This is a genomic window from Streptomyces sp. (genome assembly GCF_035644915.1).
GTDB lineage: Bacteria > Actinomycetota > Actinomycetes > Streptomycetales > Streptomycetaceae > Streptomyces.
Window position 1 is genome coordinate 1 of record NZ_DASQNP010000266.1, and the last position, 40766, is coordinate 40766.

A 40766-nucleotide genomic window follows, 5' to 3' on the forward strand; every position below is an offset into this window, starting at 1 on the left:
GACGTGCCGCTCCTCGACGAGTTCCTCGCAGACCTCCCGGCGGATCTTCGGGGCGGCCAGTGTCGGGTAGTCCTGGGCCAGGCGGTGGGCCACCCAGTCGTTCAGCCGCTTGAACCTCGTGGTGTCCCAGCCCGCCGCGGACGGAGGTCCTGGCTGGTGAAGGCCAGGCGCAGCGACGACGCCGTCAGGTTCTGCGCCGAGTCCATCAGCCGACGGTCGTGGACGGGGTGCCAGCGCACGGGGATCGCGTCGGGGTTGTCGAGTTGCAGGTGGTCGACCGCTTCCTTCTCCCACTGCCGGGCCACCAGGCCCGCCAGTTTCCGCCGGGCCTCGTCCCCGGTCGGCACCGCGTTCACATGCAGGCCGCCCAGGACCACCCCGCTGATGGCAATTGAATGGTCGTAGGCGACGGCTGGGCCGCTCCGCCGTACCTCGGCCCTCTGTTCACGGCGCCCCATGGCGGCTTCCTCCCATCAGTCCAGCCGGATTCCGGTGTCGGCGTCCCCGCCCTCCGAGGCGTCCGCGTCTCCGGTCCGCTCGACGCCGAACTCTCCCCTGATCCGGTCGGCCGGTCCGGAGAAGCCGGAGGAAGCCCTGCCACCCCGTCCCGCGATCGCGCTCCCCGTGTCGGCCACCCGGATCACCGTCCCGTGGGCCGGACCCGCGGGCGCGGCGGGACCCCGATCCCCTCCGGATTCCGGTTCGGGCTCCGTCCGCGAGGCCGGGAAGGCCGCCCAGACCCCCACCCCGACCGAGGCCACGGCAGCCAGACAGGACACCACCGCCGCGACCCGGTCGGCCTGGCTCCAGCGCAGCACCGCGAGCAGGGCACCGACCCCGGCCACGACTGCACAGCTCGTGATGAGCACTGGCCGTCGTGCGTTCATGCCCCCATCATCGGCATCACCACCGATCAGGTGCGGCCTTGCCAACAAGTGGCCATTTCTGGCCTGTGTTGTGGCTGTTCGAGCACGAGACCGCGTCAAACCAGCGGGTGAAAGGGAGGGTTATCACCCTTCCGGTGAGGCCGTCGTCTGCCGCGGCAGGCTCCACGCCCGGTTCCGGCAGGACGGCCTTGCCCGCACCCGGGCCGGGGGTGCGAGCGGAACCGTCCGGTCGGGAGGCGGACCGCATGGTGATCACCGGCCCCCGGAAATCCTGTATGATCATCAGCAGTTCCGGTGCACGGCACCGGGCGATGCGTCCGTGGTCCAAGGAAAGACGTCCGCCAACCGGCGGGAAATGCAGGTGCAAGGCCTGCCGGGCGCTCCACGAAGGGTTCCCCGCCTCCAGCGAGACGGGGAACCCTTCCTCGTTTCCGCCTGGCCCGCGGCCCTCGTCACCGGCACGCGGTCGCGGACCGCGGCGGGCGCGGGGTCCCGGCTTCCGGTGCGGATCCGGCGGTCGTGCGGTGGACGGGCGTGGCCGTGGCCGAGGCGGTCCGGGGCACGGCGCGTCCTGCCGGACACCTTTCGCCGCGCACCGCGCGGCCTGTGGGAACGATGCCGAGGCCGAGCCGGCCGGGTCCGGCCTGTGCGGATCCGCGGATCCCGACGGCCGCCCCCACCGGGCTCCGAACGACCGCCGCACCCCGGGGACCTGCCTCTGCCTCCACCGCGGCTCCGCCGGCCCGGTCCGGCTCGACGCCGAGGCTCTGGGGGAGGCGCTTTGCGAAGCGGTCCGTCCGGTGTCCGTGGTGGTGCGGACATGCCCAGGGCGCGGATGCGTCCGGGGGCTGCTGCTCCGGAACCCGTCGCGTCACCTGAGGCCGGGTGCCGGGCGATGGCCGGTGGTGCGTCGTCATGGACCAACCGACACCGAACGGGAGTTCACCCGGTTCCAGGCGCCACCGGCCGCGGGACGAGGGCGACATGCACACCGCCCCCGCCCGGACCGATCGGGCCCGCAACCGGCACAGGTGCGGCCGGGCGCCGCCTCAGGCACCGGAGCGGAGCACGGCGTGCTCAGGCGGCGACGTCCAGGGCGAAGAAGTCGACCATGCCGAGGTAGTCCGCGTGAGGGGCGTCGGCGTCGGAGAACCAGTCACCGGGGCCCCGGCTCTCCTCCCACGCGAGGTGGTGCTCCGCGATCGCCTGGACGAAGTCGGCGGCCAACTGGCCGGCCTCGAAGAGGTCCTGGTCGGTGGACTGCGAGCTGGCGCCCACGATCACCCCGCGGACCTCGGCGGAGTGCCCGTAACGGAATCCGCCGCTGCCGCACAGGTGAGGATCCACGAGGACGGCCTCACCGTAGTTCCTTCCGAGCCTCCGGTGACCGGATGCCTTGGCGGCGGCGTTGCCGAGGAACCTGTGTCCGTCCTGCCCCACGGTGATGACGCCCAGCACCGCCTGGGCGTCGGGCGTCCAGGGGCCGGAGGTCGGATCCATGACGACGAAACCCATGCTCGCCCGGGGGTAGGGATCGCGCGGTGCTGCCGCGGTGGTGGCGGTGTGGTTCCTCCATATGCTGGTCGCGCGCCGGAGGCCCAGCTCCAGCAGCACGTCGGCGAGCTGTTCATCGGTGAGCATGTAGTCGTACGGGTTCCGGCGGTGTTTGACGCGCACCGTTACCCCGTGCTCCGAAGTGGTCTCGCGAGCAGTCAAGACGGGCTCCTTAGCCGCTTGGATCGTTGGCCGTCACACGACCCGCGGATGTCCTCTCCGTCAATTGGAGGAAACTTTCCGGTTTGCGTGACGAGTTCGGCCGTGTTGCGCGCGATTCTGTCCGGCCGGTCGGAGAAGTCGCCAGGGATCGGAACGCGGCGGCCGTCCCGCCGGCGGGACGGCGCAGGGCCCCGCCGGTACTGCCTTGAGCCGGACCGGGGGCGATGGCGAGAATCCACGCTGCGCCACGAACCGTGCCGCTCCGCCGCGACGCGTCGGTCCGCGAGAGCCGCAGGCGGGCGGACCGCCGCCCCTGTTCGATGAGGTTCCGAGGAGGAGCAAGTGTCCCACGACGTCGTTCAGGCCGCCCACTACGGTCTCGGTGCCTTCTTCCCGGTCGTCGTGCTCGATCCCGAACCTCGCTGGCGAGGGGCCAGCCCGTTGGCGCTGCCCGAGCGGTCCCCGGAGGCGGACGGACTGCTCGCCCTGCGCTGGTGCGGCTTCGACGACGAGGCCGACGAGGCCCGGCAGCTCCTGGAAGCGGCCGCGGCGCGCGCCCCGCGGAACTTCGACCGGGCCGCGCAGCTCGCCGCGTACGCGGCCACGCTGCCCAGGTGCCTGAGGCTGGTGGCGCTGCCCAGGACAGCCCTGGTGGGACCATGGGTGCAGCGGCCCGGGCGCGACCGCTGCTGATCCCGTCGCGGACCGGCGAACAGGCGTGGCACGGAACGGAGTTGCCCCGGGCGCGGATGCGTCCGGTCGAGCCCCCGTCGCCGTCCGTGACCGTCCCGCCGGCGGGACGCCAAGTGGTATAGACCTTGATGTGCGGCTGCCGGGTTGCCAACATGATCCACTGCTGGTGAGGCACGGGAGGTTGCGCAGTGCGAGCCGTACACGGACCGCAGAAGGCCGGGTCCTCGATAGCGCACAAAGCGAGGAGGGGGTTAATACGCAAGGAACGAACGTCGCTTTCCATGCCCGCGCGTCTTTCGATGGAAGAATGGATGCGCATCGGCAAGGCGCTCCAGGTGGCCGCTGATTCGACCACGTGGTGGCTGGGCGACTGGCTCGTCTACGGCCAGGACCGCTACCCGGAGCGTTACCGGAAGGCCATAGAGGACACCTCGCTCGACTACCAGACGCTGCGGAACTACGCCTGGATCGCGAGGAAGGTTCCGCCGGACCGGCGCAGGCCGGGGCTCAGCATGCAGCACCATGCGGAAGTGGCCGCGTTATCCCCTTCGGAGCAGGACAGATGGCTGGACCTCTCCGAAAAACACGCGTGGTCCCGCAACGAGTTGAGGCGGCACATACGCCACTCGGTCTCCCCGGACGCAGGTACCCCCACGGCCGAACTGCGCCTGACTATTCCCCAGGCCCGCCGGCAGATCTGGCAGAGAGCCGCGGAACGGGCCAACTGCGACCTGGGGGAGTGGGCTCTCAGAGTTCTCGACGCCGCGGCCCGTAACAACGCCGCACCGCCGGATCCCAGACGCGCGGTGGAAGCCGGCCTGTAGAACCGTCCCGGCCCGCCATGACATCTCCGAATGCGGCCGGACAGGAAAAGTATTGACCGCTCGCCGCGGTGGCGTCTTGGATAACCAGCGCGAGGAAGGCGGCGGTGACAGCCGAATTCCTCGGGCTCATCGCACCACATTCGCGTCCGCACCCCGGTGCAATGGCGCGTGAGTTCAGAAGGATCTGACCGCGACAGTCGGAAGAAAAGGTGCTTTTACTGTGACGGTGGACACCAGCCTCACACGTACTCAGGTTTTCCAGAGGGACGGGTTCGCTACGACCGGGAAGCTGCTGTCCCCGGAGGAGGTGGAGACCTACCGCGAGATCTACGACAAGCTCCTCAGCGGCGAGATAGAGGCCGGGGACAAGCGCTCCGACCTCGGTTCCCACGTCCCCCGCCGGGAGGGCGTCAGCGAGAACATCACGCAGATCATGTGGCCCTCGGCGCTCCACCCGCCGCTGCGCGAACTGCCGCTGCACTCCCGGGCCCTGGCCGTGGCGCGCGAGCTGATCGGCGACGACGCCATGCTGGACTTCGACATGATGATCCACAAGGCGCCCCGCTCCGGGGTCCCGACCCCGTGGCACCAGGACGCGGCCTACTGGGTCGACCTGCCCGACACGCGCGCGGTCTCGATCTGGGTGGCGCTGGACGAGGCGACCGTGGACAACGGCTGCATGTGGTACATCCGTGGTTCCCACAAGGAACCCCTGCGCCCGCACCGCCCGACGAGCGACGGGAAGAACATCGAGTGCGACTGCTCGGAGGACGAGCCCGGCGCAACCGCGGTGCCGCTGTCCCCCGGTGAGGCGGTCGCGCACGCCGGCCAGACCCTGCACTATTCCCGCGGCAACACCACGGACGGCACCCGACGCGCCTACATCCTCAATTACCGCCCCGCCGAGATGATCAGGCTCGAGCGGGAGCAGGGCGCGGACCACGGCCTGGAGAAGAACGAGCGCAAGGTGCGCAACAGGAACGCGGAGGATTCGGAGTCCTGAGCGGCCGTGAGCCGCCCATGGAATCCCCGGGGTGATTCTCCCCGCCCGGGGTGATTCCCGAAAAGCGCACGCCTGTCTGCCGCCGCCCGTGAAAGGGCGCGAAAGGCGCACCGGACGGGACGGAGGACCCGGGGGTCGGCCCTCGTCCCGTTCCGTGCGCCGGTGGCCGCACCTCTCTGCCCCCCACCCTGCACATCTACTTCTTCCGAGGAACGCAATGACTTCCCAGGAACACCGGATACACACGGACGCCACCGGACGCCCCGTCCGCCTGAGCGGGGCGGTGATGACGCATCCGAGACGTGCCGAGGCGGCCCGGCTGCTCGCGGAGACGGACACGGCGGGCCGGGTCACGGTGGCGGTGGACCCCCAGCCCGAGGGGCCGCCGACCGCACTGCGTTCGGCCGCGGTCGCGTGGCGGAACGTGGCGCCGGACGCCACCCACCACCTGGTCCTCCAGGACGACGTGGTGCTGGCCGAGGGGTTCTTCCGGTACGCCGAGCGGGTCGCGGCGGCCGTCCCGGACGAGGCCGTCGCGTTCTACGCGGGCTGGGAAGGGCGTACGGGCGCGGCGGTGCGGCTGGCGGCGCTGGCCGGTGAGCAGTGGACGTACGCCATCGAGGAGCACACGCCCTGCCTGGCGCTGATGCTGCCCGCCGACGCGGCCCGGGGTTACGAGGCGTTCGCCGCCGAGCACGGACTCGGCTGGCCCTACGACGTGGTGATGCAGCGTTACCTGAACGCGCTCGGGGTGCCCGTCCGGGTGTGCGTGCCCAACACGGTGGACCACAGCGAGGTCCCCAGCATCGCGGGCAACAGCACCCACGGCTGGCGGCAGTCGGCGATCTTCACGGACCGGGCGGCCGAGCCCACCGGATACGACTGCGCCCAGTTCGCGGTCGTCCCCTTCTACCAGTACGGCGACGCCCGGTGCGCGATCCGCCGGGGGCCGGACGCGGAGTGGGAGTACATCGAGGCCGAACGGTACCTGCGGCGCATCGGGCTGGGGGAGCGGTCCCGCACCGCCTTCGCGGCGGCGGACTCCTCGGCGCTGCCGCAGGGCATCGCACGGCCGGTGTGGGAGACGGCGTTCGCGATGGGCGTGGTCGTGGCCGGTGTCACGGCCGAGCCCCCGGCGGACGAGGTCAAGCACGCGGTGATGGGCTCGCTGGGGCCCGGCGGCCTGTGCGAGGACTACACCGCCGAGGAGCTGAACGAGCTGATCCCGCCGGTGCGGGAACTCGCCCTGGTCGCGTTCGAGGCGGGCCGCGGGGCCAGGCTCGGGGCCGCCGAACCGGCGGCCACGGCCCGGGAGGCCAGGGCCCGCGTGGCGGTCACCGGAGGCGGGAGCGGATTCGGCCGTCACCTGGCGGGACTCCTGGGCGACCTGGGGTACCACGCCGACCACGTGGCGGAACCGGCCGACGCCGGGCTCCTGGACGGCGCCGCGTACCTGGTGCACCTGGGCTCCCCCGCCGACGGGCCGGACCGGCTGTCGCGGGTGCTGTCGGCCGCGGAGAAGGCGCGGATCGAGCGTGTCGTCTACGTCGGCTCCGCGGCGGTCTACCGCGGCAGCGCCGAGGAGGCCGTGACGGAGACGTCGGTGACGGACCCGCCGAGCGACCCCGAGGCCCGGCAGTGGTGGCACGAGGAGGAACGGTGCCGCCGGTGGGGCCGGGAGACCGGAACGGCGGTGCAGGTGCTGCGAGCCGCCGAGCCGGTGGGCCCGGGCGTCCACGCGGAGGCCGCGGCCGCCCAGTGGATGCACCGCGCCTGGACGCGCCGGCCCCTGCTCCTGGACAAGAGCCGCCGGCACCAGGTGGTGGACCACCGCGACCTGGCGGGGGCGATCGACGCCGTGCTCTCCGCCGCCCCCGCGCACCCGGTGTTCAACGTCGCCTCCGCGTCCTACACGGAGGAGGAACTGGCCGAGCTGGTCGCCCTCGTCGCACGCCGCACGCCCTGGGAGGAACTGACCGAGCCCGGCGTGCGCCAGGGCGTCATGTCCACCGGTCTGATCGAAACCGAACTGCGCTGGCGGGCGTCGGCACCGCTGAACGAGGGCCTGCGCGCCCTGGCGCAGTGGCTGGCCTGCGACGTCCACGACGCGGTCACCGGACTTCCCCAGCTGGGCTGTGATGTCTGAGCGGACGGTGGAACGGACCGAACGGACCGGGGCCCCCGAGGAGGGGCTGTTCTCCCGGCGGTACGCGGCCGCCACGGCCGGCTTCACGGTGGTGATGTTCCTCACCGGGTTCGCCGCGCTGGCCGTGGTGCCCACCCTGCCGACGGCGGCCGAGGCCCTGGACGGGGTGTCCCTCTTCCCGCTGGTGGCGGGCTGCTTCGTGGCCGCGAGCCTGCTGGGCGGGGTGCTGGGCGGTCACTGGTCGGACCGCTCCGGGGCCCGCGGGCCGCTGGCGGCCGGAATGGTCCTCACGGTGGTCACCCTGCTGGTCGCGGCCACCAGCACCTCCATCTGGCAGCTCGCGGCCGGGCGCTTCCTGGACGGGGTGGCGGCCGGCATGGTCGCGGTGTCGATCAACGCGGCCATCGGCCAGGTCTACCCGGAACGGCTGCGCCCCCGCGTACTGGCCCTGATGAGCACCTGCTGGATCATCCCGTCGCTGGTCGGGCCCCCGCTGGCCGGCCTGGTGTCCGAGTGGTGGTCCTGGCGCGCGGTGTTCTACGGTCTGGCCGCCCTGACCGTGCTGCCGTCGCTCGCGCTGGTGGCCGTGCTGCGCGGCCGTACGTGGTCGGGAACGGTCGCCCCGTCCGACGCCGCCCCCTCCCGCCCGCCGCTGCTGATCGCGGCGGTGGTGAGTCTCGGCGCGGCGCTCGGGCAGTACGGCGTCTCGGGCTGGGACGTCCACCACCTGCTGTTCGTGGCGGTGGGGGTGGTGCTGCTCGTGCCCTTCGCGCCGCGGCTGCTGCCCGCGGGCACCTGGCGGGCCGCCCGCGGCCTGCCGGTCACGGTGCTGCTGCGCGGCCTGTCCTCCGGCACGTTCTTCACCGTGGAGGCGTTCGTCCCCCTCATGCTGATCACCGAGCGGCAGGTGAGCGCGGTGGTCAGCGGCCTGGCCTTCACCGGCGCCGCCGTGGTGTGGGCGGGCGCCTCCTGGGTGCAGGGGCGGCTGCTCCAGGACCAGCCCCGGCACCGGCTGGTCACGGCGGGCGCGCTGGTGATGGTGCTGGCGGTCGTGCTCGCCGTCGCCGGCACGTTCCCCCAACTGCCGGCGGCCACCGCCGCGTCGGCCATGCTGGTGGCGGCCGTCGGCATGGGACTGGCGGACCCCTCCCTGACCGTGCTGTCGCTCTCGCACAGCCCGCCCGGCCGGCAGGGCTACGCGAGCAGCGCGATGCAGACCAACCAGAACATCGGCCAGATCGCGATCCTGGCCCTCTCCTCCGCCGTGCTCAACACGTGCCTGGCGATCGGCGCCTCCGACCTGGCCGGCTACGGAGCCGCCCTCGGACTCCTGCTGATCCCGACCCTCCTGATCGCCCTGCTCGCCGTGCGCGCCCGCAGCGTGTCGTGAGCGCTCGCACGGACGAACCGCCGGGCCGCCGGCCCGTGGAACACCTTCCTCACCCAACACCCGCAAAGGGGGGCTCCTGTGCCCAGTGACCTGGTCGTCATCGGCCTCGGATACGTCGGACTGCCGCTCGCGCTGGAGGCGTGCCGGTCCGGGCTGGCCGTCACCGGCCTGGACCGCGACGCGAAGACGGTGGCGCGGCTCAACGACGGCACGTCCCACGTCGACGACATCGACGACGAGTCGGTCGCCGGCATGCTCGCGGCGGGCTTCACCGCGACGACCGACGAAGAGGTGATCGCACAGGCCGGCACGGTGGTCGTGTGCGTGCCGACCCCGCTGTCCGAGCACGGCGGACCCGACCTGACCATGGTCGAGGACGCGTGCGCGGTGATCAGCCGGAACCTGCGGCCCGGGACGCTGGTGGTGCTGGAGTCGACCACGTACCCCGGGACCACCGACGAGGTGGTGCGCCCCATCCTGGAGCGCTCGGGCCTGACCGCCGGGACCGACTTCCACCTGGCCTTCTCCCCGGAGCGCGTCGACCCGGGCAACCGGGACTTCGGCATCCGCAACACCCCGAAGGTCGTCGGCGGCTACACCACCGGCTGCACCGCGGCCGCGGCCTCCTTCTACGGCAAGTTCGTCGACACCGTCGTCCAGGCCGCCGGAACCCGCGAGGCCGAGATGGCCAAGCTCATCGAGAACACCTACCGGCACGTCAACATCGCCCTGGTCAACGAGATGGCGGTGTTCTGCCACGAACTCGGGATCGACCTGTGGGACGCGATCTCCTGCGCGGCCACCAAGCCCTTCGGCTTCCAGGCGTTCCGCCCCGGCCCCGGTGTCGGCGGCCACTGCATCCCCATCGACCCCAACTACCTGGCCCACAAGGTCCGCACCCTCGGCTACCCGTTCCGGATGGTGGAGCTCGCCCAGGAGATCAACACCCGGATGCCGCGGTACGTGGTCGAGCGCGCGCAGCAGCTCCTCGACCGGGCCGGCACCACCCTCAACGGGGCGAAGGTGCTGCTGCTGGGCGTCACGTACAAGGCCGACATCGCCGACCAGCGCGAGACGTCGGCCCGCCACGTGGTGAAGCGGCTGCGCGCCCTCGGCGCCGAGGTGTCGTTCCACGACCCCTACGTGCCGGCCTGGGAGGTCGACGGCCTCCCGGTCCCCGCCGCCGAGGACGAACTGCCCCGCGCCCTGGCCCGGGCGGACCTGGCGATCCTGCTCCAGCACCACCGGGCCTACGACATCGACGTGATCGAGCACCACGCCCGGCTGCTGCTGGACACCCGGGGGTCCGCCCGCCCCCAGGCCCACGTCGAGCGCCTCTGACCCCGCCCCGGCCACCCCTGCCCCTCTCCACCCCTCCACACCCCTCTCATCCGAAGGAGCACCCCCATGTGCGGCGTCGCCGGCTGGGTCGACTACTCACGCAACGTGGCACAACACCGGGACATCGCACAGGCGATGACGGACACGATGGCCCGGCGCGGGCCGGACGCCGAAGGCCTCTGGACGGCGGAACACGCCGCGCTGGGACACCGGCGGCTGTCCGTCATCGACCTCGAAGGCGGCTGCCAGCCCATGGTGGCCGGCGACCCGTCCGCGCCCCGGGCCGTCCTCACGTACAGCGGCGAGACCTACAACTTCCAGGAGCTGCGCGCCCAGCTCCGCTCGCTGGGCCACGAGTTCAGGACCAGGAGCGACACCGAGGTGGTCCTGCGCGCGTACCTGGAGTGGGGGCCCGACTTCGTCACGCGCCTCGAAGGCATCTACGCGTTCGCCGTCTGGGACGTCCAGCGGCAGGAACTGCTCCTGGTCCGTGACCGCATGGGCGTGAAGCCCCTGTACTACGCCCCGACCCCCGACGGCGTGCTCTTCGGCTCTGAGCCGAAGGCGATCCTCGCCCACCCCGACTTCCAGGCCGTCCTGGACGCCGACGGGCTGCGCGACATCCTGTCGGTCGCCAAGGTGCCCGGGCACGCGGTCTTCCGCGGCATGCGGGAGGTCCCGCCGGGCTGCACCGTGCGCGTGACCAGGTCCGGCGCGGTCGAGCAGCGGTACTGGCAACTGCGGGTCGCGGAGCACACCGACACCCTCGACCGGACCGTCGCCACCGTCCGCGAGATGCTCGAGACCATCGTCGCCCAGCAGATGGTGGCCGACGTCCCGCTGTGCACCCTGCTCTCGGGCGGCCTGGACTCCAGCTCGCTCACCGCGCTCGCGGCCCGGATCTCCCGCGACAAGGGGATGGGGCGCATCCGTTCCTGCTCGGTCGGCGACCACGACGCCGTGCGCGAGGACGGCACCCCGGTCAACGAGGACCACCTGTACGCGCGGCTGCTGGCCGAGCACGTCGGGTCCGACCACAGCGAACTGCCGCTGAAGGCTCCCGACCTGCTGGACCCGGCACTGCGGGCCTCCGTGCTGGACGCCTACGACCTGCCCATCGCCAAGGGCGACGAGCACGCCTCGCTGCACCTGCTGTTCGGCCTCGTGCGCGAGCACTCCACCGTCGCCCTGTCCGGGGAGTGCGGTGACGAGGTCTTCGGCGGCTACAACTGGCAGCGCAAGCCCGAATGGGTCCTCTCCAGCACCTTCCCCTGGGTCCAGGAGGGCCGGGCCGCATACCAGGGCAACGACGTCATCTTCGCCCCCGACCTGCTGGCCAAGCTCGACCTGGCCGCGTACGAACGCGACTGCCACAGCACCGCGGTCGCCGAGATCGATGCCGCCGACCACATCTCCGACCCGACCGAGGCGCGTTTCCGGGAGGTCACCTACCTGGCGCTCACCCGCCACGCCCAGGTGCTGTTCGACCGCAAGGACCGGATGAGCATGGCGTGCGGCCTCGAAGTCCGGGTCCCCTTCGCCGACCACCGGCTGGTGGAGTACACCTTCAACGTCCCGTGGGCCATGAAGAGCTTCGACGGCCGGGAGAAGAGCCTGCTGCGCGCGGCGATGAAGGACCTGCTCCCGGAGGCGGTGGCCCAGCGGATCAAGACCCCCTACCCCTCCATCGGGGACGACTCCTACAACCGGGTGCTCCGCGAGCGGCTGGCCGATGTCGTACGCACCCCGGAGAGCCCGCTCGCCCCGCTGTTCTCCGCCGACCTCAAGCGGGCGGTGGCCGAGCGGGGCGCCGCGGCTCTGGAGCAGGGCATGAGCCGGGCGGCCCTGGAGACGGCGCTCCAACTGCACGAGTGGCTGTACAGCCACGATGTGCGGATAGCCCTCTGAACCCGCTCTCCCCCGGCACGTGCCCGCCCCGGCCGCCCTGGCGGCCGGGGCGCGGCGGGGTGGTGGCAGGATCGGAGGATGGTGGAAAAGATCATTGCCGCCTGCGACGGCGCGTCGAAGGGGAACCCCGGGCCCGCGGCCTGGGCGTGGGTCATCGCCGGGCCGGACGGTGAGGTGGAGCGCTGGGAGGCCGGGCCGTTGGGCCGGGCGACCAACAACGTGGCGGAGCTGACCGCGCTGCAGAAGCTGTTGGAGGCCCTCGACCCGGCCGTGCCGGCGGAGGTGCGGATGGACTCCCAGTACGCGATGAAGGCGGTCACCACCTGGCTGCCGGGCTGGCGCCGGAAGGGCTGGAAGACCGCGGCCGGCACGCCGGTGGCCAACCAGGACCTGGTGATGCGCATCGACGAACTGCTGACCGGCCGGGAGGTGGAGTTCGTCCACACCCCGGCCCACCGCGTGGACGGCGACCCCCTCAACGACGCCGCCGACCGGGCGCGAGGACCGGGCAGCGGCCGGGCAGGGCGCGCTCCACGGGCGGCTCGGTCAAGGCCAGGTTCCCCGGCCGGTGCCGCTGCGGCCGGCCGTACGCGAAGGGCGAGACGATCACGAGGAACCCCGACGGCTGGGGCCATCCGTCCTGCGCTGCCGCCACGGCGACGGACGGGACGTGATGTAGGCACCGCCGGTCCCTGCGGCCCCGGGCCCGGGGACCGTCCGCTCCCGGGTGGCCTTCCGGGCCGGCGCCGGGGGGCCGCGGGGGACACGGGCGGAGCATCCGTCGCCCGCCCCTTCCCCGGAGCACGTCCCGGACGGGCAGGCAGGGCCGGCGCGGAGCCCGGCGGTGCTTCCGAACGGCCCGTCTCCTCCGAAGGGGTGAACCGCACGGGAAGCGCTGCGCCCCTGTCCGCCCGGACGGCAGGCTGCTGATCGCCCGTACCCGGGGGAGTGTGCGACCACTCGCCGAGCGGGGACGGCGGACCGTGACGGGCGTGCGGTGCGGAACGTGCCGGGCCCGAGCGATGGGGGAGCACATGGAGCATCGGCGGACGCCGGCGGGGCCTCGGATCCGGTACTGGTTCGACACCACGATGGCGCGCGGCGTGACCGCCCTGATCGGGTGGCTCGCGGCTGCCTGCCTCGCCGTCGTGGTGCCCGTGAGCACCGTACTGGTGTGGACGGACAGCACCGCGCCCGCCTCCCTCCCGGGGAAACTGGGCGCGGTGTGGCGGTACACCGGCGAGACCCTCCGCCTGGGCGGGACGGTGGGGCCTCCGCTGCGCGTACTGCTGTCGGTGCTGCTCGCCCTCGTCGCGCTCCTCTACGTGTCGACGCTGGTGAGTCTGATCACCGCCGCACTGCAGGAGCGGCTCGCCGCACTGCGCCTGGGCCGCTCGACGGTGCTGGAGACCGGGCACGCGGTGGTGCTGGGCTGGTCCGAGCAGGTGTACACGGTGGTGTCGGAGCTGATCACCGCCAACGCCAACCAGCGGCGCGCGGCCATCGCCGTCCTCGCCGACCGGGACAAGACGCAGATGGAGGAGGAGCTGCGCACCCATGTGGGTGCCGTCGGCCGCACCCGCCTGATCTGCCGCAGCGGCCCCGCCACCGACCCGGTCGTGCTGGCCCGGATGAGCCCGGGCACCGCCGCCGCGATCCTGGTCCTGCCCCGCGACGAGCCGTCCGGCGACACCGAGGTGATCAAGACCCTGCTGGCGCTCGAGGCGGCGGGCGGCACCGGGGACGGGGCCTGTGTCGTGGCCGCGGTCCGCACCGCACGCCACCGGACGGCGGCCACGCTGGCGGCCGGGCCGCGGGGACGGATCCTGGAGACCGACGACATCGCCGCCCGGCTCATCGCGCAGTCCGCCCGCCAGCCCGGCGTGTGGCTGGTCCACCGGGAACTGCTCGACTTCGCGGGAGACGAGTTCTACACCGTCACCGAACCGGCGCTGACGGGCCGGACGTTCGGCGATGCCGTGCGCGCGTACGGCACCTCGTGCGCCGTGGGCCTGCAGCGGGCCGACGGCACGTTCGCGCTGAACCCGCCCGCGCACACCGTCGTCACGGAGGGGGACCGGCTGCTCGTCATCACCCGCGACGACGACACCGCCGTCCCGGCCGACCGTCCCGCGCCGGTCGACGAGGCGCTGATCGTCCACGGTCCGCCACCGGTGTCCCGCCCCGAACGGATCCTCCTCCTGGGCTGGAACCGCCGGGCCGCCCTGATCGCCGGTCAGCTCAGCCGGTACGCACCGCCCGGCTCGGTCCTCGACGTGGTCGCCGCCGACGACGGGGCGACGGCCGGCGCCGTGGAGGAGGTCGCGGCCGCCATCTGGCCCGGCCTGTCCGTCACCTTCCGGCCGGGCGACACGACCTGTCCCGCCACGGTGCACGGGCTTGACGCGCCGTCGTACGACAGCGTCATCGTCCTCGCCTCCGGTGCCGGTCCCGGCCAGGAGTACGGCGACCCCGACGACCGCACCCTGGCCACTCTGCTGCTCCTGCGGGAGGTCGAGCGCGCCGCCGGATGCGAGCTGTCGGTCGTCACCGAGATGACCGACGACCGCAACCGGGTGCTCGCCCCGGTCAGGGCCGGAGCCGACTGCATCGTCAGCGGCAAGCTGATCGGTCTGCTCATGACGCAGATCTCCCAGAACCGGCACCTGGCCGGCGTCTTCCACGAGCTGTTCTCCCCGGAAGGCCAGGAGATCCACCTCCGGCCGGCCGGTGCGTACGTCCGGACCGGGCGCGATGCCCCCTTCGCCGCCGTCGTGGAGTCCGCGCTGCGCAAGGGGGAGTGCGCCATCGGATACCGCGCCCACGCCCGTCCGGCGACCGGCCCGCACTACGGCGTCAGGATCAACCCGGACAAGGCACGGGTCCGGCGCTGGGACGCCGAGGACCGGATCATCGTGATCGCCGAGTCGTGACGGCGATCCCCGCGACCGCCGTGACAGGGCCGCGCCGCGGGCCCCGCGCGCCCGCGAGGACTCGGAGCGACCGTGGTGCGGGGCGGAGCCGGCGGGGACGAGGGCAGGCGGGCGGAGCGGTCAGCGCCGTGCGTTCTCGGCGGTGCCCTCGCGGCCCCGCGGCCTCGCCGCCGCCGAGCCGTCGCCGCGGGCCCGGCGGGGTAACGCCCTATACAAGTCAGGGGAGTTCCAAACACGGACGGGCCAGGAACATCCGATCCGGTGACAAGGGTCCGGTAACCCTGTCCCGCCCCCCGGGGCGGGTCCTAGCGTGCTGGTCGATCGCCGCAGATCCCGTGTCCGACGCCCGGGCGCGGTTTCCGCAACACGACGAAACACCACGCGCCCCACGTAGAGGAGACACGGCCGATGCCGGTAGAGGCAGCCAACGAAGCGCAGCAGGACCAGCAGCTCAGCCTCAGCACCGCCGCCGCGCGGAACCTCGCCACCACCACCAAGTCCGTTCCGCAGATGCAGGGCATCACCTCCCGGTGGCTGCTCAAGGTGCTGCCCTGGGTGCAGACCGAGGGCGGTGTCTACCGGGTCAACCGGCGCCTCACCTACACGGTCGGGGACGGCCGCATCGAATTCGTGAAGACCGGCTCACGGGTGCAGGTCATCCCGCGCGAACTCGGCGAACTCGCCGTGCTGCGCGGCTTCGAGGACGTGGACGTGCTGACGGAGCTGGCCGGTCGCTTCGCCCAGCGGGACTTCGAGGCGGGGGAGGTGCTCGCCGAGGAGGGCACCCCCGTCGACCACATCTACCTGCTCGCGCACGGCAAGGTGCAGAAGACCGGCAGCGGGGCGTACGGAGAGCCCACGCGGCTGGGAGTGCTCGGCGACGGCGACCACTTCGGCGAACAGAGCCTGCTCAGCGAGGACGCGACCTGGGAGTACACGCTCAAGGCGGTCACCGCCGGCACGCTGCTGATCCTGCCGCGCCGGGAGTTCACCTCCCTCCTGGACAACTCGCCCGTGCTCCGGGAGCACGTGGAGGCCTTCGCCGCCCTGCCCCGGCAGCGGCAGAACGACCGGGGCGAAGCGGAGATCGCCGTGGCGTCCGGCCACTCCGGCGAGGCCGAACTGCCCGGCACGTTCGTCGACTACGAACTCAACCCGCGCGAGTACGAACTCAGCGTCGCCCAGACGGTGCTGCGGGTGCACACCCGGGTGGCCGACCTCTACAACAAGCCGATGAACCAGACCGAGCAGCAGTTGCGGCTGACCATCGAGGCACTGCGCGAGCGGCAGGAGCACGAGATGATCAACAACCGGGAGTTCGGACTGCTCCACAACGCCGAGTACAACCAGCGGATCCAGACCCACTCCGGCCCGCCCACCCCGGACGACCTCGACGAGCTGCTCAGCCGCCGGCGCGGCTCGAAGTTCTTCTTCGCCCACCCGCGCACCATCGCCGCCATCGGCCGCGAACTGAACGCCCGCGGCCTCTACCCGGACCACGTGGACCTCTTCGGCAACCACGTCCCGGCCTGGCGCGGCGTGCCCATCCTGCCCTGCAACAAGATCCCCATCACCAAGGAGCGCACCAGCTCCATCATCGTCATGCGCACCGGAGAGGAGGACCAGGGCGTCATCGGCCTCCACCAGACGGGGATCCCCGACGAGTACGAACCCGGCCTGTCCGTGCGGTTCATGGGCATCGACGAGAAGGCGATCATCTCCTACCTCGTCACCACCTACTACTCGGCCGCCGTCCTGGTGCCGGACGCCCTCGGAGTCCTGGAGAACGTCGAGATCTCCCGCGGACGGGACTGACGGCGGACGGGGAGGACACAGGGGAGGAGAGACGCGGATGCCGCAGCCCTTCGAACTGCCGGACTTCTACGAGCCGTACCCGGCGAGGCTGAATCCCCACCTGGAGGTGGCGCGGGAACACTCCAAGGGGTGGGCCCGGCGGATGGGGATGATCGAGGGGTCGGGCGTCTGGGACGAGGACGACTACGACTCCCACGACTACGCACTGCTCTGCGCCTACACCCACCCGGACGCACCGGCCGCGGAACTCGCCACGGTGACCGACTGGTACGTCTGGGTGTTCTTCTTCGACGACCACTTCCTGGAGCGCTTCAAACGCACCCGGGACTCGGCCGGGGCCAGGGCGTACCTCGACCGGCTGCTCGCCTTCATGCCGACACGGCCCGGCGACACGGTCTCCGAGGTCCCGGAGAACGCGGTGGAACGAGGACTGGCCGACCTGTGGGCCCGCACGGTTCCGGCGATGTCGCAGGGGTGGCGCCGGCGGTTCGCCGAGACCACGCGGCACCTGCTGGAGGAGAGCATGTGGGAACTCTCCAACATCAGCGCGGGCCGGGTCGCCAACCCCCTGGAGTACATCGAGATGCGCCGCAAGGTCGGCGGTGCGCCCTGGTCCGCCGGCCTCGTGGAGTACGCCGTGGGCGCCGAGGTGCCCGACGCCGTCGCGGCCGACCGCCCGATGCGGGTGCTCAGGGACGCCTTCGCCGACGCCGTGCACCTGCGCAACGACCTCTTCTCCTACCAGCGCGAGGTCGAGGACGAGGGCGAACTCTCCAACGGCGTCCTGGTCTTCGAACGGTTCCTCGGCTGCGACACCCAGCAGGCGGCCGACGCCGTCAACGACCTGATCACCTCCCGGCTGCAGCAGTTCGAACACACCGTCCTCACCGAACTGCCGCCGCTGTTCGCGGAACACGGTCTGGACCCGAAGTCCTGCGCGGACGTCCTGGCGTACGTCAAAGGGCTCCAGGACTGGCAGTCGGGCGGCCACGAATGGCACCTGCGTTCCAGCCGGTACATGAACGGCGGTACGGCCGGCGATCCCGCCGGCCCCCGGCCGGGAAGGACGGTCCTTCCCGGCGGGCCCACCGGCCTGGGCACCGCAGCCGCCCGCATCGTCGGCTCGCTGGCGGCCACGGCGCCGGCCAGACTGGGGCGCCACGCACACCTGCCGTACCAGGAGGTGGGGCCGGTGCGGATCCCGGAACTGCGCATGCCGTACACCACCCGGCTCAACCCCCACCTGGACCGCTCCCGCGAACGTGTCGTGGAATGGGCGCACCGGGTGGGAATGGTGGGCGCCCCGCCCGGCACCCCCGACGCCGGCATCTGGGACGAGCACAAGCTCAGGGCCTTCGACCTGGCCCTCTGCGCGGCCGGCATCCACCCGGACGCCTCGGAGGAGCAACTCGACCTGACCACGGGCTGGCTCACCTGGGGCACCTACGGGGACGACTACTACCCGGCCGTCTTCGGACGCACCTTCGACGTGCTCGGGGCCAGGGCGTGCACCGAACGGCTGTCGGCCTTCATGCCGGTGGAGTCCGCCGACATTCCCGTCCCGGCCAGCGCACTGGAGCGGGGGCTCGCCGACCTCTGGTTCCGCACGGCGTCCCCGATGACCGTGGACGCGCGCCGGGCCTTCCGCGACGCCATCGAGGAGATGACCGGAAGCTGGCTGTGGGAACTCGCCAACCACTGGGAGAACCGCATTCCCGATCCGGTCGACTACATCGAGATGCGTCGCAAGACCTTCGGGGCGGAGTTCACGATGTCCCTCTCCCGGCTGTCCCTCGGTAGGGCCGTGCCCCCGGAGGTGTACCGGGCCCGTCCGGTCCAGGCGATGCAGAACGCGGCGGGCGACTACGCGGGCCTGCTCAACGACCTGTTCTCCTACCGGAAGGAGATCGAGTTCGAGGGCGAGATCCACAACTGCGTGCTCGTCGTCCGGAACTTCTTCGGCTGCGGCTCCACGGAGGCCCTGGGCATCGTCGCCGACCTGGTGAACTCCCGGATGCGCGAGTTCGAACGCGTCGTCTCCGCCGAACTCCCGGCGATGTTCGAGGAACTGGACCTCGACGCCGAGGTCCGCGCCGCGCTCACCGGCCAGGTGCGCGAACTCCAGAACTGGATGGCCGGGATCCTCACCTGGCACCGCGGGTGCCGCCGCTACACGGAGTCCGAACTGCGCCGCCCCGTGGAGACGCCGCCGCGCACCTCCTACGGCCCCACCGGACTGGGCACCGAGACGGCCCGCCTCGCGGCGGTGCTCGGCCGGACGGGCCGGTCCCGTATGTGACCCGCGTCCGACAACCGGACGCGGAGCCGGCCGGGCGCACCGGCTCCGCGTCCGCCGCGCCGTGGTTCACAGCAGGCGCTTGATCTCTCCGCGGGCCCGGTAGAAGCCGCCCCGGGCGGCCACGCGGACCTCGGGGACGAGGTAGCGGGCGCCGGGGACGCGGATGTCCTTGGGGAACTGCACGCGCCAGGTGGGATCGTAGCCGGGGGAGACCACGCGCACGCGGGTGCGCGAGCCTTCCTGGACGCACTCCAGGACCACGCCGTCCACCGGCGTGGTGGAGCCGGCACGGACCGTCTGCACCTCGTGGGAGGGCGTGACGCGCTCCCAGCCGGTGGCCTTGATGTCGGCCGTGCGGGGCAGCCGCCCGTCCTCGGCCTCGCCGATCGCTCGCTCGCCGGCGTCGATGCAGGCGAGCGAGCCGTCGGTGGTGACCAGGTAGAGCCGCTCGTCGCGGTACTGCATGGAGTAGGCCGAGCCGCAGCCGGTGCCCAGTTTCCACAGGCGGGTGCCGTCGGCGGCGAAGCAGTAGACGGAGGAGTGGTTGTCACCGGCGAAGACGTAGCGGCCGTCGGGCGAGGCGGCGCAGGAGAACACCGCGGCGTCGCACCGGTAGCGGGCCCGCACCGCGCCGTCGTCCTTGGCCAGGCGGTAGACCCAGCCCCGGCCGGTGCCGGCGAAGACCTCGTCGGCCTCCTGCCAGCCGAACAGCACCGGGCCCTGGGTGGGGGTCGACCACAGCGGGGCCCCGTCCCGCGCCGCGTACCGGGCCACGCCGCGCGAGTCGCCGTGGTAGACGCCGTCTCCGTCGCAGCGGACCATCCAGGCATGGCTGCCCGGGCCCGGGCGGCGCCACTGGAACTCGTCCTCGTCGTCGATGGTGGTCACCCCGCCCTGGGCGTCGGAGACGCCCAGGAGCCCGTCGTGGATGTCCAGCCAGTAGATGTCGACGTCGGCGGCTATCTCATAGGCGACGTGGGGCACCTTGCCGCCCAGATCGTAGACGCGGCCGTCGTCGCATCCGGCGTAGATCCAGTAGTCGTCGGCGACGATGCACTTGACGCCGTCGGGCAGGCCGAACCGGCCGGTGACCTCGCCGTCGTGGGTGAGGGTGAACACGTCGCCGTTCTGGTTGCCGACCCAGGCGTGGTCGTCGTCGACGAAGATGCCGAAGGCCGGTGCCCCGGAGCGGAACCGCCACAGCACGGGCGCCTGCCGGGCCGTGGAACGGCTGCTGACGATCTCGCGCCGGGTGACCGGGCGGCGCTGGCGCACCCCCCGCACGGCCGGGGCGTACCCCTTGCGGACCTTCTCGCCGATCTTGCGGGCAGCGGCGGCCGCGGCCTTCTCCGGCGTCGCGTAGCTGGTGGTGCGGGTCTGTCCCCGCTCGCCGATCCGCCCGAAGGAGATGGTCAGCTCGGTGCCGGCGTGCCGTACCTCGTAGAACTTATGCGCGCCCCCGCCGTCCTCGGACAGCTCCAGGTAGGTCGTCGACTCGGTGGCAGCAGGCATGGCAGACCCTTCTCCAGACAGCAGGCGGGGAGGACACCAGGCTCAACGGACCGGCACGCGGCGGGCCTTGGTGACACGGAAGACCTTAGGGCCGGGCACTGACAGAGCCGCTGCGCCGCCTGGCGGGCACGGGCCGCCCCGGGTCACTGCCCCCGGCCCCTCGGTCCCGCAGCACTGGATGAGGCCCCGCTCTGCCTCGACCGGTGTGCGCCTGGTCGTTCCGCCCCGGCGCCTTCCGGTGGCCACGGCGATGCCGTTCCCGCCTCGCGCCGGGCAGCGGGCCTTCAGGGGGGTGGGTGGGACGGGCGCGGGCGCGCCGCGCCCGGGGATCTCCGCGCATGCGTGATCCTGGTGCCACCATGCCCTTCCTGCTCCTGGCCGTCGTCGTGCTGGCGGCCGCGAACACGCTCACCCACCGGCTCGGTCCCGCCCTGTACGTGCCGGTCTGCGTGACCGCGGCCGCCCTGCTCCTGCTGATCGCCCGCCGCTCCGGCCTCGACTGGGACGCCCTGGGACTCGGCCGGGCCACGGCGCGCCGCGGCCTGCGCTGGGGGCTGCTCCTGGCCGGGGCCGTCCTGGCCGTCTTCCTGGCCGGGCTGGCGATTCCGTTCACCCGGGAGTTCTTCGACGACGAGCGCGCGTCGGCACTGTCGCCCGGCGAGCTGGCGCACCGTGCGCTGGTGCGCGTACCGCTCGGCACGGTGCTGCTGGAGGAGATCGGCTTCCGCGGCGTCCTGTGGGCCATGCTCGAACGGCGCTGGGGCGCCGCGGCGGCCACCGCCGTCTCCTCGCTGCTCTTCGGGCTCTGGCACATCCAGCCCTCGCGCGGCCTGACCCGGGCCAACGCGGCCGTCGGGGCGCTCTTCGGCACCGGGCGCACCGGGGTCGCCCTCTCCGTGGCGGCGGCCGTCGCCGGAACGGCCCTCGCCGGCGTGCTCCTGTGCGAACTCCGGCGCCGCTCCGGCAGCCTGATCCCGCCGATGGCCGTGCACTGCGCCCTCAACAGCGCGGGCTACGCGCTCGCCTGGGCCGTGGGCCGCTGACGCGAAGACCGCGCCCGGCCGGACGGCGGCGCCCCCTTCCTCGCGAAGGGGGCGCCGCCGTTCCGGGGCCGGAGCCGGGGCTGCCGGCGGGTCAGTCCGCCGCGCCGGTGGGGGAGGAGGCCGCGGCGGTGCCCAGTTCCTCGTCGGTCAGGGGCGGTCCGTCGAGCGGCGGCCGGAGCGGCCCGCGCAGTGCGGCGAGGAGGACGCCGGGACGCAGGAGGGTGTGCGCGCCGCGTTCCAGGGAGGTGACGCGGGTGACGGCGCGGGCGGCCCTGGCATTGCCGGTCGAGGCGTACAGCAGGCGGCCGACGTAGGCGGCCACCACCCGGTCCCTGAGGGTGGGACCGTGTTCCGTGGCTCCGGGGTAGAAGACGTCCTGGTCGACGGCCAGGTCCCAGGCCGCGCCGGCCGGCCGGGCCACCGCCTTCCGGATGCGCCGGGCCAGGCCGGGCTTCCAGCCGTACCGGGCGATCACATCGCGCAGGACGACCGCGCTCTGGGCGGCAACGGACATGCCGTGCCCGTAGACCGGGTTGTAGGTGGCCAGGGCGTCGCCGACGGCCGCGAATCCCTCGGGCAGGTGCCGGGTCCGTTCGTAGTAGGTGCGGCGGTTGGCGGTGCTGCGGGTGACGGTCACGTCGGACAGGGGGGTGGCGTCGGCGAGCAGCCGGCCGATGACGGGGTGGCGCAGGCCCAGGGCGAACGGTATGAAGTCCTCCGCGTCACCGGTGGGCTGTCCTTCCCGGGTGCCGGAGAGCGTCACCAGCCAGTGCCCGTTCTCGATCGGGATGATGGCACCGGACTGGCCGGGGCCCTCGGCGCGCGGGTCGGGCTGGATGACGACCGCCGGGAAGCCGTTCCGGGCCCGCTCGGGGGCCTGGAAGAGACGGCTGGCGTAGACGACGCCGGGGTCGATGATCCGCTGGGCCGGCGCGGGCAGGCCGAGTTCCTCCAGCCAGACGGAGGCCCGCGAGCCGCGGCCGGTGGTGTCGATGACCAGATCGGCGGTGAGCCGGTCCTCGGTGCCGTCCGTCCGGCGGATGCGGACCCCGGTGACCGCGCGCCGGTCGCCGGTCAGGCCCAGGACGGCGGCCTCCTCCACGACGGTGATGCGGGGATGGGCGAGGACCTGCTGCCGGACGACGAAGTCCAGCAGGGGACGGCTGCACAGGATCATGTGACACGATTCGGTCCCGCGGGGAATCCACCCCCGCGGGGAGAGGGCGACCAGGTCCCGGGGGACGGGCACCTGACGGGCGCCGTGTGCCCGCAGCTTGGCGATGGTCCCCGGCGCCAGCTCCTCGATCGCGCGGGCGCCACCGGACCACAGCAGGTGGACGTGTCGCGCCTGGGGCACCCCCCTGCGCTGCTCGGGCCCCTCGGGCAGGACGTCGCGCTCGACGACGGTGACCTGTGCGTGCTCGGCCAGGGCGCGGGCCGTGAGGACTCCGGCCAGGCCGCCGCCGCAGACGATCGCGGATCTCGCCGGGCCGGTGCGGTCTTCGGTCATGAGGTGTGGGTGCTTCCTGTACTGGCCGCGCACTGGCGGCGGACCTTCTCGATGATGCCGGGATGCCGCAGGGCGTCGGCGATGGCGTGGATGGCGCTGAGGAGCTTCCGGGGGTCCAGGGCGTCGTCCCGGGGCGGGGAGGTCCCGCGGGCGCCGAGCGCCGCGGTGAGGACGACAGCGCCGGCGATGCCGTCCGCGTCCTTGCCCGCGGCACCGTGGCGGAAGGTTTCCTCACGGGCTCTTTCCCACAACTCCCGGTCCAGGTACGGCTCCAGCCTCAGGATGCCGTCGCGGATGCGCGTGTCCCGGCGGGCCAGGGCGAGGTAGGCGTTCGCCCAGCGGGTGGAGGAGGAGCCGGTGGAAGCACCGGTCCCGCCCAGCAGCCGGTGCAGCGGCTCCAGCCGCCGGTAGGTGGCCCTGGCCGCCCGCCGGCGGCGGAAGTCCTCGCCCACATGGGGGAGGAGGAAGCCCAGGCCGATGAGGATGGCGCTGAGCGCCCCGGCGGCCGGGGCCGCCTTGGTGCTGCACCAGTCCAGGTCGTGGCCGGCCCAGCGGGCCGTCACCGCGGTCAGTTTGAACGCGTCGAACACCAGGTTGGCCACGTAGCCGGTGCCCAGCAGGAGCAGCCCGCCCAGCAGCCAACTCCGCACCGCGTGCTCCCTGGAGACCAGCCAGCCCCAGATCAGGAGGGAGGCGACCGCTCCGGCGGCGGTGTGGGCCAGCAGGTAGAGCACGATCAACTCGCGGGCGTACGGGGTGGTGGCGTAGTAGGTGTCGAAGTCCCTGACCCGCTCGGTCCCGGTGTCCGCGAGCACGAACAGCACCCACAGCGCGATGGCGACCGCCGCGTAGGCGACGGTCATCCACCGCACCGTGCCCCGGGCCTTCTCCATGCCGCGCTGCCACGCGATGATCAGCAGCAGGCAGGCGAAGCTGAGCGCGGTGAGGAGGGTGTAGACCCACGGCGCGGCGAGGTTCGGCACGCCGGTGACCCGGTTGACCCGGACGATCATCCCCGGCGTCACGAACACGCACACCGCGACGGCCAGCACCAGCAGGCCGACGACCGCCCGCAGCAGCGGGTTCGTCCAGGGCTTCGACCGGGCGAGGAGCTTCGCCCCCAGGGCGGTGGCCAGGAGGGCCGCCGGCCAGCGGTAGTCGATGTAGTCCTCGAAGGAGTCCATCTCAACGCGGTCCGAGGGACGTCTGTATCCGCCCCAGGAGTCCGTCGTACGGCCCGGGGTCGGAGTCCTGTGCGTCACCGGCCACCCAGGGCAGGAGCCTGCCGCCCAGGGTCAGGCCGAAGTTCTCGGCATCGCGTTCGCAGGGGTCCTGGGAGTGGCTGCGCGCCGCGGCGTGCAGCACCTCGTTCCAGGCGCGTTCCGGGTCGTCGGCCTCGCTCAGCAACCGGGCGGCGGCGGCAGCGCCGTCCACATAGCGGTGGTGGTCGGGTTGCGTCAGGTGCCGCAGCTCGTGCCCGGTGACGACCACCTGCTGCACTCCGGTCGTGCGGCGGTCCACGAGGATCCTGTCGTGGTCCTCGTGGACCAGGACCAGACCGGTGGCCGTGTCGGGGGGAAACTCGACGAAGCTCAACTCGACGGGCCGCCCGCCGCGCAGTTCGCTCATCGTGCGGCACAGCTCCTCGCACAGCCGGCGGGAGGGCACCGGCCCGCTGAGCCGTGCGGTGGCGGAGTCGGCGAGCTTCCTCGCCGCCCGCCTCATGCTCCACGTGCTCACCGCTGCGACCCCTCCCTGCTGAGCACAACCTCGAGGAAGGCGGCGATGGCCGCCTTCTGGCTCGGTGTGATGGGGCCGTCGGTGCGGGCGTGGACCCTCTGGATGCCGAACCGCTCCATGAGGGTGGCCAGGGGATCGGGCTCCTCCAACCGGCTGACGATCGGCCTGAGTTCCCGGGCCAGGGCGACGGGAGCGGAGTCGGTGAAGAACGTCACCGGTACCCGGAAGTACTCCGCCAGCGCCGTGAGGTGCGGCACGTTGGGGAGTTTGTCGCCCTGGAGCAGGCTGCGAGCCCAGACGCTGGTCGCGTTCAGGGCGGCCGCCACCTCGCCGACGATGTCGGCCGGCCTCCTCCCGCTGGCCGCGAGGAGCCTCTTGTAGAGGAAGTTCACCCGTCGGGGGACGAACTCCCCCAGCGTCCGTTCCCGCGGCCTCCCACCCCTGAGGAGGGTGCGGATCTCCGTCGTGGCCAGACCGGTGGCGGCTGACAGCTCGTCCGGATCCACGACGTCCTCGCGGGTGAGTCCTCTCCTCTCCAGGAGCGTGTCCAGGCGTCTCAGGATGCCGTGCAGGGGGGCGTAGGGGTCGGTCTCGGTCACCGATGCCCTCCAGATGATGGTCGTTTGGTCGCACCGAGATTACGGCCCGTCCGTGACCGGGACCATCGCTCGAAACGGCCCCTTCCCAAGGGGCAACGATCGTTGTCGGGAGCCGAGGTTGCCATGTGCCCTGTGACCAGGGGAACCGATGAAAACTATCGTTTCTCGAACAGAAACGGTCGTTGACATTCCGGTCAGGGGCGTAGCAAGATCCGGGCACGGAACCACCGCCCGCGCACGCGGCGACGCACCGCCTCCTCCGCACGGCCGACCGGCCCTCTGCGGCGTGCCGCCCGGCGAACCGGCCGACCGACACCACCGTGTCCTCCGGAGACGGCGCCGCAGAGGAGGACCGCACCATCCATGCCGACAACGGGAGCCGGAGATGCTCACGCTGGATGAGCTGACCACCGGAGCCGACGCCCTGCTCCGCACCGTCGAGGCAGACGGGCAGTGTCCCGCGCCCGCGGAGTGCGCCGGATCCCGCAGACCGACCGGACCGGTTGCCGTCCGGCCCGCCACCGGGCCGCGGGAACCGCAGGACGAGCACGCCCCGGTGCGGGTGATCGAACAGGTGGAAGCGTGCGACGACCGCTGGCGACCGCGGAAGGCGGCAGGACGGCCCCGGGAAACGCTGTTCGTCCTCCCGGCCGCCGACGGCCGGCTTCCCGACGGCCCGCAGCCGGCACTGCGGACCCTGGCACGGGCCGGGGCCGTGGCAGTGGCCGTCGCCTCTCCCCATGGCCCCGGCCCGGCGGTCCCCGCCCTGGCCGAAGCCGCGCGCCGGACGGGTTTACCGCTGCTGGTGCCCACCCGTCCGTGCACGGCCCCCGAACTCCTGGGGCTGCTGCTCCAACGCCTCGCCGAAGCGCTGCGCGACAGCATCGAGCAGCGTGACCGGCTGCTGGAACTCTCGGCCCGGCTGAACCGGCAGGGCAAGGGGCCGGGACCGCTGCTGCACTGGCTGGGCGCCCAGACCTCCAGCCGCGTCACCGTGCTCCCCGGCCGGGGCGGCCGGGGACGGGCGGACCTGCCCGGGACCGTGCTGGAGAAGGTCGCCGCCGGACGGATGCGGAGCGCGGCCCTGGAGACCGGCGGCCACCACGTACTGCTGCACCCGATCGGAGCCGAGGCACCGCACCGGATCCTCGCCGCGGTGCGCGAGACTCCCTGGCCCCGCCACCACAGCGCGCTCGTCGCCCAGGCCGCGGGACAAGTGGCCCTCCTCCAGCACCCCCTGACACTGAGGACGCGGGAACGCCGCCTCCGGCGCGGCGAGACGGCCCTGCGCACCAGCGCGTGGCGCCACCTGATGGCCGGTGAGACGACGCAGGCCGCGACCGCGCTGGAGCCGCTGCTGCCGGAACTGCTCGACGCGGACGTCTGCCAGGTGTACGTGGTGCAGTGCGCACCCGGTGAGGACCGGGCCGCCCTCGCCGCCGAGATCGACGCCGCCCTGGGCCGGCGGGCACTGGTGGCGGCCCCGGCCGAGGAGGACCACGTCATCGCCGTCCGCGCCGGCACCGACGACCCGGAGGAGGCGGCCGAGCCGCTGCGGCCGGTGGTGGAAGCCCGCCCCCACCGTGCGGCGGGAGCCAGCCGGCCGGTGCCGTGGATCCGGACCGCCCACGCCTACCGCACCGCGCTCCAGGCCCTCGCCGCGGCCCGGGACGGCGGAGGCGACCGCGTCCACGTCCACGCCGGCACCGCGCCGCTGGCCCACCGCCTGCCGCCGCCGGCGCGGGCCTGGGCGGCCGGCCTGCTGGCCCCACTGCTGGCCCTCCCCGAGCCCGAGCGGGAGGAGCTGATCGGCGCCGCCCGCCTGGCGCTCGACGCCGAACCGCCCCGGCCCGCCCGCCCGACCGGAACCCGTACGCACCGCGAGGCCGCCGCTCGGCGGCTGGAGCGGGTGATGGAACTGGTGGGGCTGGACCGCACACGGCCGGCCCACCGCGCGGTGCTGGAACTGGCACTGCACCTGGCCGACCCGCCCACGCCCGTACCGGCGGTCACGGCCCCCACCCTGGCCGAGCTGCTGGACCAGGACGCGGCACGCGAGTACGCCGCCGAACTGCTGGCCCCGCTCCGTGCCGACCAACTGGGACTGCTGATCACCTGGGTCGAGCACGACTGCCGTGCGCAGCCGTGCGCCGAAGCCCTGGGGGTGCACCGCGACACCGTCTCCAGCCGCCTGGCCGAAGTGGCCGCTGTGCTCGACCGCCGACTGGGCGAGCACGGCAACGGCAGCTACGACGTGCTGCTCGCGCTGGTCATCGACGGCGCGCTGCCCCCCGGCATCCTGCCCGCCGCGTCCGGCCGCGCCTCGCCCAGCACGGCACCGGCCCCCGGAACGACGCACCTCGGCCCGCCGGGAACCGCCCGGATCTACAACGCACTCCTCGGAGGAGAGGACCACTACGCCGGCGACCGGGACATGGCCGACCAGGTCATGGCGGTCTTCCCCACCGCGGGAACCGCCGCGCGGGCCAACCGTGCCTTCGTACAGCGCTCGACCCGCTGGCTGGCCGCCGAGGCCGGCATCCGCCAGTTCCTCGACATCGGCACCGGCGTGCCCGCCTCGCCCAACATCCACGAGATCGCCCAGGCCGTCGCCCCGGAGTGCCGCGTGGTCTACGTCGACCACGACCCGGTGGTCCTCGCCCACGCCCACGCCCTCCTCGGAAGCACTCCCGAGGGGCGCACCGCCTTCGTCCTGGCCGATGCCACCGACCCGGGCGGCATCCTCGCCGACTCCTGTCTGACGGTCACGCTCGACCTGAGCCGGCCGGTCGCGGTCAGCCTCAACGCCCTGCTGCACTTCATCGACGACGGTCAGGATCCCCAGGGGATCGTGCGGCGGCTGATGGAGCCCATGGCACCCGGCAGCTACCTGGTCGTCACCCACGGCACCGACGCCTTCGACACCGACATTCCGCGGCGCGTCTCGAGGATCTACTGCCGCGCGGGTCTCCCGGCCACCTACCGCGACCGCGAGCAGATCACCCGCCTGTTCGACGGCCTGGAGCTGGTCGAGCCCGGCATCGTCCCGCCCCACCGCTGGCGCCCCGAACCCGGCGCCGAGCTGCCCGCCGACACCGACGTGCTGATGTACGCCGGCGTCGGCCGCAAGCCCTGACCCGGCCCCGACCGGCACCCGGTGGCGCCCCGTCAGGGCACCAGGAGCGGAGCACCGCCCCCGACGTGAGAGGGTGACGGCAGCTCCTGCCCGGGTGTCCGTCGAAGTGGCTGCACCAGAGGCGGGTGCCCGGCTGGAGGCAGAGGTGAAGAGCCCTGACATGTCCCGCGGTGCCCGTCTGGCCGCCCACGGTGCCGTCTCCACATCGCTGGCGCTGTGCAGCGACCGCAGGCTGCACGAACTCGTGGACGCCGCCACACCGATCGGTTCCGGCATCGGCGGGAGGACCGTACTGCTGGAGGTCGACGGAACCCCGGTCTTCGTCAAGCAGGTGCCCCTGACCGATCTGGAGCGACGCCCGGAGAACGTTCACTCCACGGCGAATCTGTTCGGACTGCCGGTCTTCTGCCAGTACGGCATCGGCAGCATCGGCGGCCCGGGGTTCGGAGCCTGGCGGGAGCTGGCCGTGCACACCATGACGACGAACTGGGTGATCGCGGGAGACTACGAGGGTTTCCCCCTGATGCACCACTGGCGGGTGCTACCAGGCCCCGGCCGGCCACTTCCCGAGGAACTGGCCGATGTGGAACGAGCGGTCGCCTACTGGGGAGGCGGATCGGGGGTACGCCGCCGGATCGAGGCCCTCCAGCAGTCCTCGGCGAGCCTCGCGCTGTTCCTGGAGTACATCCCGCAGAACCTGCACGACTGGCTGGGCGCCCGGATCGGAGCCGGTGACGAGGTGGCCGAGCGGGCCTGCGCCATGGTGGACAACGAACTGGAAGCCGGCATCTCGTTCATGAACGCCCGTGGACTGCTCCACTTCGACGCCCACTTCGAGAACATCCTGACCGACGGCCGGCGGCTCTTCTTCGCCGACTACGGCCTCGCGGTCTCCTCCCGCTTCGAACTCACACAGGACGAGGCCGACTTCTTCCACCGGCACCGCACCTACGACCGGTGCTACACCGTCACGCACCTGGTGAACTGGCTGGCCGTCGCTCTGTACGGGTACGCACCGGAAGAACGCGAGGCGTTTGTGCGCACCTGCGCCCAGGGGGCGTCCCCGGAGGGAATTCCATCGGCGATCGCGGCGCTCCTGGTCCGTCACGCGCCGGTCGCCGCGGTGATGGGGGACTTCCACCGCCGATTCCGGCAGGAGAGCCGGACGACCCCCTACCCGCTGGAGGCGATCCGCCTGATCGGACAGCGGGACGGTCCGCCTGGTGCGGCGACGGGGTCACCGGGAGGAAAGCCGCGCGACTCGTGCACGGACTTGCGTCTCACTCGAACGTGCGAGTGAGGAAGCCGGAGGTGGTGAGGGGCCATCGACAGGCGACACGAGCGTGCAGCCCGGCCGGGGCCGCGCGCCTGGTCACGGTGAGCGCCGTCCTGCCCCGCCAAGGGCGCCTCCGGCGTCGCCTGCGGCGGTGACCTTCGGTCACTCAGAGCCGGCCATGCCGGCTCTGGGCACTGCAGAGCACGCCGGGACAGACCACCACGGTGGTCACGGCGGATCGCGGTGTGCAGATCGACCTTCGACTGGGGCTTCCCCATAAGGCCTCCTGCGGCAGCAGCACACTCCGCCGTCCCACCGCGAGCCCCTGGGTGACGTCAGAGCGAACCGACATCACGGACTCGCTCAGAAGGCGACTCCCACAGTCACCCCCGAAACGACTCCCGCAGCGAGGTACAAAGCCGCCCCTCCCACGCAGCACGTGCACACCGGAATCGGCGTCCGGGACACCTCTGGCACAAGACGACCGGAGTGCGCGGCGTCCGCACGATGCTCCGCTGCACAGGCACGGACGCGTACCGCCGGCGATCCCTTCCGGCGCCATGCGACCGCACTTTCTCGCCGGTCGCCGTGCGGCATCCCGGATTTTCGGGGACTTCATTCGAGCTGGTGCAAGAGCACTCTCCCGGTGCGCGGGAAAGGGCGGACACTTCGCCGACGGCGTCCGTCACGAGTGCTTGCGGGGAATTCGGCATGGGTGTGACGCCAGGTGGAACCGCTCGGTCCCCGGGTGTCGGAAGCGCGGCTCCGAAGGCATGCGGGACGATGACCGGCGGGCCGGCGACCGTTTCGGCGGCAGCATGCGGTGATCGGCTGCTCGGGCGTGGCCTGTCCGCGCCATTCCGGGAAATCCCGTTCGGGGCGATCGGTGAGGCCGGCCCTCGGAATCCCCGCACCCTTGCGGCCATTTTCAACATATAGCCCAGAGGGGGGCTTGCGGCAAGATCCCGGTGATCCCTCAGAATCGGGGGCCGTGAGCCGGGCCGGTCCGAGACGGATGCCGGACCAGGACCCCTTCGGATTCACCTTCACCACGTTCACCATGCGGCCGGTCGGCCGTGAGCAAGCCGTCACAGGGAGAATTCACATGCGTGTGCTGCTGTCCACCATCGGGTCACGTGGCGATGTCCAGCCCCTGGTGGCGCTCGCCCTGGAACTCCGGGACCTCGGTCAGGAGGTCCGCATGTGTGTGCCGCCCGACTTCCGCGCATGGATCGACGGGCTCGGCATCCCCGTCGTGCCCATCGGTCCCGAGTTGCGGGCCACCGCGGTCGGCCGACCGGCCTCGTCGGCCGCACCGGCACCGTCGGTTCCGCTCTCGCCCGAGCAGCGGCGGCGGCTGGCGGAGGCCACGGTCGCCGCCCAGTTCGCCACGGTCGGCTCGGCGGCCGAGGGCTGCGACGTGATCGTGGCCGCCACGGCCCTGCAGATGGCCGCCCGCTCGGTGGCGGAGACGATGGGAATTCCCTACGTCTTCGCCGCCTACTGCCCGGCGGTTCTGCCATCGCCGCACCATCCTCCGCTGCCCGCACCGGGAGAGCCGCCGGCGCCCGCGACGGCCGACAACCGCGAGCTGTGGGCCCGGGACGCCGACCGCTTCAACGAGCTGTTCGGCGCCGCGCTCAACGCCCACCGGGCGTCGGTCGGTCTGGCCCCGGTCGGCGACGTACGAGACCACGTCTTCACCGACCGGCCCTGGCTGGCCGCCGACCCGGTGGTGGGGCCGTGGCCCGGGCCCGCCGGAGCCGTGGTCCACACCGGCGCCTGGATGCTCCCCGACGAGCGTCCGCTCCATGCCGAGCTGGAGGCGTTCCTCGCCGCGGGCGAGCCGCCCGTCTACTTCGGCTTCGGCAGCATGCGCGCGCCGCAGGACCTTGCCCGGGTGATGGTCGAGTCGGCCCGTGCGCTGGGACGCCGGGCGATCGTCTCCCGCGGATGGGCCGGCCTGACGCCGGTGGACGACGAGCCCGACTGCCTGTTCATCGGCGAGGTCAACCAGCGGGCGCTGTTCGAGCGGGTCGCCGCCGTCGTCCACCACGGTGGGGCGGGCACCACGACCGCGGCCGCGCGAGCCGGTGTGCCCCAGGTCGTCGTTCCCCAGGTCTACGACCAGCCCTACTGGGCACGGCGGATCCACGACCTTGGGATCGGGGTCGCGCACGCGCCCGGCGCGCCGGCCGTCGACTCGCTGGTGGACGCCCTCCAGCGCGCCCTCCGGCCGGACGTGGCGGCCCGAGCCCGGGAGGTTGCCGCCGGGGTGCGCACCGACGGCGCCAGGACCGCCGCGCAGCGCTTGGTGGCCATGGTTCCCCGGTCATCACCGCGCTCGGCGTGATCCGGACACGCCACACGCGGCAGGTCCTCAAGGCCCGCCGCGGACTGCCCGCCGCACCACGGAGGAAGGCTACGCCCTCTTCGAGTGCCCGGCCCGCGGTGAGGACGTCGGCGCCACCGACCGCCTGCGCGGCGCGGCAGTTCCGCACGAACCCGTGAGGTGCCGTTGTCAGGCGATGCGGCGGATCCGGCGGACCGGCTCAGGCCGTCAGGTGCGTCAGCACCGAACGCATCGCGCGGTGCACGGCCTCGCGCGACTCGTCGGTCGGGTCGAGGGTCTCGAAGCCGTGGCGGCCGTGCGGCACGTCGACCACCTCGACGTTCGCCCCGCAGCTCCCGGCCGCGGCCAGGAACTCCTCGACGGTGGCGGCGATCTCGGGCAGCTCGAGCCCCACCCGGGTGAGCACGACGGGCAAGGCACCCGCGTCCGCCACCGCCTCCGCCGGGCGGAACCGGCTGCCGGACATCCCCCAGTTCGGCAGCGGCGCCAGGATCGGGTAGCTGGCCGCCAGGCAGCGCAGCCACGCCGGGGGCGCCCCCAGCCAGTCCGCCGTGATCGGGCCGCCGCCCGAGAAGAACCACAGCGCGATCCGGTCCGCGTCCACCCGCGGATCGGCCCGGACCAGCTCCACCGCGGCGGCCACGTCCGCGGCGGCGCGCTCGTAGTCGGCCACGTCGTGCAGGCGGTGGTCGAGGGTCACGCCCACCACCCCCTGCCCGGCCGCGTACCGGGCGTATCCCCTCAGGGTCGGCCAGTCCCGCGGGGTCGGCCGGGCCCCGGCGGGCACCGGGCCGCCGTGCACGAACACCACCGCCGGCCGCGGGCCCTCGGCGCCGGGCAGGTACAGGTCGACGTTCCCGGTCCGCTCGCGGGGGAGCTCGGGCACGTCCAGCAGGAACGGCCGCAGGTGCGCGGGCGGCTCCGCGGCGCCGACCGGCTCCAGCCGGTGCCCCTCGCCGGCCGCGGCCCGCAGCAGGACGTCCGCCAGCTCGGCGGGGCAGGACAGCATCGGCCAGTGTCCGGTGGGGAGTTCGAAGAAGGTCACCCGGGGATCGACCAGGGCCTGCAGGGCGGGGTCGCCGAAGCCCACCCGCATCCGGACCATCTCGATGCTCGTGCCGTTGCCCGTGCACAGCACCCCGGTGACGGGCACCGCGGCCACCGCGCCGGTCAGCCGCAGCGGCTGGAGCAGGGTGCCCAGCGGCTGCGGTGCGGCGAGGGCGGTGAGCCGGTCCAGCGCCGCGTCGGGAACGCCCGCGGTGCTGCCCCAGCGCTGCCACTCGTCGCGGGCCGGGGGCGGCAGCTCCCCGGCGGCCCCCTCCGCCCCGCCCGCCCCGGCGCGCTCGGCCAACCGCTTGCGCAGGGACTGGTCGGGCACCGCGGCCAGGGCCGGGACGCCGTCCCGCGGCATCCCGGAGTCCAGGTGGACGATCCGGGCGATGCGCTCCGCCCGCCGGTCGGCGGCGCCCAGCGCCGGGTGGATGCCGTAGTCGTGGCCGACCAGCACGATCTCCCGGCCGTCCGCCGCGCCGACCGAGTCGATCACCGCGAGCACGTCCGCGATGTGCGTCTCCAGGTCGATGGCGGTCCCCGCGGCACCGCCGGGACCGCCGGGCCCGGTGAGGGCCACCGCGTGCACCCCGGCACCCGCCGCGGCCAGTCGCGCGGCCGTGTCCTCCCACACGTGTGCGCCGGTGAACACGCCCGGCACCAGGATGAATACGGTCATGGCTCTCTCCTCGGCACGTCGTCGTCCGCGGACCGGCCCGATCACCCGGCCGCGCTCGCCGGTACGGTAGGAACTCCCCCTGAGGGAGGTTCAAGTGTTCGCGTCCCACGACGGCCTGTGCGGCATCGGCGAGCTCGCCGAGCACGCGGGCGTCACCGTCAAGACCGTCCGCTTCTACTCCGACCGCGGTCTGCTGCCGGAGGCCTCCCGCACCGTCGGCGGGCACCGCCGGTACGGACCCGACGCACTTGAGCGGCTGCGCCTGATCCGCTCCCTGCGCACCCTGGACCTGCCGATCGCCGAAGTGCGCCGCATCCTCGACGAGGAGGACGAGACGGGCAGCGTCCTGGAGGACGCCGTCGCCGGGCAGTTGCGCGAGCTCGGCTCCCGGCTCAGGGTCCTGCGCTGGCGGGAGGCCGCCCTCCGGCTGGTGCAGGAGTGCCCGCCCGGGGAGCGGGCCGACCGGCTGCGCCTGATCGGCGCGGTGACCACCCCGCCGAGCACGGCCCCGCTGGCCCGGTTCTGGCGTTCCTGGCTGCCGCCGAGGATGCCGGCCCGGTCGGTCGCCGCGTTCCTGGAGGCGGCGGTCCCGCAACCGCCCGACGACCCGGGCCCGGCCCAGGTGCTCGCCTTCGCCCGGCTGCACGCCTTCACCACCCGCCCGTGCCCGGACCGCGAACAGCCCCAGCCCGCGGCACACAGGGCGGGAGCCCGTGGGGCGGCCGTGCTGTACGCGGGGCTGGCCGAGGCGTACGAACTGGCGGGGGCGCAACTGCGCCAGGACCGGGAGCCGTACCCGGGCGAGGCGCTGGACGGCTTCGTGGCCGCGTACGCGGGCGCGTACGGCACCCGGGACACCCCGGACTTCCGCCGCCTGCTGGCCGGGCAGCTCGCGGCCGACCCGCGGATCGACCGGTACTGGGAGCTGGTGACCGAGGTGATCACCCCGCCGGGCGGCCGGCCGGAACCGACCCCCGGGTCCGCGCACGACTGGCTGCTCGCGGCACTGGACGCGCAGACGGCCGCCGCGGCCTGAGTCCGCCGCCCGGAGCCGGGGTCCGGCCCGGTCCGCCCACCAGTCCGGGGCGCCGGGCGGTTCCGTCCGGGCCGTCGCGCGGACCGGATGACGACCGTGCCCGCCTCCGGGACGGGCGCGTCCCCTGCTCCCCGCGCCCGTGGGAATGGTTTCCCCCGTTCCGCCGGGGTCGGGCCGTGGCCGGGGCCCGCATCCCGCTGCGCCGCAGTCGCGGTACGCACCGGCTGCCGGACGGCCTTGGCCCGTGTGCGCGGCCGTCCGTGGCCGTGCCGAGGGGCCGGGGGCAGGGCCGGCACGGTCCCCGGCCCGCCTGTCGTCCGGCTTGCGGGTGCCAGGGTGCTCCGTCCGGCAGCGGACGCCACGGTTCCGCCGCGCCGGGAGCGTGGCGCGCGACGAGTCCGGCTGCCGGACGGAGCGCTCGCCGTGCCAGGAGAAGGACCGACGCACACGCCGCGGAAGGCAGCACATGGCGTCGTCGGGGCCGTGCTCCGCGAGGTTCACGGTGACGGAAGTCGCCGGGGAAGGAGAGGGCGCCGGTCGCCAACAGGCTCGGCCGTCGAGTTCCGCGGCGCTGTGCCGCACCCACCGGTGCCGATCCCCGGAACCGGCCTGCTGCTCCGCCCCCGGCCGGGGGCGGAGCACCGGGAAAGGGCTGTCCTGGAGCCACCCGGGCCCGCGTCCGGGGGCCGACCCGCTCCCCGGCGGGCACGTGATGACGTAGGGGACGCACCGGCCAGGACAGTGCATCCGGGCGGCACCCTCGTGGTTTATGACGGGTTTGGTCGTCGCCCCGGGCACGTGCCACCGCGCCGTGCTTCCTTCACCCGACCCCTTTCGCCGGGGCAGCGTTGTTCCGCTCACCGGCGTACGCGGCCACCCCGGAACCCGATATCGACAGAACGGAGTCCCCCGATGACGAACACGCCCCTGCTCGTCCACCGTCCCCGCGTCGCGTTATTGGCCGCGGCACTGCCGCTCGCGCTCGGGGCCGCCGTCGTCGACAACGTCCGCATCCGCCGCCAACTGCACGCCGCCCGCCGGGACCCGCTCACCGGGCTGGCCCTGCGTCCGGAGCTGACAGCCCGCGGCGAGAAACTGGCCGCCCGCCCCGGCACGGTCGCGCTGTTCGTCGACGCCAACGGCTTCAAGGCGATCAACGACACGCACGGGCACGACGCGGGCAACGCCGTCCTGGCCGCCCTCGCCCAGCGGCTCAGCCGCTGGTGCCGCACCCACCGCGGCCTGGCCGCACGCCTGGGCGGGGACGAGTTCGCCGCCGTGGCCCACCTGCCCGCCACTTCCGGTGGCCTCGACCGAGCCCTGGCCGGACTCCAGCAGGTGCTGGAGCGGCCGGTCCTCTACGAGCAGCGGCTACTGCCGGCATCGGTGGCGATCGGCGCCGCGCCGGTCTCCGCCATGCCCGGCAGCTCCTGGTCCCTGGCCCTGCGGGCCGCGGACACGGCCATGTACCGGGCCAAGCGCGACCGGAGCGGCCCGCGTGTCGGCACCGCCGCCGACGCCCTCGCCGAGGCCAGCAACGGCCGCCGGCCCGGACGCCCCGGCACCGCCGGGCGGTGACCGGCGACCGTACCCGGCACTCCCGAACGGTCCGGTGCCGCCGCGGTACCGCGCCGCGCCCACCGTCTTTGACCCCTTCCCGCAGGGGCCCGCCCTCCCGGCCCGTGCCCGTGCCCAGGTCCGGGCACGGGCCGGGAGACGGAAGAAGACCTTCTGGTCCCCGCCCGCGCGACCGACCCCGCCCGTCATCGTCCGCGCCTTCGCCGCACAGTCCCCACTCGTCAGGACCGGAGTGGATCGATGCGGTGCGGCACGGTTCGGCACAGGGGAGCGCAGGGGCCCTCGGCCTGCCCGGTTGGGACCGCCTCCGGCGGGTCGGCGCCCCGCCACCGGGGCTCGCTGGGGCCTGCTGTGAAAGTGGCTGGTCGCTGTCCTTGGACCGTGTTTCCGTTCCGCGGTGAAGAGCGAGAGCGTGCCCGGCGGAAGCGCGGCCCGGTGTGTCCGGTATCGGCTGATCGCGCCTCAGGGACTGCGTCCAGGTGCTTGCACGGGTCCATGAGCACGACGGCTGTCCAGCCAACTGGCTTACCCCTCCTGGCAAGTGGCCGGCGCAGCCGTCGCTCCTCGCCGCTCGGGTGGCGGAGCCGGACGGCCGGGTCGTCGGTCATGGCGGTGGCTTCCGGCACTGCGTCGGCAGCTCCGTATGAGCGGCCCGGCCGGCATCTGCCGGCCACAGCCGAACAGCGGTGGAGCCCGGACCAGAAGGCGACCATCCGGCGCCATGCGGCGGCGGCCTGATCGCGCCGACCGGGGTCTGCCCGCTCACGGCCGCTCGTCGAGGACTGCGGCCGGCACGGTCGTGTCCGGGGCCGTGGCCGCGGGGTTTGCGGCCACAGCCTGGGTCCTGGCGTTCTCAGGGGCGGGATGGCTGCCGTGCGTCCGCTCATGGTGCGCACGGCCGTGCCGCCGCTGCCCCGGGGCGGCCTACCAGAGGATCGTGTCGGTGTCCGGACCGCCCGAGAGGACGTCCTTGCCGGGGCCGCCGAGAAGGGTGTCGTTGCCGCTGTCGCCGTGGACGGTGTCGTCACCGAAGCCGCCGGAGAGGAAGTCGTCGCCGCTGCCGCCGGTGACGTGGTCGTCCCCGAAGCCGGCGTGTACGGTGTCCGCGCCGCCGTGGGCCTCGATGTGGTCGGCTCCCCGGCCTCCCGTGAGGACTTGTCCCCTGTCGTCGCCCATCAGGTGGTCCATGCCGTCACCGCCGTGCATGACGACGCCGCCCATCAGCATGTCGTCGTCCTGCCCACCGATGACCGTGTGCGCGGAGTGGGCGTGGAGCTGGTCGTTGCCGGAGCCGCCGTGCACGACGGAGACGCCCGGGGCATCGGTGAAGAACTCGTCGTCGCCGTCGCCGAGCAGAATGCGGATCTCGCCGGAGGAGGCGTCGGCCGTCGGCAGTTCGCACACGACACGGGTCGCGTCGTTGGGGTCGGGCTGCACACAGTGCTGCTCGCCGACCCGGATGGGCACCTCGTCGTTGAAGGCGACCCGGCGTACGCCCGTGCCGGCGCCCATGGGCGTGACCTGGAGCTCGTTGACCTGCCCGCTCCCGGCGAGGTGGGTGACGGACCGGCCGTCTCCGTCGATGCTGATCGTGGCCGCGGTGTCGGCCGCGGCAGGAGCGGCGGTCAGGCCGATGGCCAGGAGGGCCAGAACGGCGGAGGAGACGGAGATGACCCGTAACTCGCGCACGAGCGTGTCCCTTGCCTCAGGGTGTCATGGTCAGTGCAACTTTCTCACTCGAACACCTCAGCCGCACCAAGAGTCTTCGGAGGCCACACCTGTGCGTCCCGGAGCGGGGGACGCGCTGCGATCGGTGACGGTGAACTCGCCCTGACAACCCCGCGTTTGGGGTACGGAAGCGGGGCCGCCACCACCGGCGGCTGGATGCGGGGCATCATCCGGCGCCTGCCGCCCGTTGCCGCAGCAGGGCACGCGATGCACGCGGTGAGGGACCCTGAACCCGGGATTCCAGGACCGCACGGATCTCTCCTCAGGATCGCCGGAACCCGGGACGCGGTCAGTCAGGCTGTGGCCGGGTGCTTCGGTCGGCCGGTGAGCACGGGAGACGGCCGTCTGAACGCCGGTTGCCGGTGCGTGCGCTCAAGGCTCCCGTAGCCGCCCGGGGTGTTCAGGACGGCGGCGGTGGGGTCGGTTGGCGTACCACCTTCAGCCAATGCCAGGAGGAGAGGGTCACCGCGGCTGTCAGCCACACCACGCCCAACCAGGAGTAGGCCGCAGCACCGGCACAGTCGTCCAGAGCGACTTCGCCCTGCCGGAACAGCCGGTGGCACTTGGAGGGTGTCCCGACGACCGTCTGCACCGGCCATGCCAGGATCATCGCGGCCACCAGCCCGCCGACGGCCCCAAAGCCTCCCGCCGCCGTACAGCGGTCCCAGCGGTCGTCCGGTCCGGGAGGCGTCGGCCGGTAGAAAGCGGCGATCTGCAGTGCCAGCGACGACCCCAGGGCGAAACTGAGCCAGTCGTAGCGCCCGTCCCCGAGGGACAGCGTGATCACTGACGCGAGAGCGGCCGACCACAGCGCGGCGTGGTCGATCCCTCCCCTGTTCTGCTGAGACACGGATTCCCCGACGGTCCCTCGTCCTGCGGGGAGAGCGTATGGCCGGGCGCGGTCGCGGTCCGGGAAGCCGGAGAACATCCCCCGATGGGGTGTGTTCGTGGCGGAACCCGACATCGCGTACGGGTGCCTCCGGGGCCGCCTTGGGGGGAGAGCTCCGGGCGATCCCGGATGGAACGCGACCTGTGGATTCGGGACCCTGGCCGCCGGAGGAGAAAGTCAGGAAACGGGGATTCCAGCCATGCGAAGGCGCTTACCCGTGGCGGCCGTTCTCGCCGTCGTGGCCGCGTTCCTGCCCACCGCGGCCCACGCGGAGCACGAGAGGCCGCGCGCGGTCCTCGCACCGCAGCGGTGCAGTGCGCCACCGCTGCCTCCCCCGGACGGCCCGCTGGTCGTCGACCCGGACAGCGAGAGCGCCCCGGCCGGGAGGTCATGGCCGGTCGTGGACCGGGCCCCGCACCGGCGGGTCGTCTCCGGCGTGCGCAACTTCGTCGCCTGCATCAATGCCGGAGACCATCTGCGCGCGGCCCCGCTGCTCACCGCGCACTTCGTCAGGAACTTCATGGGGCAGACGAGCTACCGCCAGGTCCCCGAGGTGCTGGGCGGACTGCGGATCGAACGCCTGCGGATCGGGGAGATGCGGCAGTACGCGGACGGCAGCTTCACCACCGAGCTCACCTACCTCGCCTACGGGCACCAGTTGGCGCGTGTCCGCATGACGTGGTGGCCGGACCGGGCCGACGGCTTCCTCAAGCTCAACCGGCTCGACGCGCTCTCCTCCCCGGTGCCGCACACGGCCGAGGAGGTGAGGGTGGAGATGGGCGAGTACTTCTTCCGCATGGACCGCACGGTGATCCGAGCCCCCCACGGGAAGGTCGTGCTCCGGCTGAGGAACGTGGGGGAGGAGCGGCACGAGGCGATCCTGCTCCGGCTTCCGGAGGGTGCGGTGGGTGCGGACCTGTTCAACGACAGGCTGTCCCAGGAGGACGTGGTGACGATCGCCCAGGAGAACGGCGGCAGCGAACTGTCCCTGGTGAACCTCGCTCCCGGGGTGTACACGCTGGTCGACTTCATACCGGCCCCGGACGGCAGGCCGCACGGCGAGCACGGTCAGACCGCCCAGTTCACGGTGGTCCGCTGACGGCGGAGCACGCCGTGTCGGGTCGGCGCTCCCTGACGTGACGACGCCTGTGCGCTCGCCACGCACGGTCCGCGGCGGTCGCCGCGGGACGCTGTACCGGCAGTCGGAATCTTTTCTCTGATCGAGGACGAAGTTCCGAATCGGTGAGCAAAAGGGGTTACATGTTCGGACCAAGGCCGCTAACTTCCTTGACATGAATGGTTCATGCGCGGCGTAATCCGGGCCTTCCAGTACGACGGCGCGCGTCTGCACTCTCCGTCAGGTCGACTCGATCTGACGTCACCCCCACTCCAGGCGGGAGACTTCTGTGCGCACAAGACCTTTCAGACCCCGGCGATCCTCCCCTCTCCTGTTCGCGGCGTTACTCGCCGTCGGCTGCCTGCTGCCTGTGACGTCCGCAGCCGCCGATGCTCCAGCGGATTCGGACGGCGGCGTCGCGGCGGCCGCGGCCGAGGAGTTCCAGCAGGTCACCCTCGCCAAGGGCGTGGCGGAGACGGGCGAGCCGATGAACCTGGCGGTGCTGCCCGACCGATCGGTGCTGCACACCTCGCGCGACGGCACGCTCCGGATCACCGACGCGAAC

28 protein-coding genes and 2 pseudogenes are annotated in these 40766 nt (G+C 73.0%); 19 read left to right on the forward strand and 11 right to left on the reverse strand.

Annotated features, from left to right (window positions below; genetic code table 11):
• Positions 1 to 101: 101 nt before the first annotated feature.
• The 3 genes from VE546_RS27410 to VE546_RS27420 all read right to left on the reverse strand — a co-directional run bounded on the left by VE546_RS27410 (position 102) and on the right by VE546_RS27420 (position 2603).
• On the reverse strand, positions 102 to 458 hold the full coding sequence (locus VE546_RS27410) for a hypothetical protein (protein ID WP_324927061.1): 357 nt from the start codon (positions 456 to 458) through the stop codon (positions 102 to 104).
• A gap of 15 nt (positions 459 to 473) precedes the next feature.
• A complete protein-coding gene (locus tag VE546_RS27415; protein WP_324927064.1) occupies positions 474 to 887 on the reverse strand; it encodes a hypothetical protein in 414 nt (137 codons plus the stop codon).
• 1077 nt (positions 888 to 1964) lie between these two features.
• Positions 1965 to 2603, reverse strand: a complete 639-nt coding sequence (locus VE546_RS27420; protein WP_324927067.1) for a hypothetical protein — start codon at positions 2601 to 2603, stop codon at positions 1965 to 1967.
• Positions 2604 to 2945: 342 nt separating this feature from the next.
• On the opposite strand from VE546_RS27420, the gene VE546_RS27425 reads away from it, so the two are divergent.
• From VE546_RS27425 to VE546_RS27475, 11 genes and pseudogenes are all read left to right on the forward strand, one after another.
• Positions 2946 to 3296 carry a hypothetical protein gene (locus VE546_RS27425; protein WP_324927070.1) on the forward strand — a complete coding sequence of 117 codons (351 nt, stop codon included), beginning with the start codon at positions 2946 to 2948 and terminating at the stop codon, positions 3294 to 3296.
• A gap of 188 nt (positions 3297 to 3484) precedes the next feature.
• A complete protein-coding gene (locus tag VE546_RS27430) occupies positions 3485 to 4120 on the forward strand; it encodes an LmbU family transcriptional regulator (RefSeq protein ID WP_324927073.1) in 636 nt (211 codons plus the stop codon).
• Between the two features lie 226 nt (positions 4121 to 4346).
• Entirely contained in the window at positions 4347 to 5123 is a 777-nt protein-coding gene (locus VE546_RS27435) for a phytanoyl-CoA dioxygenase family protein (RefSeq protein WP_414720605.1), read from the forward strand.
• 217 nt (positions 5124 to 5340) lie between these two features.
• Positions 5341 to 7269: an NAD(P)-dependent oxidoreductase gene (locus VE546_RS27440; protein WP_324927079.1), complete on the forward strand. Its 1929-nt coding sequence runs from the start codon at positions 5341 to 5343 to the stop codon at positions 7267 to 7269.
• Positions 7262 to 8659 (forward strand): MFS transporter, encoded by a 1398-nt coding sequence (locus VE546_RS27445; protein ID WP_324927082.1) that lies wholly within the window; start codon positions 7262 to 7264, stop codon positions 8657 to 8659. The genes VE546_RS27440 and VE546_RS27445 overlap by 8 nt, the downstream gene beginning before the upstream one ends.
• A gap of 78 nt (positions 8660 to 8737) precedes the next feature.
• Positions 8738 to 10000: a nucleotide sugar dehydrogenase gene (locus tag VE546_RS27450; protein ID WP_324927084.1), complete on the forward strand. Its 1263-nt coding sequence runs from the start codon at positions 8738 to 8740 to the stop codon at positions 9998 to 10000.
• Positions 10001 to 10066: 66 nt separating this feature from the next.
• A complete protein-coding gene (asnB, locus tag VE546_RS27455; RefSeq protein WP_324927087.1) occupies positions 10067 to 11908 on the forward strand; it encodes an asparagine synthase (glutamine-hydrolyzing) in 1842 nt (613 codons plus the stop codon).
• Between the two features lie 78 nt (positions 11909 to 11986).
• A pseudogene (locus tag VE546_RS27460) lies at positions 11987 to 12582 on the forward strand (ribonuclease H family protein).
• Between the two features lie 360 nt (positions 12583 to 12942).
• Positions 12943 to 14841, forward strand: coding sequence for a CASTOR/POLLUX-related putative ion channel (locus VE546_RS27465; protein WP_324927090.1), 1899 nt, complete (start codon positions 12943 to 12945; stop codon positions 14839 to 14841).
• 408 nt (positions 14842 to 15249) lie between these two features.
• Positions 15250 to 16656: a family 2B encapsulin nanocompartment shell protein gene (locus VE546_RS27470; RefSeq protein WP_324927093.1), complete on the forward strand. Its 1407-nt coding sequence runs from the start codon at positions 15250 to 15252 to the stop codon at positions 16654 to 16656.
• A 37-nt stretch (positions 16657 to 16693) separates the two neighbouring features.
• Entirely contained in the window at positions 16694 to 18955 is a 2262-nt protein-coding gene (locus VE546_RS27475) for a family 2 encapsulin nanocompartment cargo protein terpene cyclase (protein WP_324927096.1), read from the forward strand.
• Between the two features lie 66 nt (positions 18956 to 19021).
• Here the strand turns inward: VE546_RS27475 and VE546_RS27480 are convergent, their stop codons facing one another.
• A complete protein-coding gene (locus tag VE546_RS27480; RefSeq protein WP_324927100.1) occupies positions 19022 to 20467 on the reverse strand; it encodes a WGR domain-containing protein in 1446 nt (481 codons plus the stop codon).
• A gap of 338 nt (positions 20468 to 20805) precedes the next feature.
• Between VE546_RS27480 and VE546_RS27485 the strand changes: the two genes are divergently transcribed.
• Positions 20806 to 21510 (forward strand): CPBP family intramembrane glutamic endopeptidase, encoded by a 705-nt coding sequence (locus VE546_RS27485; protein WP_324927103.1) that lies wholly within the window; start codon positions 20806 to 20808, stop codon positions 21508 to 21510.
• Positions 21511 to 21601: 91 nt separating this feature from the next.
• On the opposite strand, the gene VE546_RS27490 is transcribed toward VE546_RS27485, so the two are convergent.
• The 4 genes from VE546_RS27490 to VE546_RS27505 are packed head-to-tail and all read right to left on the reverse strand — an operon-like array spanning position 21602 to position 25359.
• The gene (locus tag VE546_RS27490; RefSeq protein ID WP_324927106.1) at positions 21602 to 23020 is read right to left on the reverse strand and encodes an NAD(P)/FAD-dependent oxidoreductase; all 1419 of its coding nucleotides are present in this window, start codon (positions 23018 to 23020) and stop codon (positions 21602 to 21604) included.
• A complete protein-coding gene (locus VE546_RS27495) occupies positions 23017 to 24204 on the reverse strand; it encodes a DUF6545 domain-containing protein (protein WP_324927109.1) in 1188 nt (395 codons plus the stop codon). The genes VE546_RS27490 and VE546_RS27495 overlap by 4 nt, the downstream gene beginning before the upstream one ends.
• 1 nt (position 24205) lies before the next feature.
• Positions 24206 to 24760: a toxin-antitoxin system, toxin component gene (locus VE546_RS27500; RefSeq protein WP_324927112.1), complete on the reverse strand. Its 555-nt coding sequence runs from the start codon at positions 24758 to 24760 to the stop codon at positions 24206 to 24208.
• Complete coding sequence (locus tag VE546_RS27505) at positions 24757 to 25359, reverse strand: transcriptional regulator (protein WP_324927116.1); 603 nt, start codon at positions 25357 to 25359, stop codon at positions 24757 to 24759. Before VE546_RS27505 ends, VE546_RS27500 begins: the two co-directional genes overlap by 4 nt.
• Before the next feature lie 385 nt (positions 25360 to 25744).
• On the opposite strand from VE546_RS27505, the gene VE546_RS27510 reads away from it, so the two are divergent.
• From VE546_RS27510 to VE546_RS27520, 3 genes are all read left to right on the forward strand, one after another.
• The gene (locus VE546_RS27510; RefSeq protein ID WP_324927119.1) at positions 25745 to 28495 is read left to right on the forward strand and encodes an SAM-dependent methyltransferase; all 2751 of its coding nucleotides are present in this window, start codon (positions 25745 to 25747) and stop codon (positions 28493 to 28495) included.
• Positions 28496 to 28655: 160 nt separating this feature from the next.
• On the forward strand, positions 28656 to 29795 hold the full coding sequence (locus tag VE546_RS27515) for a protein kinase family protein (RefSeq protein WP_324927124.1): 1140 nt from the start codon (positions 28656 to 28658) through the stop codon (positions 29793 to 29795).
• 1081 nt (positions 29796 to 30876) lie between these two features.
• A complete protein-coding gene (locus VE546_RS27520) occupies positions 30877 to 32124 on the forward strand; it encodes a glycosyltransferase (protein WP_324927127.1) in 1248 nt (415 codons plus the stop codon).
• A 199-nt stretch (positions 32125 to 32323) separates the two neighbouring features.
• On the opposite strand, the gene VE546_RS27525 is transcribed toward VE546_RS27520, so the two are convergent.
• Positions 32324 to 33853: an alpha/beta hydrolase gene (locus VE546_RS27525; protein ID WP_324927130.1), complete on the reverse strand. Its 1530-nt coding sequence runs from the start codon at positions 33851 to 33853 to the stop codon at positions 32324 to 32326.
• Between the two features lie 94 nt (positions 33854 to 33947).
• Here VE546_RS27525 and VE546_RS27530 point away from each other — a divergent pair, with 94 nt between their 5' ends.
• Both VE546_RS27530 and VE546_RS27535 read left to right on the forward strand, forming a co-directional pair.
• On the forward strand, positions 33948 to 34889 hold the full coding sequence (locus tag VE546_RS27530) for a MerR family transcriptional regulator (RefSeq protein WP_324927133.1): 942 nt from the start codon (positions 33948 to 33950) through the stop codon (positions 34887 to 34889).
• Between the two features lie 912 nt (positions 34890 to 35801).
• Positions 35802 to 36467, forward strand: a complete 666-nt coding sequence (locus tag VE546_RS27535; RefSeq protein WP_324927136.1) for a GGDEF domain-containing protein — start codon at positions 35802 to 35804, stop codon at positions 36465 to 36467.
• A gap of 924 nt (positions 36468 to 37391) precedes the next feature.
• On the opposite strand, the gene VE546_RS27540 is transcribed toward VE546_RS27535, so the two are convergent.
• Together VE546_RS27540 and VE546_RS27545 are read right to left on the reverse strand one after the other, a co-directional pair.
• The gene (locus tag VE546_RS27540) at positions 37392 to 38156 is read right to left on the reverse strand and encodes a calcium-binding protein (RefSeq protein WP_324927139.1); all 765 of its coding nucleotides are present in this window, start codon (positions 38154 to 38156) and stop codon (positions 37392 to 37394) included.
• 439 nt (positions 38157 to 38595) lie between these two features.
• The gene (locus tag VE546_RS27545; protein WP_324927141.1) at positions 38596 to 39045 is read right to left on the reverse strand and encodes a hypothetical protein; all 450 of its coding nucleotides are present in this window, start codon (positions 39043 to 39045) and stop codon (positions 38596 to 38598) included.
• Positions 39046 to 39301: 256 nt separating this feature from the next.
• Between VE546_RS27545 and VE546_RS27550 the strand changes: the two genes are divergently transcribed.
• Together VE546_RS27550 and VE546_RS27555 are read left to right on the forward strand one after the other, a co-directional pair.
• On the forward strand, positions 39302 to 40183 hold the full coding sequence (locus tag VE546_RS27550; protein WP_324927144.1) for a hypothetical protein: 882 nt from the start codon (positions 39302 to 39304) through the stop codon (positions 40181 to 40183).
• A 307-nt stretch (positions 40184 to 40490) separates the two neighbouring features.
• Positions 40491 to 40766 (forward strand): annotated as a pseudogene (locus VE546_RS27555) (glycosyl hydrolase); the annotation flags it as partial.

Bases quoted from the DNA above. Each gene is read 5' to 3' on its own strand.
- VE546_RS27485 (WP_324927103.1), top strand. From the start codon at position 20,806: ATGCGTGATCCTGGTGCCACCATGCCCTTCCTGCTCCTGGCCGTCGTC.
- VE546_RS27415 (WP_324927064.1), bottom strand. From the start codon at position 887: ATGAACGCACGACGGCCAGTGCTCATCACGAGCTGTGCAGTCGTGGCC.
- VE546_RS27515 (WP_324927124.1), top strand. From the start codon at position 28,656: ATGTCCCGCGGTGCCCGTCTGGCCGCCCACGGTGCCGTCTCCACATCG.
- VE546_RS27440 (WP_324927079.1), top strand. From the start codon at position 5,341: ATGACTTCCCAGGAACACCGGATACACACGGACGCCACCGGACGCCCC.
- VE546_RS27410 (WP_324927061.1), bottom strand. From the start codon at position 458: ATGGGGCGCCGTGAACAGAGGGCCGAGGTACGGCGGAGCGGCCCAGCC.
- VE546_RS27445 (WP_324927082.1), top strand. From the start codon at position 7,262: ATGTCTGAGCGGACGGTGGAACGGACCGAACGGACCGGGGCCCCCGAG.
- asnB (WP_324927087.1), top strand. From the start codon at position 10,067: ATGTGCGGCGTCGCCGGCTGGGTCGACTACTCACGCAACGTGGCACAA.
- VE546_RS27525 (WP_324927130.1), bottom strand. From the start codon at position 33,853: ATGACCGTATTCATCCTGGTGCCGGGCGTGTTCACCGGCGCACACGTG.
- VE546_RS27465 (WP_324927090.1), top strand. From the start codon at position 12,943: ATGGAGCATCGGCGGACGCCGGCGGGGCCTCGGATCCGGTACTGGTTC.
- VE546_RS27470 (WP_324927093.1), top strand. From the start codon at position 15,250: ATGCCGGTAGAGGCAGCCAACGAAGCGCAGCAGGACCAGCAGCTCAGC.
- VE546_RS27490 (WP_324927106.1), bottom strand. From the start codon at position 23,020: ATGACCGAAGACCGCACCGGCCCGGCGAGATCCGCGATCGTCTGCGGC.
- VE546_RS27475 (WP_324927096.1), top strand. From the start codon at position 16,694: ATGCCGCAGCCCTTCGAACTGCCGGACTTCTACGAGCCGTACCCGGCG.
- VE546_RS27495 (WP_324927109.1), bottom strand. From the start codon at position 24,204: ATGGACTCCTTCGAGGACTACATCGACTACCGCTGGCCGGCGGCCCTC.
- VE546_RS27480 (WP_324927100.1), bottom strand. From the start codon at position 20,467: ATGCCTGCTGCCACCGAGTCGACGACCTACCTGGAGCTGTCCGAGGAC.
- VE546_RS27510 (WP_324927119.1), top strand. From the start codon at position 25,745: ATGCTCACGCTGGATGAGCTGACCACCGGAGCCGACGCCCTGCTCCGC.
- VE546_RS27535 (WP_324927136.1), top strand. From the start codon at position 35,802: ATGACGAACACGCCCCTGCTCGTCCACCGTCCCCGCGTCGCGTTATTG.
- VE546_RS27520 (WP_324927127.1), top strand. From the start codon at position 30,877: ATGCGTGTGCTGCTGTCCACCATCGGGTCACGTGGCGATGTCCAGCCC.